Annotated in this window: 59 protein-coding genes, 1 tRNA gene, 5 pseudogenes and 1 riboswitch (1 of these 66 running past the window's edge); of the genes and pseudogenes, 32 read left to right on the top strand and 33 right to left on the bottom strand. The window is 42.3% G+C overall.

From position 1 onward, the window contains the following. The 4 genes from uxaC to MOB98_RS07175 all read right to left on the bottom strand — a co-directional run. Positions 1 to 92: the start of a glucuronate isomerase gene (gene uxaC, locus MOB98_RS07190; protein WP_268367031.1), read on the bottom strand. It extends 1,330 nt beyond the left edge of the window; 92 of the gene's 1,422 nt are visible here — the first part of the coding sequence; its start codon is at positions 90 to 92; its stop codon lies beyond the left edge, outside the window. A 173-nt stretch (positions 93 to 265) separates the two neighbouring features. Then, complete coding sequence (locus tag MOB98_RS07185) at positions 266 to 1,444, bottom strand: NAD(P)/FAD-dependent oxidoreductase (protein WP_268367030.1); 1,179 nt, start codon at positions 1,442 to 1,444, stop codon at positions 266 to 268. 39 nt (positions 1,445 to 1,483) lie between these two features. Then, positions 1,484 to 1,906: a DUF1641 domain-containing protein gene (locus MOB98_RS07180; RefSeq protein WP_003220510.1), complete on the bottom strand. Its 423-nt coding sequence runs from the start codon at positions 1,904 to 1,906 to the stop codon at positions 1,484 to 1,486. A 390-nt stretch (positions 1,907 to 2,296) separates the two neighbouring features. Further along, positions 2,297 to 2,749, bottom strand: a complete 453-nt coding sequence (locus tag MOB98_RS07175; protein WP_268363038.1) for a cupin domain-containing protein — start codon at positions 2,747 to 2,749, stop codon at positions 2,297 to 2,299. 176 nt (positions 2,750 to 2,925) lie between these two features. Between MOB98_RS07175 and MOB98_RS07170 the strand changes: the two genes are divergently transcribed. From MOB98_RS07170 to MOB98_RS07160, 3 genes are all read left to right on the top strand, one after another. After that, positions 2,926 to 3,900 carry a multidrug resistance efflux transporter family protein gene (locus tag MOB98_RS07170; RefSeq protein ID WP_268360061.1) on the top strand — a complete coding sequence of 325 codons (975 nt, stop codon included), beginning with the start codon at positions 2,926 to 2,928 and terminating at the stop codon, positions 3,898 to 3,900. Positions 3,901 to 4,019: 119 nt separating this feature from the next. Then, entirely contained in the window at positions 4,020 to 4,772 is a 753-nt protein-coding gene (locus tag MOB98_RS07165; RefSeq protein WP_268360060.1) for a phosphate ABC transporter ATP-binding protein, read from the top strand. Next, positions 4,772 to 5,524, top strand: coding sequence for an ABC transporter permease (locus tag MOB98_RS07160; protein ID WP_268360059.1), 753 nt, complete (start codon positions 4,772 to 4,774; stop codon positions 5,522 to 5,524). The genes MOB98_RS07165 and MOB98_RS07160 overlap by 1 nt, the downstream gene beginning before the upstream one ends. 41 nt (positions 5,525 to 5,565) lie before the next feature. On the opposite strand, the gene MOB98_RS07155 is transcribed toward MOB98_RS07160, so the two are convergent. From MOB98_RS07155 to MOB98_RS07130, 6 genes are read right to left on the bottom strand one after another with little or no spacing between them, the layout of a single operon-like run. Continuing rightward, positions 5,566 to 6,438, bottom strand: coding sequence for a DUF6282 family protein (locus MOB98_RS07155; protein WP_268360058.1), 873 nt, complete (start codon positions 6,436 to 6,438; stop codon positions 5,566 to 5,568). After that, entirely contained in the window at positions 6,435 to 7,109 is a 675-nt protein-coding gene (locus MOB98_RS07150) for an RraA family protein (RefSeq protein WP_268360057.1), read from the bottom strand. Before MOB98_RS07150 ends, MOB98_RS07155 begins: the two co-directional genes overlap by 4 nt. Positions 7,110 to 7,122: 13 nt before the next feature. Further along, positions 7,123 to 8,232, bottom strand: a complete 1,110-nt coding sequence (locus MOB98_RS07145; protein WP_268360056.1) for an isocitrate/isopropylmalate dehydrogenase family protein — start codon at positions 8,230 to 8,232, stop codon at positions 7,123 to 7,125. Between the two features lie 6 nt (positions 8,233 to 8,238). Continuing rightward, entirely contained in the window at positions 8,239 to 9,042 is an 804-nt protein-coding gene (locus MOB98_RS07140; RefSeq protein ID WP_268360055.1) for an alpha/beta fold hydrolase, read from the bottom strand. An 8-nt stretch (positions 9,043 to 9,050) separates the two neighbouring features. Next, on the bottom strand, positions 9,051 to 10,052 hold the full coding sequence (locus tag MOB98_RS07135) for a hypothetical protein (RefSeq protein ID WP_268360054.1): 1,002 nt from the start codon (positions 10,050 to 10,052) through the stop codon (positions 9,051 to 9,053). A gap of 30 nt (positions 10,053 to 10,082) precedes the next feature. Continuing rightward, the gene (locus MOB98_RS07130; RefSeq protein ID WP_268360053.1) at positions 10,083 to 11,042 is read right to left on the bottom strand and encodes a DMT family transporter; all 960 of its coding nucleotides are present in this window, start codon (positions 11,040 to 11,042) and stop codon (positions 10,083 to 10,085) included. 362 nt (positions 11,043 to 11,404) lie between these two features. Between MOB98_RS07130 and MOB98_RS07125 the strand changes: the two genes are divergently transcribed. After that, positions 11,405 to 12,175, top strand: a complete 771-nt coding sequence (locus MOB98_RS07125) for a DUF4931 domain-containing protein (RefSeq protein ID WP_268360052.1) — start codon at positions 11,405 to 11,407, stop codon at positions 12,173 to 12,175. A 239-nt stretch (positions 12,176 to 12,414) separates the two neighbouring features. Here MOB98_RS07125 and MOB98_RS07120 read toward each other — a convergent pair whose 3' ends face one another. Further along, positions 12,415 to 13,227 (bottom strand): uroporphyrinogen-III synthase, encoded by an 813-nt coding sequence (locus tag MOB98_RS07120; protein WP_268360051.1) that lies wholly within the window; start codon positions 13,225 to 13,227, stop codon positions 12,415 to 12,417. Positions 13,228 to 13,400: 173 nt separating this feature from the next. Between MOB98_RS07120 and MOB98_RS07115 the strand changes: the two genes are divergently transcribed. Beyond that, a complete protein-coding gene (locus MOB98_RS07115; RefSeq protein WP_019258112.1) occupies positions 13,401 to 13,589 on the top strand; it encodes a hypothetical protein in 189 nt (62 codons plus the stop codon). A 38-nt stretch (positions 13,590 to 13,627) separates the two neighbouring features. Here MOB98_RS07115 and MOB98_RS07110 read toward each other — a convergent pair whose 3' ends face one another. Both MOB98_RS07110 and MOB98_RS07105 read right to left on the bottom strand, forming a co-directional pair. After that, positions 13,628 to 14,806: a macrolide family glycosyltransferase gene (locus MOB98_RS07110; RefSeq protein WP_268367029.1), complete on the bottom strand. Its 1,179-nt coding sequence runs from the start codon at positions 14,804 to 14,806 to the stop codon at positions 13,628 to 13,630. A 22-nt stretch (positions 14,807 to 14,828) separates the two neighbouring features. Then, the gene (locus MOB98_RS07105) at positions 14,829 to 16,019 is read right to left on the bottom strand and encodes a cytochrome P450 (RefSeq protein ID WP_268358835.1); all 1,191 of its coding nucleotides are present in this window, start codon (positions 16,017 to 16,019) and stop codon (positions 14,829 to 14,831) included. Positions 16,020 to 16,408: 389 nt separating this feature from the next. On the opposite strand from MOB98_RS07105, the gene MOB98_RS07100 reads away from it, so the two are divergent. Continuing rightward, positions 16,409 to 16,687, top strand: coding sequence for a hypothetical protein (locus MOB98_RS07100; RefSeq protein WP_268358836.1), 279 nt, complete (start codon positions 16,409 to 16,411; stop codon positions 16,685 to 16,687). Positions 16,688 to 16,716: 29 nt separating this feature from the next. Here MOB98_RS07100 and MOB98_RS07095 read toward each other — a convergent pair whose 3' ends face one another. The 4 genes from MOB98_RS07095 to fdhF all read right to left on the bottom strand — a co-directional run bounded on the left by MOB98_RS07095 (position 16,717) and on the right by fdhF (position 21,770). Further along, positions 16,717 to 17,343, bottom strand: a complete 627-nt coding sequence (locus MOB98_RS07095) for an NUDIX hydrolase (protein ID WP_268358838.1) — start codon at positions 17,341 to 17,343, stop codon at positions 16,717 to 16,719. 77 nt (positions 17,344 to 17,420) lie between these two features. Next, complete coding sequence (locus MOB98_RS07090; RefSeq protein WP_268358839.1) at positions 17,421 to 18,062, bottom strand: DUF4352 domain-containing protein; 642 nt, start codon at positions 18,060 to 18,062, stop codon at positions 17,421 to 17,423. 197 nt (positions 18,063 to 18,259) lie between these two features. Continuing rightward, positions 18,260 to 18,820 (bottom strand): DUF1641 domain-containing protein, encoded by a 561-nt coding sequence (locus MOB98_RS07085; RefSeq protein ID WP_268358840.1) that lies wholly within the window; start codon positions 18,818 to 18,820, stop codon positions 18,260 to 18,262. Next, positions 18,813 to 21,770 carry a formate dehydrogenase subunit alpha gene (gene fdhF, locus MOB98_RS07080; RefSeq protein WP_268358842.1) on the bottom strand — a complete coding sequence of 986 codons (2,958 nt, stop codon included), beginning with the start codon at positions 21,768 to 21,770 and terminating at the stop codon, positions 18,813 to 18,815. Before fdhF ends, MOB98_RS07085 begins: the two co-directional genes overlap by 8 nt. A gap of 138 nt (positions 21,771 to 21,908) precedes the next feature. On the opposite strand from fdhF, the gene MOB98_RS07075 reads away from it, so the two are divergent. Then, positions 21,909 to 22,484 carry a YjgB family protein gene (locus tag MOB98_RS07075; protein ID WP_268358843.1) on the top strand — a complete coding sequence of 192 codons (576 nt, stop codon included), beginning with the start codon at positions 21,909 to 21,911 and terminating at the stop codon, positions 22,482 to 22,484. Between the two features lie 99 nt (positions 22,485 to 22,583). After that, positions 22,584 to 22,975, top strand: a pseudogene (locus MOB98_RS07070) (DUF2809 domain-containing protein). 12 nt (positions 22,976 to 22,987) lie between these two features. Here MOB98_RS07070 and MOB98_RS07065 read toward each other — a convergent pair. Next, positions 22,988 to 23,884: pseudogene (locus MOB98_RS07065) on the bottom strand (DUF2268 domain-containing protein). A 125-nt stretch (positions 23,885 to 24,009) separates the two neighbouring features. Here MOB98_RS07065 and MOB98_RS07060 point away from each other — a divergent pair. Together MOB98_RS07060 and MOB98_RS07055 are read left to right on the top strand one after the other, a co-directional pair. Next, positions 24,010 to 24,177 carry a YjfB family protein gene (locus MOB98_RS07060; protein ID WP_014476499.1) on the top strand — a complete coding sequence of 56 codons (168 nt, stop codon included), beginning with the start codon at positions 24,010 to 24,012 and terminating at the stop codon, positions 24,175 to 24,177. 126 nt (positions 24,178 to 24,303) lie between these two features. Then, a complete protein-coding gene (locus MOB98_RS07055; RefSeq protein ID WP_268358846.1) occupies positions 24,304 to 24,777 on the top strand; it encodes a YjfA family protein in 474 nt (157 codons plus the stop codon). A 50-nt stretch (positions 24,778 to 24,827) separates the two neighbouring features. Here the strand turns inward: MOB98_RS07055 and MOB98_RS07050 are convergent, their stop codons facing one another. After that, the gene (locus MOB98_RS07050; protein ID WP_268358848.1) at positions 24,828 to 26,228 is read right to left on the bottom strand and encodes a polysaccharide deacetylase family protein; all 1,401 of its coding nucleotides are present in this window, start codon (positions 26,226 to 26,228) and stop codon (positions 24,828 to 24,830) included. Positions 26,229 to 26,481: 253 nt separating this feature from the next. Here MOB98_RS07050 and MOB98_RS07045 point away from each other — a divergent pair, with 253 nt between their 5' ends. The 3 genes from MOB98_RS07045 to MOB98_RS07035 all read left to right on the top strand — a co-directional run bounded on the left by MOB98_RS07045 (position 26,482) and on the right by MOB98_RS07035 (position 28,679). Beyond that, the gene (locus MOB98_RS07045; protein WP_268358850.1) at positions 26,482 to 26,685 is read left to right on the top strand and encodes a spore coat protein; all 204 of its coding nucleotides are present in this window, start codon (positions 26,482 to 26,484) and stop codon (positions 26,683 to 26,685) included. A gap of 111 nt (positions 26,686 to 26,796) precedes the next feature. Further along, entirely contained in the window at positions 26,797 to 27,798 is a 1,002-nt protein-coding gene (gene cyoE / locus MOB98_RS07040) for a heme o synthase (RefSeq protein WP_268358855.1), read from the top strand. Positions 27,799 to 28,349: 551 nt separating this feature from the next. After that, positions 28,350 to 28,679 carry a YjdJ family protein gene (locus MOB98_RS07035; RefSeq protein ID WP_268358851.1) on the top strand — a complete coding sequence of 110 codons (330 nt, stop codon included), beginning with the start codon at positions 28,350 to 28,352 and terminating at the stop codon, positions 28,677 to 28,679. Positions 28,680 to 28,784: 105 nt separating this feature from the next. Here MOB98_RS07035 and ybaK read toward each other — a convergent pair whose 3' ends face one another. After that, positions 28,785 to 29,267: a Cys-tRNA(Pro) deacylase gene (ybaK, locus tag MOB98_RS07030; protein WP_268358853.1), complete on the bottom strand. Its 483-nt coding sequence runs from the start codon at positions 29,265 to 29,267 to the stop codon at positions 28,785 to 28,787. A 267-nt stretch (positions 29,268 to 29,534) separates the two neighbouring features. Here ybaK and MOB98_RS07025 point away from each other — a divergent pair, with 267 nt between their 5' ends. Together MOB98_RS07025 and MOB98_RS07020 are read left to right on the top strand one after the other, a co-directional pair. Next, on the top strand, positions 29,535 to 29,930 hold the full coding sequence (locus MOB98_RS07025; protein WP_268358854.1) for a hypothetical protein: 396 nt from the start codon (positions 29,535 to 29,537) through the stop codon (positions 29,928 to 29,930). A gap of 207 nt (positions 29,931 to 30,137) precedes the next feature. Continuing rightward, positions 30,138 to 30,642 (top strand): annotated as a pseudogene (locus MOB98_RS07020) (GNAT family N-acetyltransferase). Between the two features lie 27 nt (positions 30,643 to 30,669). On the opposite strand, the pseudogene MOB98_RS07015 reads toward MOB98_RS07020, so the two are convergent. The 4 genes and pseudogenes from MOB98_RS07015 to MOB98_RS07000 all read right to left on the bottom strand — a co-directional run bounded on the left by MOB98_RS07015 (position 30,670) and on the right by MOB98_RS07000 (position 36,386). Further along, positions 30,670 to 31,151, bottom strand: a pseudogene (locus MOB98_RS07015) (YjdF family protein). A 215-nt stretch (positions 31,152 to 31,366) separates the two neighbouring features. Beyond that, on the bottom strand, positions 31,367 to 32,314 hold the full coding sequence (manA, locus tag MOB98_RS07010) for a mannose-6-phosphate isomerase, class I (protein WP_268367028.1): 948 nt from the start codon (positions 32,312 to 32,314) through the stop codon (positions 31,367 to 31,369). 15 nt (positions 32,315 to 32,329) lie between these two features. Beyond that, positions 32,330 to 34,282 (bottom strand): fructose-specific PTS transporter subunit EIIC, encoded by a 1,953-nt coding sequence (locus MOB98_RS07005; RefSeq protein WP_268367027.1) that lies wholly within the window; start codon positions 34,280 to 34,282, stop codon positions 32,330 to 32,332. Between the two features lie 151 nt (positions 34,283 to 34,433). Continuing rightward, positions 34,434 to 36,386 (bottom strand): BglG family transcription antiterminator, encoded by a 1,953-nt coding sequence (locus tag MOB98_RS07000; protein ID WP_268367026.1) that lies wholly within the window; start codon positions 36,384 to 36,386, stop codon positions 34,434 to 34,436. A gap of 371 nt (positions 36,387 to 36,757) precedes the next feature. Between MOB98_RS07000 and MOB98_RS06995 the strand changes: the two are divergent. The 3 genes and pseudogenes from MOB98_RS06995 to MOB98_RS06985 all read left to right on the top strand — a co-directional run. Beyond that, positions 36,758 to 36,901 (top strand): annotated as a pseudogene (locus MOB98_RS06995) (hypothetical protein); the annotation flags it as partial. Positions 36,902 to 37,151: 250 nt separating this feature from the next. Continuing rightward, on the top strand, positions 37,152 to 38,315 hold the full coding sequence (locus MOB98_RS06990) for a tetratricopeptide repeat protein (RefSeq protein WP_268367025.1): 1,164 nt from the start codon (positions 37,152 to 37,154) through the stop codon (positions 38,313 to 38,315). 561 nt (positions 38,316 to 38,876) lie between these two features. Then, complete coding sequence (locus MOB98_RS06985; protein ID WP_052500085.1) at positions 38,877 to 39,215, top strand: YolD-like family protein; 339 nt, start codon at positions 38,877 to 38,879, stop codon at positions 39,213 to 39,215. Between the two features lie 464 nt (positions 39,216 to 39,679). On the opposite strand, the gene MOB98_RS06980 is transcribed toward MOB98_RS06985, so the two are convergent. Further along, complete coding sequence (locus tag MOB98_RS06980; RefSeq protein WP_268367024.1) at positions 39,680 to 40,489, bottom strand: DUF3800 domain-containing protein; 810 nt, start codon at positions 40,487 to 40,489, stop codon at positions 39,680 to 39,682. Positions 40,490 to 40,875: 386 nt separating this feature from the next. Between MOB98_RS06980 and MOB98_RS06975 the strand changes: the two genes are divergently transcribed. The 3 genes from MOB98_RS06975 to MOB98_RS06965 are packed head-to-tail and all read left to right on the top strand — an operon-like array spanning position 40,876 to position 43,428. Continuing rightward, the gene (locus tag MOB98_RS06975; RefSeq protein WP_268367023.1) at positions 40,876 to 42,747 is read left to right on the top strand and encodes a T7SS effector LXG polymorphic toxin; all 1,872 of its coding nucleotides are present in this window, start codon (positions 40,876 to 40,878) and stop codon (positions 42,745 to 42,747) included. Positions 42,748 to 42,767: 20 nt separating this feature from the next. Beyond that, positions 42,768 to 43,076: a hypothetical protein gene (locus MOB98_RS06970; RefSeq protein ID WP_088111129.1), complete on the top strand. Its 309-nt coding sequence runs from the start codon at positions 42,768 to 42,770 to the stop codon at positions 43,074 to 43,076. Between the two features lie 52 nt (positions 43,077 to 43,128). Then, entirely contained in the window at positions 43,129 to 43,428 is a 300-nt protein-coding gene (locus MOB98_RS06965; protein WP_268359591.1) for a contact-dependent growth inhibition system immunity protein, read from the top strand. A gap of 147 nt (positions 43,429 to 43,575) precedes the next feature. On the opposite strand, the gene MOB98_RS06960 is transcribed toward MOB98_RS06965, so the two are convergent. After that, a tRNA-Val gene (locus MOB98_RS06960) sits at positions 43,576 to 43,648 on the bottom strand. Between the two features lie 173 nt (positions 43,649 to 43,821). On the opposite strand from MOB98_RS06960, the gene MOB98_RS06955 reads away from it, so the two are divergent. Both MOB98_RS06955 and MOB98_RS06950 read left to right on the top strand, forming a co-directional pair. Further along, positions 43,822 to 45,012, top strand: coding sequence for a DUF819 family protein (locus MOB98_RS06955; protein ID WP_268359589.1), 1,191 nt, complete (start codon positions 43,822 to 43,824; stop codon positions 45,010 to 45,012). A 65-nt stretch (positions 45,013 to 45,077) separates the two neighbouring features. Further along, positions 45,078 to 45,620 carry a GNAT family N-acetyltransferase gene (locus MOB98_RS06950; protein ID WP_268359587.1) on the top strand — a complete coding sequence of 181 codons (543 nt, stop codon included), beginning with the start codon at positions 45,078 to 45,080 and terminating at the stop codon, positions 45,618 to 45,620. Between the two features lie 33 nt (positions 45,621 to 45,653). On the opposite strand, the gene metC is transcribed toward MOB98_RS06950, so the two are convergent. Next, entirely contained in the window at positions 45,654 to 46,826 is a 1,173-nt protein-coding gene (gene metC, locus MOB98_RS06945; RefSeq protein WP_268359585.1) for a cystathionine beta-lyase, read from the bottom strand. Further along, a complete protein-coding gene (gene metI, locus MOB98_RS06940) occupies positions 46,819 to 47,940 on the bottom strand; it encodes a cystathionine gamma-synthase/O-acetylhomoserine thiolyase (protein ID WP_268359600.1) in 1,122 nt (373 codons plus the stop codon). The genes metC and metI overlap by 8 nt, the downstream gene beginning before the upstream one ends. A 65-nt stretch (positions 47,941 to 48,005) precedes the next feature. Beyond that, positions 48,006 to 48,128: riboswitch (SAM riboswitch) on the bottom strand. Positions 48,129 to 48,295: 167 nt separating this feature from the next. Here metI and MOB98_RS06935 point away from each other — a divergent pair. From MOB98_RS06935 to MOB98_RS06925, 3 genes are read left to right on the top strand one after another with little or no spacing between them, the layout of a single operon-like run. Further along, the gene (locus tag MOB98_RS06935; RefSeq protein ID WP_268359584.1) at positions 48,296 to 49,018 is read left to right on the top strand and encodes an esterase family protein; all 723 of its coding nucleotides are present in this window, start codon (positions 48,296 to 48,298) and stop codon (positions 49,016 to 49,018) included. Positions 49,019 to 49,054: 36 nt separating this feature from the next. After that, complete coding sequence (locus MOB98_RS06930; protein ID WP_084991364.1) at positions 49,055 to 49,570, top strand: YjcG family protein; 516 nt, start codon at positions 49,055 to 49,057, stop codon at positions 49,568 to 49,570. Positions 49,571 to 49,575: 5 nt separating this feature from the next. Continuing rightward, complete coding sequence (locus MOB98_RS06925) at positions 49,576 to 49,998, top strand: GNAT family N-acetyltransferase (protein ID WP_268359581.1); 423 nt, start codon at positions 49,576 to 49,578, stop codon at positions 49,996 to 49,998. A 72-nt stretch (positions 49,999 to 50,070) separates the two neighbouring features. Here MOB98_RS06925 and MOB98_RS06920 read toward each other — a convergent pair whose 3' ends face one another. Next, positions 50,071 to 50,325 carry a hypothetical protein gene (locus MOB98_RS06920; protein WP_003239230.1) on the bottom strand — a complete coding sequence of 85 codons (255 nt, stop codon included), beginning with the start codon at positions 50,323 to 50,325 and terminating at the stop codon, positions 50,071 to 50,073. Positions 50,326 to 50,441: 116 nt separating this feature from the next. Between MOB98_RS06920 and MOB98_RS06915 the strand changes: the two genes are divergently transcribed. Then, entirely contained in the window at positions 50,442 to 52,721 is a 2,280-nt protein-coding gene (locus tag MOB98_RS06915; RefSeq protein ID WP_268359579.1) for an ATP-dependent helicase, read from the top strand. A gap of 73 nt (positions 52,722 to 52,794) precedes the next feature. Here MOB98_RS06915 and spoVIF read toward each other — a convergent pair whose 3' ends face one another. The 4 genes from spoVIF to yjcA all read right to left on the bottom strand — a co-directional run bounded on the left by spoVIF (position 52,795) and on the right by yjcA (position 54,259). After that, positions 52,795 to 53,049, bottom strand: a complete 255-nt coding sequence (gene spoVIF / locus MOB98_RS06910; protein ID WP_268359576.1) for a sporulation-specific transcription regulator SopVIF — start codon at positions 53,047 to 53,049, stop codon at positions 52,795 to 52,797. A gap of 132 nt (positions 53,050 to 53,181) precedes the next feature. Beyond that, positions 53,182 to 53,334 (bottom strand): YjcZ family sporulation protein, encoded by a 153-nt coding sequence (locus MOB98_RS06905; RefSeq protein WP_268359574.1) that lies wholly within the window; start codon positions 53,332 to 53,334, stop codon positions 53,182 to 53,184. An 81-nt stretch (positions 53,335 to 53,415) separates the two neighbouring features. Then, a complete protein-coding gene (locus MOB98_RS06900; protein WP_268359572.1) occupies positions 53,416 to 53,622 on the bottom strand; it encodes a hypothetical protein in 207 nt (68 codons plus the stop codon). Between the two features lie 280 nt (positions 53,623 to 53,902). Continuing rightward, positions 53,903 to 54,259, bottom strand: a complete 357-nt coding sequence (yjcA, locus tag MOB98_RS06895) for a sporulation protein YjcA (RefSeq protein ID WP_268359570.1) — start codon at positions 54,257 to 54,259, stop codon at positions 53,903 to 53,905. Positions 54,260 to 54,418: 159 nt separating this feature from the next. Here yjcA and MOB98_RS06890 point away from each other — a divergent pair, with 159 nt between their 5' ends. The 5 genes from MOB98_RS06890 (at position 54,419) to cotZ (ending at position 56,989) form a co-directional block, all read left to right on the top strand. Further along, positions 54,419 to 54,805, top strand: a complete 387-nt coding sequence (locus MOB98_RS06890) for a spore coat protein (protein WP_268359568.1) — start codon at positions 54,419 to 54,421, stop codon at positions 54,803 to 54,805. 41 nt (positions 54,806 to 54,846) lie between these two features. Beyond that, positions 54,847 to 55,164, top strand: a complete 318-nt coding sequence (gene cotW, locus MOB98_RS06885; protein WP_268359566.1) for a spore coat protein CotW — start codon at positions 54,847 to 54,849, stop codon at positions 55,162 to 55,164. Positions 55,165 to 55,264: 100 nt separating this feature from the next. Then, positions 55,265 to 55,774 (top strand): spore coat protein CotX, encoded by a 510-nt coding sequence (gene cotX / locus MOB98_RS06880; RefSeq protein WP_268359565.1) that lies wholly within the window; start codon positions 55,265 to 55,267, stop codon positions 55,772 to 55,774. 149 nt (positions 55,775 to 55,923) lie between these two features. Further along, positions 55,924 to 56,412, top strand: a complete 489-nt coding sequence (gene cotY, locus MOB98_RS06875; protein ID WP_014113395.1) for a spore coat protein CotY — start codon at positions 55,924 to 55,926, stop codon at positions 56,410 to 56,412. A gap of 127 nt (positions 56,413 to 56,539) precedes the next feature. Next, positions 56,540 to 56,989 carry a spore coat protein CotZ gene (gene cotZ, locus MOB98_RS06870; RefSeq protein WP_268359562.1) on the top strand — a complete coding sequence of 150 codons (450 nt, stop codon included), beginning with the start codon at positions 56,540 to 56,542 and terminating at the stop codon, positions 56,987 to 56,989. The last annotated feature ends 50 nt before the right edge of the window (positions 56,990 to 57,039 follow it).

The raw sequence follows: 57,039 nt of genomic DNA, 5'->3' as shown, positions 1-57,039 counted from the left end.
TCAATAATCGGCATGTCTTTCGCGTAATGGTGATAGAGGTTGACAGCGGTTTCATTTTTCAACAAAAAATTTTCGCCCATAAAGGGTTCCATGTCCTCACCGTCTTTCATTCTATTTCAAAATGTTAACGTTAACATTTTGATTTAGTCTTATTTTACCTTTATATTCCTCTAGGATCAATGTCTTTTTTTGAAACAAAAAAAGACATTGCCGGAAAGCATCCCCGAAGGAACGCTTTTGGCAATGTCTGATCCACAAGAAAGGATTAGTAAGCCAGGCTGAATAGTCCTTTAATGTGTGTTAAGTAGCGTACGTTACTTGCTTCTTTCATCAAGGAAGCAGGAAGACCTTTAAGCGGTGTAGAATTAGCACCAATGATGGCAACCGCGTCTTTGCGTCCAAGGCTTGCAAGTGTACCAGAGTTTACTGGCTTGAATGTTTCAAGCGTTTTGCCTTCTAAGTAAGCGAATAGGTTGTAACCAATCAGCTCACCCATTTGCCATGCGATTTGTGCAGTTGGCGGGTATGGACGGCCATCTGGAGCAAAGTAAACAGCGCTGTCTCCGGCAACGAATACATCTTCGTGAGATGTAGATTGCAGGAAGTCATTTACTGTCGCACGTCCGCGGTTCACTTCAAGGCCTGATTCACCGACTAATGGGTTACCTTGTACGCCGCCAGTCCAAACAAATGTGTTGGCAACAACTTTTGATCCGTCTTTCAGATCAATCACGTTGCCTTCTACATTTGTAACAGGAAGACCTGTTAAGAACTCAACGCCGCGTTTTTCAAGACTTGTCGTCGCACGTTCGATAAGATCATCCGGAAGAACAGGAAGGATTTTCGGACCTGCTTCAACCAGTTTCAGTTTGATTTCTTTATGGTCTACGCCGTATTTTTTCGCAAGGTTTGGCATGATGTCAGCAAGCTCACCGACAAGCTCAACGCCTGTTAAGCCGCCTCCGCCGATAAGGATTGTTGCATCTGCTTCGTTTTTCGTTTTAGAGTACTCACGCACACGATCTTCAACATGTTTGAAGACTTTGTTCGCATCAGCAGCAGATTTCAATACCATGCTGTTTTCTTCAAGACCTGGGATGCCGAAGTAAGCTGTGACAGAACCAAGTCCTACAACAAGCGCATCATAAGTTAATGTAGAACCGTCAGCAAGCGCAACTTCTTTTTTATCTACTGAGAAAGAGCTTACTTCCGCAATTTTAAGATCAATGTCTTTGCCTTTGAAAAGTTTTTCTAATGGCATTGCAACCGCTTTTTCAGACACGTTGCCTGCTGCAAGGCGGTGTAATTCCGTAATGATTTGGTGAGTTGGGTATTTGTTTACCACTGTCACGCGTGCTTGTTCTTTTGTGTAATGTTTGCGAACTGTTAGAGCAGAAAGAACTCCGCCATAACCAGCGCCTAGAATGACAATATGTTTTGACATCGTATATCCTCCGTCCTTTATATCAATTTGTATCTGAGATTATTTTTGGTTTTCGCGTTCGTTCATCACTTCAAGGTAGCTGTTAGCAAAACGGAACAGCTTTTGAGCTTGAGGATCCTTCAGCATGCGCAGCAGGCCGAACAGTCCAATCGTTTCGTTGCTTGCTTCTGCACGGTCTTTTGCTTCGATTGCAGTCGCAGCTACTTCTTTCGCCGTTTCTTTTACAGGCTCAAGAATTTCAGTGATCGCACCGACTGTGTCGCTTTTTAGCACTTCGTCAGTTGCTACAGACTGAGCGAAATCATAAGACTTCGTTAAAATATTCACTAACTCAGTCAGCTTCGGAAGCTGGTCAACTAAAACAGTCAGTGATTCTTGAACTTCTGGCTTTAATAGCTGATCAATAAGATCTTGCTGGCTTTGGCTGACAGACGCATTTGTTTGATCGATTGTTTCTGGCATATCCAATTCTCCTTTACTATAAGCAGTTTGCTGATTTTTTTTGGAAAGGGTAGTGCCTCTCCCTGATCTCACGCTTGAAGGCATAAGAATAAGGATTGTGAATTCATGCACAATCATTTACAAAAATAAATGTTTACTACCCAGTTTTTCATCTTGCCATATTCAGTATTATTTTTATCTCAAAAATAAACAATTGAATAAGTCAAAATCCTTTACTCTCTCTGAAAATAGCAAACACAAAAAACTCCAATTCGATTACCTTCTATATGATAACACTTTTTGAACAAAATTTGAACGTGAATTGCTTCGATTATGAAATTAATTTATTTGGAGCTCGTGTCATATCGTTTCTCCGGCACTAGTTATTGACAATCCAGCAATTTCTCCCCTTCACTTTACCCATATTTCCAAAAGAGGAGCCCTTTTTCCTGTGATCGGGTCTTTCGCCGGCAGCGGCACCTGCTTGATCTGTTTCATCGCTTCCTTCCGTTCATCTGGCTCTCCCGTCTTCATATCATACTGAATGCCCCCCGGATATGCGCCGATGACGGTAAAATCTGAGCTAGCACTTAGCTTTTTATGGCCGACTCCGGCTGGAATCACGACAGCGTCACCGGATGAGAAAGGAATGACGGCCCCTTTCTCTCCCCCAAATTGAATCACAGCCTCTCCGCGGACAGCAATCAGCACTTCATGTGTATTGCTGTGATAATGATGGTATGGAAAAACACTGCCTGACCAGCTGTTTGACCAGCCATGCCAGTTGACGGTCCGCTCTGCCTCACTCGTATCCCTGAACGCGTTTTGATACCGAACGAGCGGAAAATTTGGGTGATTCGGAATCCTGCCGTCATCCTGAAAGAAGTACGTCTATGTCTTTGTTCCCATCAATATCACCTCCTATTTTTTGTCTTCCACACCTAGCGGCTCGCAAAACCTGATGTTTTTCTCACGATTCCATTGAACTGAATAATACCGAATAGTATAGTATAAAAAATAATGCCAAAATGAGGGATATCATGAAAGCAATCATTATCGGAATATTAGCTTCACTCTTTTTCGCCGTTACCTTTATTTTAAACAGGGCGATGGAGTTATCCGGAGGCAGCTGGCTTTGGAGCTCTTCGCTGCGCTTTATTTTTATGGTGCCTTTTTTATGTTTGATAGTCATCATGAGAGGGACATTCGCTCCTCTTTTACAAGAGATGAGGAAAAAGCCGTTCTTTTGGATCAAGTGGAGTTTTGTCGGTTTTGTGCTTTTTTACGCGCCGATTACCTTTGCGGCTGCTTACGGTCCCGGATGGCTTGTAGCCGGAACTTGGCAAATCACCATTGTAGCCGGTGTGCTCTTATCTCCTTTTTTCTATGTCAAAAAAGACATGCCGGGTGGTCCGCAACTCGTTCGGCAAAAGATTCCCCTAGTATCACTTGGCACTTCCGTGATCATCCTGATCGGAGCGGCGCTGATTCAGCTTCAGCATGCAGAATCGCTTTCAGGGAAGATGCTGCTTTTCAGTGTGCTGCCGGTTGTTATTGCGGCTTTTGCCTATCCGTTAGGAAACCGGAGAATGCTGGAAGAATACGGAGGCCGGCTTGATACATTTCAGCGCGTGCTGGGAATGACATTGGCAAGCCTTCCGTTCTGGCTTATACTGGCGGCTTACGGCTGGTGGTCAGACGGCCTTCCATCAGCAGGGCAAACCGTTCAATCCTTTATCGTTGCCGTCAGCTCAGGCATCATTGCGACGGTTTTATTTTTCTGGGCCACTGATATGGTAAGAGACAACCCGCAGAAACTCGCGGCCGTTGAAGCCACTCAGTCCGGTGAAGTGATTTTCGCGCTGTTTGGTGAAATTGTTCTGCTGTCAGGCGTTTTTCCGTCCCTGTTATCATTTGCCGGTTTATTCATTATTATTGCGGGGATGGTATTACATACCTTTGCTTCACAGCCGAGAAAACCGAAAAAGAAAACACAGCCAAACCTGACCGCATAGTTTGAGCAGGAGAATAGGTGAAAGCCTGTTCTCCTTTATTTTTTCTACCAAAAGGCATCGGTTTCACGTTATATTTAAATATAGGTTCAGCCTACTTATACTGAAAGGTGATTATTGTAATGGAAGCAAATGATCAAACACAAAACATACCAGCCATTTCCTTTAGATCAGTCAGAAAAAGCTATGAACAAGATGGACAAGCCTATGATGTATTGCAGGATGTCACCGGAGACATTCAACAGGGCGCAATCGTAGCTGTTTTAGGCCCTTCCGGTTCAGGCAAAAGCACCCTTCTGTCCATGTGCAATTTAATGAGAACGCCGGATCACGGCGAAGTGAACATATACGGAAAGGAAATCAGGGATTGGAATGTCAATGAGCTGAGGCGAACGGCAGCTCTCGCGTTTCAATCGGCTCCCGTCCTCGACGGAACAGTGCGTGACAATCTTAGTCTCGTGCAAAGGCTGCATCAATCCCAGCTATACTCCCCCGAAGAGCTCGCTTCTCTTATAGGGCTGCCGCCAGAGCTGTTAGACAGAAGCGCCAAGGACTTATCGGGCGGACAGCGGCAAAGGCTGTCACTGGCCAGAACACTCGCGAATCCTTCCTCTATTTTATTGCTTGACGAAATCACGTCGGCCTTGGACCCGGTTTCTGTTCTTGAGATTGAAGAGCTGATTAAACGTCAGCATCAAGAGAAAAAATGGACAGTCATGTGGGTGACCCATAACATGGAGCAGGCAAAACGAGTAGCCGATACCATTTGGTTTATGGCGGATGGACGGCTGCTGGAAATTGCAGAAACTGAAACATTTTTCTCTAATCCGCTGCATGAAGCAGCCAAGGAATTTTTGAAGGGAGGAACCCGGTAATGGATTACCTTTCCCTCTCTTTAACGATGATCTTTGTTTTGATCGCCTTGTTTTTATCAAAATCCTTTAAAGCCGGCGTAGAAAAAGACATGATCATTGCCACCATCCGGGCCGCGGTACAGCTGCTTATCATCGGTTATGTACTGTCGCTGATTTTTCGCGGAGACCATCCTGTTTTTATCGTGCTGATGGTGCTGTTAATGCTGGCAGTGGCAGCGCAAAATGTGATCAAACGAAAGAAAAATACAATCGGTTCGTTTTGGAGGGTGTTCGCCGCGTTAGCGATTGTAGAAATTGTGACGCAGGGAATTCTGCTGTCTCTTCATATCATCCCGCTTACGGCCCGATATGTCATCCCAATCAGCGGGATGGTCATCGGAAATTCGATGGTGCTCGCAAGTTTGTTTTTAAACCGGCTCAACTCTGAAGTCGGCGTGCGTAAAGAAGAAATTCAGTTAATATTGTCTCTTGGAGGCACACCGAAGCAATCTATACAGCGCATTCTTACTTCTGCGATGAAAATGAGCATGATTCCGACGCTGGAAAGCCAGAAAACGCTCGGACTTGTTCAGCTCCCCGGCATGATGACAGGCCAGATTTTAGCTGGTGCGGATCCTATTCAAGCGGTACGTTTTCAGCTGTTAATCGTCTTTACAACAATGGCGTCAGCCGCGCTGACATGTGTGATCTTAAGCGTACTGACATACCCTTCATTATTTACAGTGCATCAGCAATTGAAGGAAAATGGATGACACAGAAAGATGAGCCCTTCCTTTTCGGGAAGGGCTCATCTTTATTTCACACCTAAAAAAGCAGTTGGATTCAAATAACAAATTTCATCAGCGCTTTTTTTATTAAAATCAAATCCGTTTGCTTCAGCAGCTTTTTTTACTTCTGTCAAATATTCCGTATATGCTTCAGTCACTGTGCCATTTTTTAACTGCCCGAAATCCGTCGATACGCAAATACGATCCGTTCCCCATGTTTTCAACACTTCTACTAAATCCTCGTGCCGGTCATAACCAATTTTGCTCATTAAAACAGCAAATTCAACATAGACGTTGTTTGAAGAAGAAAGCATGTCGATGATCTCAGCTATAGTAAAATTCGTACATTGGTAAAACGGATGAGTGATCATCAGCTTACAATTTTGTTTTTCTGTTTCTTCAATCAGCATATACACTTCTTCTTTTGAAGAGTGACCTGTTGCTAATGGAATGTTAAACGCCGATGCTAATTGAATGACTTCCCTTGTTTCCTGCCGAAGTTTTCCGTTTTCGCTGACTCTTTCATATTTCACTGCATTTTCAGCTAAAACAGGGTGAGATGTTGTTTGTTTTGTTTTTGGTTTGTTTGACGGTATGGTCAAAGTGGGAAACCAAATTATCATTGAAGAATCATCTGGACCGTTTGCAGCAATCGCTGCTTCAACCACCGATCGGTTGATACCGCCGTTATACTGGTTTAATGTAATAGAGCCAAAGAGCGGCAGCCCCATCTCCCGGGCCATATGGGCAAGCGGTGTTGTGGCCATCAAATGGCTTTTCATAACGGCTGCTCCATTGTTCGCTTTTAGTTCTTCACCCAAATTAAAAATCGTATATCTTCTATTATACGTATCAGGCCATGCGTGTACATGAAGATCTAAAAATCGGTCAAGCTTCATTTGGCTACCACTTCATTCTCCCAAGGACGATGATATTTATACGTTTCACGTGCTTCTTTTAAATGGATGCCTCGAGAAACGGCTTCTTTAATTTTCTCTTCCGTTTCTTCAATTGCTTTACAGCGCTTGATAACTTCTTCGGCAACGTGTTGGGGAATGACGATCACTCCATTTTGGTCCGCGCGAACAAAATCGTTTGGCTGAATGATCGTGCCGCTGATCGTGACAGGCACCTGATGGGCTCTTTTTTTCGTACGGCCTTTTCCCGTTTTCATATAGACTGATTTACTGAACATTGCGTACTCAGTTTCCCGAATAAAGTCAATATCACGGCAAGCGCCATCTATTACAGTGCCCGCGATTTTCTTTTGTATAGCGATTTGGGTTAAAATGTTGCCCCATACGGTGCAATCCGCACGGCCGTTGTTAGCCAGAATGATGACTGAATTCTCGTCCGCTGCATCAATGAAATCGGCTGCTTTAGCAACTTGCTGTTCCTCTTCGTTCGGTTCTCTGTATTCAACCGTAAAAGCTGTTCCGCAAATATTTGCAGACTTGTTTCTCGGTATGATACCGCATAATCCGCCGTTTATATTTAAACTATCCAATGCGTCAGAAATCGTCGGCGTATCAAACGATTTCAGTTCTTTTATAATTTGTTGGTTGTCCACTTATTCAGTCCTCCTAGCAGTTTTGAATGATAGCATTTGCCGTTTCTTTTGTGCTTGCGATACCGCCTAAATCGTACGTTAACGTTTTTCCATCTTTTAATACCTTATTGACAGCGTTTTTGATCCGAATGCTTTCTTCCATAAATCCGCAATGCTCAAGCAAAAGAGAAATGGTTAAAAATTGCGCCATCGGATTCACTTTCATTTTACCGGCATGTTTTGGCGCTGAGCCGTGTACCGGTTCAAAATAAGCATTCTCGTAACCGAAGTTTGAACTCGGTGCAAGACCTAAGCCGCCCATGATTCCTGCTCCGAGATCGGAGAGAATGTCGCCGAATTGATTTTCACTGACAATGACGCCGAAATGTCCCGGATCTTTTACCATCCACATTGCTGTCGCATCAACGTTTTGGACCTCCCAGTCCACTTCCGGGTAATCCTTCGCCACTTCTTCCAAAATGGTTAACGCAAACTGACCGGACTGCCTCATCACATTGGGCTTATCTGACCAAGTCACTCGTTGATAGTTGTATTTTTTCGCCCATTCAAAGGCAAACTTCAACAATCGCCTTAAACCATTTTTCGTAATCAAACGAATCGCGGCACCTGCAGCATCTTCTCCGTCAAGCTGCCAATGATGTAGTCCGTTCTTGTTTGCCTGAATAAAATCATATAAACCTTTGGGTATCGGTGAAAAGTCAAGTCCTGCATAAAGTCCCTCTGTGTTTTCTCGAATGACGGTCATTCTAAACTTTTTTGATTGCTGATGCTCTAAACTGTAAGCAGGACGCACATTTGCGAACAAATTTAATTTTTGTCTCAGTTGGATGACAGGTGAGACATACTTCAAGTTTTTATCTTGTAATGACGGATCTAATTCTTTTAGACCCTGAGCGTGAGGTTTACTGGTGATCGCGCCTAATAATGTCACATCACATTTTTCAATTAAATCCCACGTTCTTTGCGGAACTGGATCACCTTCTTTTTTCCAAAACTCCCATCCGATATCACCAAACTTTAAATCAATATCGACACCTAATCGATCAAATACAGGTAGACTGCATTCTATAACTTCAGGACCGATTCCATCTCCTGGTAAAACCGCTGCTGTTATTTTCGACATTTGTTTTTACACCTCTGCTCCGAAATGTGAATCAATAAATTTCTCGATCACTTGTTTGACTTCCTCTGGTTTTTCACCGAACATGCGCATACCGCTGTTTTGTATAAAATAAATGTTCGCCTGCGGAACATATTTTTCAAAATATTCCGACTCTTCTTCCCCTAATAAAATCGATTCTTCTCCGAAAATGATTTGAATCGGTGACTTCATCTGATCGTGATATGCTTTTCCGTTATGGCTTATTATAGCTTGCACGCCGGCTTTCATTTTGGCCACGGCAATCGCCTCATCTTCTATGTCTGTCGTCTCCAACCGCATTAAAGGAAGCTCGCTTTCTTTGACGACCCACGGCACTAATCCCGCTTGAAGCCCTTTTACGCCAAATTTATCGCAAAGCATATACCATGTGGAAAAAACAGCCTTTAATTTTTTATTTGGATATAACATGGTAGACACCAATAAAACGGGAGTGTCTTCATATGCAGTGAACGTACTTAAATACTGAGCCATCATCCCACCGAGAGAAAAGCCCCAAATCATATAAGGTTTGATGTTATTCTTTTCGACATAATCATGTGCCCACTGTGCCAGTTCAGGGACGGTAAATGAATCTTTTTCCTGATTCTCTTGGATCAGTTTTTCCGGGACATCTAAAATGATAAATGTATAGTTGCTGATGTACGGTGCAAGTGACACCATCCATTCTTCTCGGCTTAATGCATCTGCGTCCATTCTCGGCAAAACCAAAATTACTCTGTCCCCGGTTCCTAACTCCAGTTTCCAACTGCGTTTTTCGTTCGGTTTGTTCATGACCTTCCTCACCCTACTTGACTCAGTTCGGTGCTTCTCAGCGCAAATTCCGCACGATGAATCAACGTCTGCTTTTCTAATATCACTAATAAATCCAATAACTTGAGACCGCTTGATTGCGCCATTCTGTCAAGCTTGTCTAATACATCTAAATTCAAATTATGCAGACCGGACAAAATCCCTTCCTCTTTGTCAAAGAAGGTATTCTCTGACGCATCATTGATGAATAAGGAATAGGCTTGTCTTGATAACTGGATTAATTCACAAATATCATATTTTTTGCTAAGGTCTAAGCGATTGAGTATCGCTGCAAATGTCTCGATGCACAGATTCCCCGGTCCTTTACCAAAACCGTATAAACTTCCGTCAATTAACTGTACACCGCACTGAATCGCATCAATGGCATTTGCCGAGGCAAGGCCTAAATTGTCATGAGGATGAAAACCGAGTTCTACAGATGAATGTTCTTTCAGCTTGGTAAATAAAGATGAAACAGCTGGCGGCATCATAGCTCCGTTAGAATCAGCCAGGTAGATATAATCCGCTCCCGCTTCTATGACTTTTTCCGTAAATACGATAATGTCTTGGATATTAGCATGACTTGCCCTAATTAAGTTTGCACTGACATTGATTCCGTGTGCTTTCAATTCTTTGATGACCGGCAGGCTAGCATCCGTTTTCGCAAGAGGAATGCATAAACGGACCATACCAACGGAAGGATGCTTCATACGATCTAGAAATTCTTCTATATATTGAGCCGGATGCAGCATGAGCACTAATTGTGAGCTTGACTCCGCATCTATCACGGAAGCCATTTCTTCTATGTATTCAATCGGACAGTAGTTTTGTAGATTAAGCCCTTCGTTCGAAGACACATAGCCGATTTCGATAAAATCAACATTCGCTTTTGAAAGTCCGCTGACAACTTGGCGGGCAGCATCTAAATTGATCTTCGCCCCATCAACATGAACAGATTCTCTTAACGTGACATCCATTAATTTTATACTCATCTTAAAACCCCTTTTTTATTGGATTTGATGTTATACCGCTTCTTTTTTGCTTGTCTTAACCGCAGGCGCGACAGAACGCCGTCTCTGGTAAATATTATTTAACACAATTGCACCGATCGTTAAGAAAGCTCCTCCTGCTTCAACAGGTGACATTTTATAGCCTGTGATAATAGAAATCATAAACGAAACAATCGGAACCAAGTTCATAAACAGAGAACCGTTGATCGGTGTCAGTATTTTATTGCCGATATTCCATGCAAACACACCGATAACACCTGCAAAAATACTCATATAAATCATTTCCCATTTGATGTCCGCGACTTGATTAATAGAAGGCACTTCTATTTTTCCTAATATTACAAATATTGAAATAACAGCTATAGATGTGATGTTTCCGAAAATACAGCTCAACGCTGTGTAACGCAAGGATGACCATTCCGGAAAGCTGCTGCCTCCAATCGTATAAAGAACCCAAGCTAACACACTGATTGACATTAAAATAATAGGAACGGCCTGATTATTGCTATCTGCAAAAAAAGCAACATCCCCCTTTGTCACAACAAGCAATACGCCGATGAAGGACACCGCAACCAAAAGCAGTGTAACATTCTCAGGTCTGTTCTTTTTATACACCCATAAAACAAGCAGTGACACCATTGGGATCAAGGCCATTAAAATAGAGCCTAAAATAGCGCCGTTATCGCCCGCCATCTTTTGACCTAAAAATACGAGAAAATTATAAGCGCAGAATGCCATACTCCCATAAAACCAAATCGGAATCAGTTTCCCTTCCGTCTTAAAACTTTTGGATCCCTCTGTAAAAAACAGAATAATAGATAGCACGACTGCCACAATCAGATAACGTATCAGTGTAAAAAAGAATGGATCAATATGTTTCAGAGCTCTTCCAGCTACAGGCCATTGCGCTCCAAAACAAATACCTGCAATCAGGCAAAAAAGCACACCTTTTTTAAAATGAGATGTAGTCATGTTCTTGCTCGCTCCTTTTGTAGTGAAATACTCCCAGTTTTCTCCTTTCAGTAAGATATTCCCTAATATACACAGGAGGGGAATATTTGTAAATAACTATTTTCTAAAAATTTATATTTTTATTGATTTTTAATTAAAGACTTTCGCCTTACGAAAAAACACCCTAAAAACCTTATAAAATAAGGGTTTTGCCCCCTTTGGAAACGTTTTCCTATTTAACATAAATTATTTTATAAAAAAATTAATTCTTTTTTGGTTATTTCATACAAAAAACAAAGAAAATATTGCAAGCCTCATGTAACCCATATAGAATGTTGAAGTGGAGTAAGGAATTAGAAAATTTCGAAAGGTCGTTACATCAAATGCAGAAATTATATTTTTCCAGCTATATCAGTGCACAAAAACCTGAAACCATTGTCAACAAGCAAAACGCCTGTCCTTTTTGTGACCGTGATAACCTCACCGGCATTTTAGAAACAGACGGGGAAATGATTTGGCTCGAAAACAAATATCCCACTATCCAAGATACGTATCAGACACTGATTGTGGAGACAGGCCAGTGCGATGAAGATATCACGACTTACAGCAATGAAAAAATGAGAAAGCTGATACGGTTTAGCTTAGAAAAACTGATACATATGGAACAGGATCCTCAATACAACAGCGTCATATTGTATAAAAACCACGGCCCGCTTTCAGGCGGCAGTATAAAACACGCCCATATGCAGATTGTCGGATTAAAATATGTGGATTATATGGAATCGCTCTCATATGAGAACTTTCTAGGGATTAAGGTTGCAGAGCATCCAAATAAAGCCGAATTCAACCTGTCGAGCGATCCGATTATGGGTTTCACGGAAATGAATATCATCATAAGTGACTCGCTGAAACATACAGACCTTATGGCTGATTACATTCAAACAGCTGTTACATATTTGACCCAAGATTTCAGCTATAAATGCACAAGCTATAATTTATTTTTCTATCATGCAAATCATCATATCATCTGCAAAATCGTACCAAGATTCGTTGTTTCCCCTTTCTTCGTTGGCTATAAAATCCCCCAGGTCTCGGTTGATGAGCGTTTACACGAAATAAAAGAAGAATTGCAGAAAAAACTTCATTTGCTATAGAAAGACTAGTGCTTTAATAATCAGTAAAATAGTTTGACAGTATTAAATGGAACTGAGAGGCTTAAATAGCAATAGACTAGCAGGAACTTCAAGATTAAACAAAAGTGCAATGATACAAAGCATGGTTTGACGGAAATTAACGATTCTCAAAACAGCGAGACAGAAAACCAGCATACAGCCAATCGGCTTTTCCGGCATACAAAAGCCGCTTTCCCTTGGAAAGCGGCTTTTTGTACTCGTTATTCCTTTTCTTCATAATACTTGGACAGCTCAATAATCATCGCGCCCATCCGCTCAATCTCCGGCGCAAGCAATCTCGTGATGCCTTCTTCCCGCAGTGCTTCAGCAGTCACTTTTCCGACAGCCGCAGCGATGACCCGCTCTTCGAATACAGCCTTCACTTCATCGATATAGCCGCGCTCCTTGGCAAAATCAAACAGGGAACGAACCTGAATGGCCGTTGTAAAACAAACGGCATCAACCTTACTATTTATCAGCTCTCGGCATAACTGTTCCACCGTTTCCTCCTCCGGCGGGATGTGCTGATAAGGCAGAATCGGCAGGACAGACGCGCCTTTTTCTTCAAGAAATGCCATGAGGGCCGGCGCTTTTTCGCCATGAAGCTGCACCATGACTGTTTTTCCTTTAAAGTCGTAAGGCTCCAGGGAACGGATTAAGCCTCTTGTTGTCCCGTCTTCATCCGAAGCTTCCGGTGTGATCCCAAGCTTTTTCAGCGCAGACAGCGTTTTGTATCCCCGGCACGCCGCTTTCGCTTGGCGAATGGCCTGCAGAAACTCATCTTTCAGTCCAATTTTCTCTGCCATATCGACAAGAGTCTCCAACCCGATGCCTGTCGTGAAAATGATCCAGTCAGCTTTTTCTTCCGCAAATGTTCTCAAATCCGGCTCCACCTGCTTCTCTGCCAAGTAAACCGTTCCTTGGAGAGGACGGATGACAGGAGTTCCGCCCTGTTTTTCAATGATCGTGCTGATTTCTTCGGTTTTTCGGGAGCCCCCGATCGCCACGCGCTTTCCATGTAATCCTTTTCCCATACCCGTTTCCTCTCCTTCTTGCACATTCTTTTATGTATACAAACGTAATAAAGCTATTGTGGCGCAAACCAAAGGAGAAATCAAGATAAACCAAAGCCTCTAAAATCCATTGAATACGCCGGAAGCTTGCTGTAAGATATACAGCAGACACGTTTACGAACGGAGGATCGATCATGGAAACAAAAAAAGAAGAATATGAAACAAAAGGCTACGATACATCGATCATTTACGAGTTTAATGAATATCCGGACGTCCACAGCGGACGCTGCGACAATTGTGATTACACCCTGTTCAAAAGCTCTGTAAAAGGGGGGAAATTTCTCAGAGAATGCCGGAGGTGCGGGATGAAAAAGAACATTTAAATAAAAAACCGAAATCAATGTGATTTCGGTTCTTATGTTTACTGCGGTACAGCGGATTTTTTCATAAACGCTTCAATCTCAGCTGCCGCACGCTCAGCTCCGCCTGCTTCTTTTACATCCTTTTGCATATTCTTGACGCGGCTGAGCACCTCTTGATCACCTGCTACCGCCTGCACCGCTTCCTGCAGTCTGGAAACCGTCACTTCCTCTTTCGGCAAATAAACGCCAAGGCCTAATTCATCGACACGCTTGGCAGTGAGCTCCTGCTCATACATTTGCGGAATGACGACGAGCGGCACACCGGCATTCATCGCTTCCATCGTACTGTTCATCCCGCCATGAGAAATAAACAAATCGGCTTTTGCCAACACCTCAAGCTGAGGCACACTTTGACGAACGGTAAAGTTAGCAGGGATCTCATCCAGGCTTTCAGGATCAATCGTTTTCCCGACGGACATAATCACTTGCCATGAAGAATTCTGAAATGCCTCAATGCACATCTTATAAAACTCCGGCCATGCGTTAAACGCCGTTCCCAATGAAATCAGCATAACTGGGCGATCATCCTTTTCGATCAACAGGCTTTCCTGTTCCGTGCGTTTTCCAAGGGATGGGCCGACAAAACAGAAACGGTCATCGAACGTCTCATGCTGAATCTGAAAAGACTTCGGCATAAAGACAATATTTAATGCTTCCGGCACAGCTAACTGTTCAAATGAAACAGCCGGCAATTGCTCTTGCTCCAAGTAGGCTCTAAATTCAGCCTCTGCTTCTTTCATTTTTAACAGCATGTCTTCATTTCCTAGCTGAAAGGATTCATTTTGGGCATATGAGGAACAGAGCTTGATGACCGGTACATGAAGCTTGTCAGCAAACAATTTTCCCGCTAGCGCAATAAAATCATAGACAATCAGATCAGGATGATCATTCTGATATAACGCCTCAAGCTGCGGCAGAATGCTTAGTGATTCTTTTAATAGACTGATTGGTGTTTCATTTTTTTCCATCAGCTCCCTGATTTGCTTAGGATCAATATTCAGGGATGTATGATAGATCAATGCTTCTGCACCGGCTTGCTGAACAGCAGATGCGAACTCCTCAGTCGTCGCATACGTGACGCGATGCCCTTTCTCACAAAGCTTCTCTACTAAAGCGAGCGTAGGATTGACATGTCCGTACGCCGGGATATTAATCATCGAAATATGGTATTTTTTCATAAATCTCCAGTCTCCTTATCTATTACATTTTCACACGGAAGCTCTTTAATCCGTATATCACGCTGTTTTCAATCGGAGTGATACTGACAAACTCCATATGCGGAAAAGCAGTAATCAAAGACGTTAAAGCGATCGTTGCTTCAAGACGGGCAAGCGGTGCCCCAAGACAAAAATGAATGCCATGGCCAAACGCAATATGCGGATTGGGGTGGCGGCGGATATCAAACGTGTGCGCCCTGTCAAACTTCGATTCATCACGATTTGCTGATGCCACAAAGGCCAGAACCATATCACCTTCTTTAATCAGATGCCCTCCGATCTCCGTATCCCGCTTGGCAATGCGCCTCAAAACCGGTGCCGGCGCCCTGAAACGCAGGGTTTCTTCCACTGCCTGAGGCACCAGTTCAGGATGGCTGCGCAGTTCATCGTAGATATCCGGCGTTTCCAATATGCTGTACATCGCATTTGAAATCAGGTTTGTTGTGGTTTCATTCCCGGCCACCAGCAGCAGTGTACAAAACGGAATCAGCTCTTCACCTGACAGCTTCTCGCCTGTTTCTTCCGCTTTCACCAAAATTGAAATGATGTCCTGTGCCGGTTTGTTTCGCTTTTCTTCTATGATGCCGGCAAAAAACGCCGCCAGTTCTTCCTCACACTTGTTTCGTTCTTCCAAAAAGGCTTTTTCAGCTTCTTCACTCAGATCCTTCGGTGTGCTGACCAGAAGATCAGACCATGCTTTGAACTGATCCATATGCTCTGAAGGCACTCCCAGCAGCTCAGATATCACGATAACCGGAAGCGGGTATGAAAAATCATGAACAAGGTCAAACTCGCTTCGCCCCTGCCATTTTTGAATCAGTTCATCTGTGATTTCCTGAATTCTCGGTTCCCATTGCTTCATCACACGCGGTGTGAACGCTTTATTCACAACAGAACGGATTTGCGTATGCCTTGGCGGGTCCATATTTATGATGGAATTCCCAATAACGCTTGACTGCTGCGGCATATAACTGGAAAACACCTCTTTATCCCCAATAACTTTTTTGACATCATCATAAAGAAAAACGCTCCACACTTGATTTTCTTCATCATAGGAAACAGGCGCTTCCTTTCTCATCGATTCGTACCATGGAAACGGATGATATGCATCCTGTTTGTTTTTTCCATTAAGCAGCGCTCGCTGCAAGGCTTGCCGTCGGTTTAACACATTCATGTATTGTCACTCCCTTGAAAGAATTCAGCAATTGACGTCTTTCTTCACCTCCCGCTTTCGAAAAAGAGAGGGACAATCAAATATAGACAGATCAATAACAGCAGGCAGGCGATCATGATGTCCGATGCAGGCATCATATATTCCCCCTCGAATTTCGTTCATCTTACCATAATCTTTCAATTTTTTTCTATTCTGCACTGCTGTTTTGGCTCACAACGTGACCTTAGGCATAAGCACACAAATCCAATATGCATTCAATTACACCGCTCCGCTCAAAAAATATCCCTGTTTTCAACCAAATGCACTAACTCCAAAAATGACTTTCCCATTATGTAAAATAAGCTGGATCTATGATTAAATAGAAGGTAAAAGGTGAAGGAGAGAACAACATGGCAGCACAGACCAATTTCAAAAAACAAGTTGTCGGCATCCTACTTTCACTTGCATTTGTATTATTTGTGTTCTCTTTTTCTGAGAGACACGGAAAACCGCTTGTTGAGGGAAAAAAGCAGGAAAACTGGCATACTGTCGTCGACAAGGCTTCTGTCGAGATTTATGGCAGCCGATTAGTTGAAGAAAACAAATTAAAGCAAAAACTCGGCCATAAACAAGCCGATTCTATTTTGACCCTTCTGAAACTTGGCAACGAAAAACATATTGCGCTATAAAAAAAGAGCCTTTAGGGCTCTTTTTTTGCTTAGTCAAATATCGCTTTTTTGTCCGGATGGCGCAAAAAGTCAAACAGCATGCAGAGCTGTGAGGGTGTGTTTCGTTTTGGAGAAAGCGGCGGGAGCCTGTCTTCTGGAAAAAAAGCGGCATGGTTCGTCTCAAATCCTGTTTCCCCCTGCCCGCCCGTCATCCTGCATTCAATGAAGATTTTATAATAATGATAAGGCTGAGGCGGATGAGGGTGTTTTTGGCTGTCCAGTACGGCCAGCAATCGAGACGGTTCTGTATCGTACCCCGACTCTTCTTTGATTTCCTTGACTACGTTTTCAGCTGGTGATAAACCAATCTCGCAAAATCCGCCCGGCAGCGACCACAGCTCATCATGTATCTCCCGGACAAGCAAAATCTGATTCTCTCGGAATACAGCGGCACGAACATCCGCTTTTGGTGTCGGATAGCCTTTCTCGCCTTTCCATAAATCAGTGACCACTTCAATGTCCGTCTTTGAGTAATCCGCCATCATTTCTGCGCTGATCCTCATCAGCTCTTCGTACCTTTCTCTGTCATACACATCCTTGGAAAAAGCGAGCCCCGCCTGTGCGATCGCCCGAATCCGCTGCGCCCGTTCCAGCCATTTGACTTGCACTTTTATCACTCATCCTTTCAAGTCAAGTTTCGCTATAAAAAATGCACGTTTTCCACAGATGAAAACGTGCAACTGTAAATTAGCTTCTAATCTAACTTCACCAAGTAATCAATATCGTCCTTTACTCTCTCTTCTGCATTACTGCTATTTGTATCAGCTAAAAACGGATTATATACCAGTGTGTAATGTTTCTGTTCTCCTTTAGGGATGACATAACTGAGTACACCTGTAACCTTTTTCCCCGATACTAGTGTTCCTCCCATAAGGATTCTGCCCTTCTCTTCTATAGAAAAAACAGGCCGCACTGATTGATCATTCTTATCTCTTAAATCAAACCCGATAAAATTGTAGCTTATTGAACCTTTCCCTATATTTTCCATCGTAACTTCTATAATAAGCCGTTCCTCATCATCTTTTATTGTTTTTGTCTCCTCATTTACAGCTCCGCCAACATTCATATATTCACCTTTTTGCACTCTATCAACTTTATTCACTGTAAAATTCGTATGTCCTGCTTTAAATGTTTCTCCTATTTTATGTATTTGATCATCTTTTTTGGTCTTCGGCTCACCGCCTTCTTTCAATTCCTTATCAAGTTCCTTTTCAAGCTCTTCTTGTGATTTTTTTTCTTTCGGTTTTTCCTTCTCTGACGCATCGCTCGATTGGCTGCACGCAGAAAGCGCTAACCCGATCGTCAAGACAAACAGTAGTAATAAGACTTTTTTCATGACTGTTCCCCCATCTAAAGTAATCGATTTCTATTATAATCAGATTTTTCCTTTTCTTAACAGGTAAGAAAGTAACGATTATTTTTATCTCATTCATCACAAACTTACTAATTTCTAGTATTTGAACATTTTCGACTAGTCCATTAGGCCTTTTCATCAAAAAACCCGAGCTGGCTGAAGCCGGCTCGGGCGGGTGGTCAATCTCGCTTATTCATCCCCCTTTTTGCGCGGGGTTCCTGATGATGTTTTTGGTGTTCTGGAGGCTGCGTCGTGCGTTCCAGCTCCTTTGTATCTTGTCCCATTCCTTTTAAAAAGGAAAAGAGCAGTGTAATTGATTTGTTGATTTCCGGGTCTTTGAGCGAACGGATGATATCAAAATACCCTGTCTTTTCTTCCCTGTCCTTCTGCTCCACCGCGTTTGCCACTCCCGCATTCACTTTCAAAATGAGAGGCTCCAGCTGTTTCACGTCCAGCATGCCGAGGGTTCCAAACAGAAGCAATAGATTTTTCAATGTGTTGGCCGTTTCCTCTGTATCAGCCTTTTTCACTAAGATGTCAAGAACTTTATCTCCTTGGCCAAAAAGGCCGCGCAGCAATGGCAGCACGCCGCGCTCGTTCATATGGCCGAGCATATGCAAGGTTTCGAGAATCGCTTCTTTATGGTCAACTAGAGCATCTTCAATTTCCCTCAAATCACGCTTTCGCTGATCCTCTTCGGTTACCTCGATTTTTTGAATTCGTTTAATCGCTTTAGCCATGGTGCCCAATCCCCCTTTTCACGGCGTCACCAGGGAAAATATAATCCTTCCTCGCCCATTTCTTTTGTACCTGCACACCGATTTGCGGCTGCGGATTGCCATTGCGGTGATTGATCTTAGGCAGTGGATTGTTCCCGTCGCGCTTCAAAATTTCCATTTTGGCTGATGTTTCTTTGTAAGCAGGCGTATCAGTATCCTTATCGGCATGGCTGCCTGTTAACAGGTTGATCGCCGCTTCCCCTGAATCATTCATGGGCAGGTATACTTCCTTCCCTTTGACACGATCAGTGATCAAGCACTTCACTTTGACATTTCCAAAAGGCGATGTGAGTCTGACAAGGGTTCCGTCCTGAATCCCTCTTTCTGCCGCAAGCTCAGGAGAAATTTCTAGGAACACTTCCGGTGTTTTCTCGGAAATCCCTTTTGATTTGTAGGTCAGGTTCCCCTCGTGGAAGTGCTCCAAGAGCCGCCCATTGTTGACATGGATATCATATTCCTCGCCGAACTCTTCAGGCTCCGTCCACTGAACAGGATAAAGAATGGCTTTTCCGTCCGGGAAAGGAAAGCGCTCGGTAAAGAGCAAAGGCGAATCCTTTCCATCAGCGCTTACAGGCCATTGCAGGGAATTGTAGCCTTCAAGCCGTTCATAGGTGACGCCGGCATAAATCGGAGACAGCTTGGCTGCTTCCTCCATAATGTCAGCAGGGTGCTCATAGTGCCAGCCAGCGCCAAGCTTATTGGCAACCTCCATAATAATCTGCCAGTCAGGCTTTGATTGGCCCAGCGGTTCAAACACCTGATACAGACGCTGAATCCGGCGTTCTGTGTTTGTAAAGGTTCCCTCTTTTTCAAGGCTCGGGCTCGCTGGAAGAACCACATCAGCAAACTCGGCTGTACGTGAAAGGAAAATGTCCTGCACCACAAAGAAATCAAGCTTTTCAAAGGCGGAATGTACATGATTAATATTGGAATCGACCAGTCCCATTTCTTCACCTTTTACATACATTGCTTTCAACTGGCCGGAATGGATTTTTTCAATCATCTCGTGATTGGTCATGCCCGGCTCCTTCGGCAGCGGCACACCCCACGCCTGCTCGTATTTTTGGCGGACTTGTTCGTCCGTCACTTTTTCATAGCCCGGCAGTCTGTCAGGCATGCTTCCGAAGTCACTCGCTCCCTGTACGTTGTTATGGCCGCGCAATGGGTATGAGCCCGCTCCCGGTTTTCCGTAGTTTCCTGTCACAAGCAGCAGATTAGAGATTGCCGTGCTCGTGTCGCTTCCGCCAATATGCTGTGTCACGCCCATCGCCCACAATGCGCACACACTGTCAGCTTGGCCAATCATCTCCGCCATTTGGATAAGGGTTTCTTGATCGATTCCGGTTTTCTCCTCGGCATATTCAAGTGTGTACGGCGCCAGGCTTTTTACATATTCATCCCGGCCATTCACTCTTTCCTGCAAAAAGCGTTCATCGGCCTTGCCGTTTTCAATTAAATATTTGGCGATCGCATTCAGCCAGACGATATCTGATCCGGCACGCGGCTGGACAAATAAATCAGAGCGCTCTGCCATTTCGTGTTTTCTGATATCGGCGACAATCACTTTCTGCCCTCTCAGCTTATGAGCCCGTTTAATCCGAGTGGACAAGACCGGATGCGACTCAGATGTGTTCGAACCGATAATCAAAACCAGATCCGCTTGCGCGATATCTGTAATTGATCCTGAATCACCGCCATAGCCCACTGTCCGGAACAGGCCGGCAGTCGCAGGAGATTGGCAATAGCGCGAGCAGTTGTCCACATTATTTGTGCCGATGATCCCTCTGGCCAGCTTTTGCATGAGATAGGATTCCTCGTTTGTACATTTAGACGATGTAATAAAAGCAAGTGAATCCGGACCAAAGGTATCTTTTAATTCGGTGAACTTGCTGGCGATCAGCGATAACGCCTCCTCCCACTCTGCTTCACGGAAATGATCGCCTTCCCGGATCAGCGGCTTTGTCAGGCGTTCCTCACTGTTGACGAAATCCCAGCCGAACTTCCCTTTTACACAGGTAGAAATACCGTTGGCTGGCGCCTCCTCCTGCGGCTCTACTTTCAGAATGTCTCTTCCCTTTGTCCAGACATCAAAGCTGCAGCCGACGCCGCAATACGTGCAGACGGTTTTCGTTTTTTTGATTCGTTCATCACGCATGGCCGATTCCATATCAGAAATGGCAAGAATCGAGCCGTAACCTGTCTCTACGCCTTTTGTGATCTCGATCATCGGACGCAGGGTTTCATTATTGATGCCTGTTAAATATCCGGCTTCCCCTTCCATTCCTTTTTCCATCATCGCGTTGCATGGACAGACGGTTGAACAGTGGCCGCATGACACACATGACGACTCGTTGATCGGCACATCGTTATCCCAAATGACGCGCGGGCGTTTCCGCTCCCAGTCAATGGTCAGTGTTTCAGTTACCTGAACATCCTGGCACGCTTCGACACAGCGGCCGCACAAAATACATTGGTCCGGATCGTAGCGGTAAAACGGATGGGATTCATCCTTATGGTAGGGCTTGTGATCAAACGGGATGCTTTGGTGATTGATTTTCATTTCCTTCACCGTATTATGTATTTCGCATCCCCCGTTGTTGTAATCGCAAACTGTACAATACAGCTCATGATTATATAAAATCTTGTCCATCCCGATGACCTGCGCTTTCTTTACATCAGGCGAAAGCGTGTCAATGACATCCCCATCCTTTAACTCAGCGGAGCACGATCTTTTCAGCTCGCCATTGATGCTGACAATGCACGTATCGCATGTTTCAATCGGCCCTAAGCTTGGATGATAGCAAACTTGCGGCACTTCAATTGAACTGTTATTTAAAAGCTGCAGCACCGTCTGTTCTTCGGATGCTTCCATTTCAACGCCGTTTATAGTGATTTTTTTCTTGTCAGCCATCTCCATTCCCCTTTCTTGCTCTATATACCGAATTACCTAATTCTGTTCCCTTGCGCGTGATCAATAAAACATACAAAGCGCACTCTCATGTTTTATTGCATAAACACCGGGAAACGAGATGAAAAAGGAGGGATTAACATGAAAAAAACAATGTCTATTCTAACCGCGGCAGCTGCACTGACAGGCACTCTTTCCGGCTTTGGAGCGGCGTCCTTCTCAACTCCCGCAAAAGCAGCAACGCAAACAAGCACGATCTCCGAAGATACGAATCACTCAGCCGCCGAGCTTGTCAAAAATCTCTACAACACCGCCTACACAGGAGAAATGCCTCAGCAGGTGCAGGGTCTGACCATTAACAAAAGCACAAAAGGCGATGTTCATGCAGCATTAGGGGAACCGGAAAGACCAGTGGGGGGAGACAATCGATTTGATTTATATCACTGGAATATGGGGCAGCCGGGCTACGGATTTTCCTATCATAAGGACATGACGATTTCAGAAATCCGCTACTTTGGAACCGGCGTGGAGCGGCAGCTTAATTTAGGCGGGGTGACACCGGAAGTGCTGCGAAATGAATTAGGTCCCGCGAATCGAGTGTTAACTGTTCCGTTTACCGATGAAATCGATTATGTATATGATACAGGCCAATATGAACTCCATTTTGTAATAGGCACGGACCAGACCGCCGACCATGTAAACCTAAAAGCAAAATAAACCCTTTCGCGGCTGTTCAGCCGCTTTTTTATTGGACAAATAAAAGATATATTCCTTACAATACATGGGAGATCAACCGAGACGGGGTATCAATTGTTAATGAATCGAAATCGATGGATATATGCAGCTTTCACCATACTGGTCATCGGGCTGGGGCTGGGATCTAGAGCGTTCTCCAACATTCTTCCAGCTACCGTCAACATGTATTTGGGAGACTCGCTGTGGGCCGCCATGATCTTTACGGGATGCGGGTTTCTATTTCGGAAACTGAAGACAATGACATCGGGGATGATCAGTCTTTCTTTCTGTTTTGTCATTGAATGCAGCCAGCTGTATCACGCTGAATGGATTGATCGGATCAGAGACACTTTTCTTGGCGGACTTGTACTGGGGTACGGTTTTTTATGGAGCGATATCGAAGCATATACAATCGGAATAGCCGCCTGTGCCGCCATAGAACTGCTGTTTTGGGAAGAAAAAAGCGCCGCTAGATGACGCTTTTTTCATTTGGAAAACAGCCCGCACTGAGATAGAATAGTCTCCGCATCTAAGCGTGTGGCCTCGTTTATCGTGACTTGCTGTTGCTCCATAAATGACTGAACGGCATGATAGCCAACCGCAACTCGCAAATGCCGATAATCCTGCAGGCTCAAAGCCCTGCTCTTTAGCAATTGGATCACCAAACATATAACGGCTGACTTCCGAAAAGCCTTTCACATCCAGCACCTCATTGATCACATCAATGGAATATTGCAAATCCTCATGATCGAAACGCGTTACCCAAGGACCCAATTGTTCCTCGCCAAACAGCTCTCTGGCAAATGACTCAGCCAACCCTTCAATCACAAGATAATCCCCGACACTCACAGAGCCGTGATGAAAATCAATATACGAAAACCGTAAATTATGATGAAACTCATGCGCAATAATTGAAGGAATCCTTTTCAGGTTATAGCTGTTCGGGTCAATCCATACATGAATAAAGCCCGGTATCCCGCCAAACCCGCAGTAGCCTTTTTGCAGCTGTAGCTTATTTGGATCAGCGATATAAAGTCCGAATTTGATCTCGCCGGCATTCAACCCTAGTTGCTTCCGCTCAGCAAAACGCATACATTGCCGAAGCGCAGTTTCAGCTGTCTCTGCAGCATGTGATTCCTTCAATATTTTTAGAGCTTTCTGCCCGGTTTCAGCGTCACGGACATCCAAATAACCAAGCATTTTCACAGCCATCATCACATCATAGCCGTTTGGCTCCTTTGCTTTCAGCGGACTCGGATGGCGCTCCACATCTTTTCAAACGGCCTCATCATCGTATACCGAAATTCATCCTCTCTTTTCTGTTCTTCCATTGAAAACAGCTTTTCGTATTGCTCAAAGGTCTTTTCCATGACAAGATTCATCCTGATCCCTTCCTGTCAAAAACATATGATATGCCGCAGCGTAAGGGTCAACAGGGAAAAGTAATCCTTTTTCCACTGTAAAATCATACAAAGACGCCGATAGGTAAGGCATAGGAGGTGGAACGATGGATATTCCTGCTTTATCAGTTGCGATGCATCAAGCATCGCTTGCCCAAAATGTTAATATCGCACTTACGAAAAAAATGTTGGACACCGCCCAGCAAAATGCAGATCAAACCTTAAAGATGATTCAGCATCCAACGCTTGGACAAACCATTGATGTAAAAGCTTAACCTCACACAATAGGCGGCCAAGAATTCCATCCTCCCGGCCGCCTTTATTGTTCACAAAAAAGCATGCATGTTTTGATTGTTCCTCCGTATGATTTATTGTTTGCCATATTAAGGAGGACAAAGGACATGAAAAGATTGTTTACGAAGGCTTCATTGGTGTTATTCGCAGCAGTATTTGTTTTTGCCGTCAAAGGAGCACCCGCCAATGCGGAAACTCATGCCTACGATGGAAAAAGCCCTTATTACAATGACTGTGCGTCCAGCGGCTCCACAAAAAAATCTTCAAACTTAGTCAATGCCAATAATCAAGTCATCGGAGTGGTCGAGCTCAAATTCAGCAGTACATGTAAAACGGCTTGGGCAAAAATCACGATGAATAACACTTTGACGACGGGCTTTGAGGCTAATGCGGAGATTACCCGGAACACGGATGGAAAGAGATATAACTGTGATTCTGCAGGCGGCAACGGAAAAGCGGTCGCCGGCCAAAAGTCCTGTTATACACCGATGGTATATGATTTAGATCCAAGGACTTCTTACGCTTTCGGCAAGTATTCAGGACCGAATCTGAATGTTTGGGCCACCACAGGCTCTTATTAAATAGAAAAAAGGCTGTCCAGACGGACAATATCCGCGGCAGCCTTTTCGTATTAATTCGCTTCTCTTTGTTTTTTCACCTCTTCAAGCTGAGAGACCGTCACCAATTGATAGCCCTGATCGGTGAGCTTTTTTATAATTTCATCGGCCGCATCAGCAGAGGTTTGGTAAATGTCGTGAATCAAAATGGTTCTTCCATCTCCCGCCTGGCTCATGACACGGTCAACGATTGTTTTTTTGTTACGGTCTTTCCAATCTTCCGGATCAATATCCCATAACGCGACATCCATTTTCAATTGACTCCGCAGTTCATCATTAATGCCGCCGTATGGAGGTCTTACAAGCGTCGGGCGGTATCCGCTTATTTTTTCAATGATGTCTTGCGTATCATTGATCTGTTTTAACGCTCCTTTCACTGAAAGCCTTGTGAGAAGCGGATGGCTCCATGAATGGTTCCCCACCTCATTTCCTTCTTTCAGCATTCTTTTTAGTGTTTCCGGATAATATTGAACCCTGCTCCCCAAAACAAAAAATGTGGCATTGCCCTTATATTTCTTTAAGGAATCCAAAATCTGATTTGTTGTCGCAGGATTCGGGCCGTCATCGAAAGTAAGCGCAATGACTTTTTGATTTGGATCAACTGATTCCTCCTTGGGCAAGGAAATCACTTCATGCTTTGGCTTTTGTTCTTTGATTTTATTTTTGTTTTTTGCTTTATCCATATATTGTTCTTTTACGATGTCTTTCAAAAGGCTTTTCTTAATCGCAATCGATTGCTCTCCAAGATGGCCTGCTGCGACCTGATATGTATCAAAATAAAATTCGATATAATCTTCCTTAATGGCAAAGCGGCTAAAATTTTCTTTTTTCGGTGCCGTTCCTTCTTTTAACAGCGCATCATCTGCAGCAATGTCCTTATCTTTTTTCAGCTCATGATAGGCAATTAACGAAAGCTTATGTAAATAGTCAGCATTCTCATTGAAAATATCATCAATTGATAGAAAAGCTTGCTTACTAAAATCATAGTTAAACGTTTTTTTCACGGTTTGTCCGTTTGCACCGCCGATATATTTATATTCAGTAAATACAATCGCTACTGTCTGCTTGGCATAATGGACAATTTGATAATCAACATTTAATTCGTTGCGTTTTGTCGTATGCTCCTGATTCACGTCTTTTGTTTCCTTCTGAAATTGGCGAACCTCTTTCTCTGCAAAACTCTTTAATACTGCATCCATTTTTTTATTTTTGAAAACTGGATAGTTGACCGCGTAATTGAAAGTTTTCCCGTCATTCACAAGCGTTGCGATCTCTACATTCCCATACTGAGAATCCGTTTTCACTTTATTCATAACCGTTTCTTTTTGTAATGAATTATGGAAAAAGCCGATAAGGCCCGCCACACATACAACTGCTAATAATACATGAAACCATTTGATTCTTTTTGCCAACAACACAAATTCCTTCTTTCATAACCGTTTCGATTTATCCTGCATCAATGTTAGAATCATAACTTTTTAGAAATATTTTTGTAACATTAAAGTAACATTTATTTCACATTTGTAATACTATGAGATTTAGAAGTTCTTGTCAATCCTTTTTCAAGGATTACACCATAAAAAAAATTGAATTCACAAATGTACATACACCCAACTTTCACATCAAGAATATGGTAAATAGAATAAAAAAGTTAGGGAGGTTTTCCTCTTGGATTATCCTTTAAACGAACAGTCATTTGATCAAATTACACCTTATGATGAAAGACAGCCTTATTATTATCCGCGCCCGAGACCGCCATTTTATCCGCCTTATTATTATCCAAGACCGTTTTATCCGTTCTTCCCGTTTTATCCGCGTCCGCCTTACTACCCGTGGTACGGTTACGGCGGAGGATATGGCGGAGGATACTAGTCTTTGTTTACCGAAATGGGGGCAGTCCAGCTCCCCATTTTTTTGTTTTAAAAATGACAATATTATGACATATATAGGAAATAATTGCGTTTTCACAGCCCTCTTGTTACGATAACAAAAGCATGCAGTTTTTGGGGGAGGCGTCTATTTTTGGAGAATACAAGGGATTCTGCGGCTATATCTGAAACGTCATACATAAAACCTGCGAACCGGGTAACAGTTTACGATTTTATCAAACTTGCAAAACCCGGCATTATCATATCAAACTCAATAGCTGCCTTCGGCGGATTTTGGATCGCATTTGCCAGGGCAGAAACACCATTAACAGGAATCGCTTTTTTGATGACAATGGTGACGGCAATGCTCGGAACCGCGTTTGTTATGGCTTCCGGCACTGTCTATAATAATTATTTTGACCGCCATATAGATGCAAAAATGACACGCACCCGCAGCAGGGCCTCAGTCACAGGGAAAATGCCGCCAGCTATGATCTTAACGTATGGCTCCATTTTAGGAATCGCTGGCCTTGCGATGCTCTATTCCCTCAATCCATTAACAGCTTTTCTCGGACTGGCCGCCTTTACTTTTTATGCAATCATCTATACGGTATGGGTAAAACGAACCTCTGTGTGGAGCACCTTTATTGGGAGCTTTCCGGGAGCAGCGCCGCCATTGATGGGGTATTGTGCCGTAACTGGAGACATCAGCATGACGGCAGTGCTGTTGTACGCGATTATGTTTCTATGGCAGCCCCCGCATTTTTGGGCGATTGGAATCAGGCGCAAAGAGGAATATCGGGCGGCGGGCGTTCCGCTCTTGCCTGTTGTAAAAGGAAATCATGTAACGAAAATAAAAATGATTCAATATATTGCAGTCCTTGTCCCGGTGACGCTGTTATTTCCTTTTTCTCTCGGAACCGATCGGATAAGCCCTTTTTATTTCTTAGCTGCCTTGGTTCTCGGGGGCATATGGATCAAAAAAAGCATCAAAGGCTTCAAAACAGGCGATGACGTGAAGTGGGCAAAGGATATGTTTATCTACTCGCTTATTTATTTTTGCCTGTTGTTTTTGATCATAATGATTGATTCATTTGTGATGTTATTGATGAGATGATGTTAAGCAAAAAGAGCCACACATTAGTGTGACTCTTTTTTGTTTGGAAAAACAGCATCTAATAGAAATGTCATGATCAAAAACACAGCCGTGCAAATTAAAAATCGTACGATTTCACTCAAAATCCAGCTATGGGCAATACGCATATGATCGGTTTCCTGAAGGGTTGCACATATTGAGAAAATCGTGAGTATATATTTTAGGGTTTCTTTGTTCATGAATATCATCGCTTTCTCGAACGATTACTTAAAGACAACATAAATGATGAAATAAAGTCCAGCCGGATACAAACCATGTCCGCATTTCATGTTTTAATTGATAGAGAATAAAGTACGTCCCTCAGCTTACTCTCGGGCGCTCGCCAAAGTTAAAAGCAAAATGGCAATAACATATATGCGGTTCTCTAATCGATAAACTTGAACTCTTTTTCCACTATCAGGTATTATAAGCCAAAAGCAAACAAAAAAACAGACATTTTCCTTTATAAAATCATCCATATTACTGTTATATTGTTTAGTTTTTCTAGATTCATAGATTTGGGGGTTATTAAAATGAAAATGACATTTTTAGTCATACAGCTTGGATTTTCTTTTATGGTTTTTCTTTTTTTAGCTGCTGTCAATTGGTATCAAGGAAGTGAACTTATTTCAGATCGGTTTGATTGGAACTATACTGCTAAAATGTCAAAACTCCTAAATGGAATTGACACCATTACTAGCCCCAAGCAAATTTCACAGCTTGATTTTTTTATCTACTCTGCGAAACATTATCCAGTCATGAGTATGTTGATGATCCTTTCATTTCTATTTGTTCTGGCAACTCTTTTTTTGCTCATTTGCTCAGTCAAGTTCAAAAAGCAAAGGATTCATGAAGTGAATTAGATTTTTATTATGATTGAAAAAGAATAATGGCAGATGAAGAAGAACAAGAAATAAGCTTAGTCTAGGCGACTAAGCTTTTTCGTTTATAATTCATTGCGTGCGGATCTATACAATTTCTGCAAATGCTGCATCGCATGCTTTCGCTAAATCTTGTGGCGCTACCTTTAGCTGCATGCCGATTTTTCCGGCACTGACAATGATATAATCAAGAGTTTCAGCTGCTGCATCAATATAGGTCGGGAAGAGTTTTTTCATGCCAATTGGTGAGCAGCCGCCGCGAATATAGCCAGTTACCCCTAACAGTTCCTTCATTGCAATCATTTCAATTTTCTTTTCCCCCGCTACTTTTGCTGCCTTTTTTAGATCTAATTCCTCAGCAACGGGTATCACAAAGACGTAATAATGATTTGCTCCTGCTGTTGTCACCAATGTTTTATATACATGCTCCATAGGATAACCAATTTTTTCTGAAACAGAGATGCCATCTGCCGGCTGGCCGCCTTCTGTTTTGTAACGTAATAACTCATAGGAGATGTTCTGCTGTTCTATCAAACGAACCGCATTTGTTTTTGCCATTTTTTTCGCCATACTCTTTTCCCCCACTATCAAAAAACCTGCATTTGTGTATGTCTTCTTATAGCAATCAACATATAAATTCTATCATCAGAGACAGCCAGATTCTACTGACCTGCATAGTCAAGGCACTGCCCTTTAGCAAATAAAACGGGTATAAAACCATGAAGTTAAGCATCACACCCCTTCAGTTCCAGTCTTAGTCAACTTACAACAAAATAGGAATGAACCAAATACACCCACATACAATTTGTATGAATGTAAAAATAAGGAGTGGTTGCTTTGTATCATTATTTTTATGGTCCTGCGTTAATTCCTTCCTATACACATCCTTATACCCCTCAAAGACATCAAGACTTTTCAGAAAGGCAGAGAAGAAGAGAAATCACACTGACTGTAGACGGCTTTATCCCTCCATCTTCTTCCGAGGATCTCGGAGATGGTTTTTATTCCTTCGCATGGACTGGCCAACAGGTAATTGATCCTGGTGAATACCTTGTTTGTCATCTTGAGGGTCGTGATATCAAAGTCATTAACGGCGGGTTTGTTACACGGGATACTGCTCCATTGTATGCAATCGCAAGCTTTCCAAGGAGAAGAAACCAATGGGTGATTATCATCCATAATCCTGTTCAAACCCAAAGAGCCATATCGCTTTATCTGATTGCGAAAAGGTAAGATAATATGTTTAAAAACGGGTAGGAGCGTTTCATGAACCACGTTTTCCTGCCCGTTTTATAGCTGGCATTATCTCACTTTGTCAATTGCCATACAGTTTCAATAAAGCGATTCATTTCAAATAAACCGTATGTCCTTGGAGCTTTTAGTCAAATCAAGGTTGTAGTATGCTACGATTACTACCAGAAAAAGAAAAGAGGATTACGTATGGTTCTTCTTGAAACGAATCGGTTACGAATAAAAACGATTGATGCTCCCCTTCTAGACGCTGCATCTAGACGAGATCATCAAGCCATTAAAGACCTGGGCTATGAAACAAATGGTGAATGGCCAAATTCTGATTTTTTTGAAGCCATCCCTTATTTCCGTGAGAAATTAGTTGAACAATGGAACAAAAGGATTTGATTCATGGATTATTTTAAAGAAGGACAATAATGAAATTATTGGCGGAACCGGGTTTTTAGGCAACCCGGACACAAATGGCGTGATCGAAATCGGTTTTGCAACAAATAAAAGCCATCGCCGCAAAGGATATTGTGTTGAAGCTGCCCAAAAAATCATAAACTGGGCATTAAGCCAAGATACCGTGAACCACATCACAGCAAGATGTGAACATAATCATTTTGGTTCACAAAATATTTTAAAGAAGTTAGGTTTTGAATTGGAGCATAAATCAGTAGACTTTATGCATTGGAGATACGTTACAATTTAAAAAGCAGGCTCTATGCCTGCTTTTAACTTATTTACCCCTATGCTTCTTTTTCGCTTTTTGCTTTTTGAGAAGTTCCTTTTTTTCTTTTAAGTTTTCCCTCTGTTCTTTTGTTAATTGTTTTTTCTTTTGTTTTCTTGCTTCAAACTCTAGTTTCATTGCTTCTTGAGCTTTAGAAGTCACTCCGGCAATCTTCAATTCTTTTGAAACCTGCCGTTGCAATCTTTTGGGATTTACCTTCTTTTGGTGTCGGCCTTTTAAACGAATCCCTTCCTGCTCAGTTTTGGACATGATAGTCAAGAGTTGGTCATGAACAAAATCTAATACTTCAGAGTCCTTTGGCTCTTTTCCAAATAAGTGACGAAAGGCTCTCAGCTTTCCATTATTAATTTCTTCAATAACGCCTACCCAAAACTGACCATCATAGTAAATCGTTAATTTCATAACGATTCCCTCCTCAACAAAATACTAAAGAATGATGGACATCCCGAGGAGGGGAAGGTTACTGACATGATCATTCATGCATCCGGACTACCAACCGAATCGTGTTTTTTCATTCTCTGACATAAGTTTATCATATATAGAAAAGGATTTAACATTTATTTTCCAGCTCCTTCAGCAGATTTCCCAAAAATTTAAGATTTTTTATCTGTTGAATGAAGCCACCGAACATCTTTTGAAGCTGGGGATTGAACTAAAGCATTAAAAAACTGAATAGCACTGATTTTCATAAATGAGAGACAATACACTCTGCCTGCCCCTCCAGTTTATATTCCCCAAAACCGTAAGGCAGCAACATATGGTCTCCTTTTTTGAATGTATTGACATGCTCACCGGAGAATATTCGGCCTTCCCCTTCGATAACACTGACAAGAAGGAATGGCTTTTGCTGCTGTAAGCTTGCTGATCCTGATAAATTCCACTTTTCCACCGAAAAGTAAGCGCATTCAATCAATGTGGCTATAAGCAAACCATCTATTTGAGCGTATTGAACAGTTTGCTGATCTGGAATAAATGGAACTTCTATCACTTCTGTGCTCTTTTCCAAATGAAGCTCACGCATTTTGCCTTCTGCATCTTTTCGCTCATAATCATATAATCTATAGGTTGTATCTGAATTCTGCTGCGTTTCTAAAACGAGAATGCCTTTCCCAATTGCATGAACAGTACCGCTTGGCACATAGAAAAAATCCCCCGGCTTTACCTTTATGCGGCATAAGAGCTCATCCCAATCTCCACGCTCTATCATCGAGATCAGTTCTTCCTTTGTTTTTGCGTTGTGGCCGTAAATGATCTCTGCATCTTGTTCGCAATCAATAATGTACCAGCATTCGGTTTTTCCGAGCTCTCCGTTTTCATGTGTTTTGGCAAACTCATCGTTCGGATGCACCTGTACCGATAAGTCCTGGTCTGCATCTAACAGTTTTGTTAGAAGAGGGAACCGGTCCCCTTCAAGATGTCCGAATAAATGTCTGTGCTGTTCCCATAATTCGCTTAGCTTGTATCCTTTATACATGCCGTTTTGAACAACGCTTTGCCCATTTTTATGAGCGGCAAAAGCCCAGCACTCCCCGGTTTGTTCTGATGGGATATTATAGCCGAAAGCAGCTAAAGCAGTGCCGCCCCAAATTCGCTCTTTGAAAACAGGCTTGAAAAATAACGGTTCAGTCGTCATGAAAATCCCCCCGCATTATACGATTTCATCCAGCAGCTTGTATGCTTCTTCTGTTGTTTGCACGGAGAGCAGCCGCTTCCTGTAGCTGTCATCCATTAGTTTTCGAGATAACATCTGCAATATTTTCAGATGCTGGTTCCCCTCGCTCTCTTTCGGTACAGCAATCATAAAGATTAATTTTGCATCTGATCCGTCAAGGCTGTTCCAGTCAACACCTGATCGTTTAATCCCAAAGGCAACACTCGGCTCCCTGACCGCCTCAGACTTCCCGTGCGGAATCGCGATATTCATGCCAATCGCCGTTGTTCCCTGCTGCTCACGATTCAAAATGGCTTGTTTAAATCCGCTTTCTGAAAGCAGCAAACCTCCGCGGGACAATTTTTGGATCATTTCATCAATAATGTCATCCCTGGTTTCTCCGGATAAATGTGGTTCAATCAGCTCTGGACTGATGATGTCCGTCAGTTTTTTGATGTCGGTTATCTCAGCTTTCTGGCTTTCAGCTTGAGTTGGCTGCGGTATTTCTTTTGCCGCAGCAGCTTCACTTGCCGGTGCAGCTTCGCTGGGCACAGGGGACGCCGCCGTAATATCCTTTTTCAGTACATTGACGAATAGAGCAGTGACAAGGGATCCTGCAATCACAGCAATAAAAAACATCAAGACATGGTCAACCGCACCAAGCACAGCAACGATAGGCCCGCCGTGCGCCACTCTGTCGCCCACATTGCCAATCATCGCTATCACAGAACCTGTCATAGAACCTGCCATAATACTAGGAATAACCCGAAGAGGATCCTGTGCCGCAAATGGAATGGCTCCTTCAGTGATGCCGAAGAGTCCCATCGTAAATGCCGCTTTCCCCATTTCTCTTTGAGATGCCTCGAATTTTCTTTTTCCTAAGAACGTCGCAATCCCAAGACCAATCGGCGGGATACAAATGGCGACGGCAATTGGCCCCATAATTTCGTAATTTCCTTCTCCAATCATTGCCGACCCAAACAGAAATGCCACTTTGTTTACAGGACCGCCCATATCAAAGGAGATCATCGCGCCTAAAATCAATGCCAGAAGGATCGAGCTCGATCCTTTCATCCCCGCCAGCCAAACCGTTAAAGTTGCGAAAATTTGAGCTACAGGTGCGCCGATCAAAAACACAAACGCTAAACCTACAATCAGCGATGCAAACACCGGAATAATAATAATTGGCATAATCGGCTGGATTGCTTTTGGAACTTTTGCTTTTTTTATCCCAAGCGCAGCATAGCCAGCCAAAAATCCGGCAATGATTCCGCCAAGGAAACCGGCACCGCTTGCGCTGTCATAAAAACTTCCAGTCGCTGCAATATATCCCCCGATCATCCCAGGCACAAGTCCCGGCTTATCAGCGATGCTATAGGCGATATAGCCTGCTAAAATCGGGATCATAAATGAAAATGAAGCACTGCCGATCTGTTCAATCGTTTTCCAGAAAGAATCATCCGGAATGACTAAGCCTTTAAGTGTTTTTTCGCCTCCAAGCGTTAATGCAACCGCTATCAATAATCCGCCGACGACAATGAAAGGAACCATAAATGAAACGCCGTTCATTAAATGACGGTAAATCGGATTTTGTTTCTTCTCCTGTTGATTGTTAGGTTTCGATGTTGAAGCAGAATGATGGACCGGTATATGACCGCTAAGTGCTTTTTGAATCAATTCTTCCGGTTTGCGGATGCCGTCCTGAACCCCGACAGACAGCAGTTTCTTTCCTATAAACCGGTCTTTGTTTACTGAGCGGTCTGCTGCAATAATGATCGCATCAGCTTCCTGAATCTCCTCTGCGGTTAGCTCATTTTCTACCCCGATTCCGCCCTGGGTCTCAACTTTGATGCTAACGCCCAATCTGTCAGCAGCTTTTTGCAGATTTTCCGCTGCCATATACGTATGGGCGATTCCGTTCGGACAAGATGTAATCGCTAACAGTTTCATATGAAGCCTCCTTAAATGTGAGAATAATAAGGTCTTGTCTCAACTGTATACCGAAATCATGCCGTTAAAATCGCGTTTTTTACCATAAGTTCCGTAAATCACGGCATTTTTCCCTATAAACACAAAAAAAGCAAGGAAGGAATCCCTGCTTTTAATAATCCAAATAAGATAAAAATGTCATGACATTTGTTTCTTTCGTCAGCTTCTGGACGAAGGCTGGCTGCTCACTCAGGTATGAAAGCTCACTAAACAGCTGCTTTGTCATGGTTTGATCCTCATGTTTGACCGCCAGCATAAAAACGAGCGATACTTTTTCACTTCCCCAATCAAGAGGCTCTTTTAAAGTGGCAATTGCGATTGCTGATTGTTTAATATACTTAGCGTTTGCATGGGGGATGGCTATGCCTGCTCCAATATTCGTCGCCGCCATTTTTTCCCTCATAACCGCATGAACCGCATATTCTTTTTCAACATAGCCTTTCTCAAACAAAGCTGTGGCCAGCTGTTCAATTAACTTATAGCGATGCTCTGCCTCTTGCTGCAAAAAAACCAAAAATGGAGTCGTATTGTTCAGCATCTGAAAGTTTTTTTGTTTTTGGCTATGCGATTCGTCAAGCTGTCGCATAAATGCACTTAATTTCTTCTCATCACCAGGCTCCAAAAGCGGTGATACAACAATATGGGGAATCGTCATATTCTCCAGCTCAATGGTGGAAATAACGAGATCGATATCCTCATGCTTTTTTGTGTAGTCCTTTAGATCGGCTTTAGCGATACAGGCCGCTACAGCAATTTGATGACATTTCCGTTCAATTTTTGTTCGCAGCAATTGTGACATTCCAATGCCCATGTGACAAACGATAATTGCCTTTTTATGTGTCTCACTGCTCTGATGCAGCCGTTCGATCGCCGCCTGAAAATGCAGTGTCAAATATGCTGCCTCTTCCTCAGGGATATAAAGATCAAACGTTTGATTGATGTCTTCCAGAACGTCAATGATCAGATGAAACAAATAAGGGTACATCTTTTTGATGTCATGAAGCATCGGATTGGATACAGAAAGATCGTAGCTCAACCGCTGTAACACTGTATTGAGATGAATGTTCAAGCCGTTGATCAAATCCTGGTCTTTATGAAAATCCAGCATTTTCAGCTCTGAAACACGATTGATTAAGTGCCTTACAACCTTGGGAAGCACAGCATTTTCATGGTCATTTGTCTGTTTATGCTGCAAGGGATAACGAACTTTCCCGCCCAATATATGTAATGTTAAATACACGGCTTCTACTTCAGGGAAGCGAAGGGCAAACACCGGCTCAAGCCGTTGCAAACAAGCAGAAGTCCATTGATATTCTTTTTTCTTTTTTACTGCCTCCAGTTCTCTTGGGGAGACCGAGACCGGCTGCTTCATTTTGATTCGGCGAATCATTAACAATGTATGCAGCAGTAAACTCTCAAACGTCTCATCTGTGAAATAGAGAGAATGCTTTTTTTGTAATGATTTGATTTCTTTCGTTACGAAATCAACTTCATAACTTAAAAACTTACTTTTAATAAATTGGCTTGTACTCTCCGTATTGTCAATCAAATCAGCTAGTCTTGCCAATGCTTTTCTTTTATTTTTTTCGTTCCCTTCAACCTTTAAACCAAGCCGCTGCTTCGAAACCAGTGTGAGGTCAAATCGCTTCAGCCACACTTCTACCGCACATAAATCCTTTTTAATGGAAGATCGATTGACAAAATGCTGAGCGGCCATTTCTTTTGCAGAAACAGGCTTTAGATTCATTAATAAGTCATAAGCAATATGCAGCATTCTTTCTTCATCAGTCCGCTGCCTTGAATGAAAATGTTCAGTATGTAATTGTTGGCTTAGCCAGGCCCTTTCCTGATCTTCTATATGTAAATAAACGCCTAATCCCGGTTTCCGAATGAGCTGAGCTTGAGAATATTCATTAAGATAATCCTCGATCGCTTTCAAATCATTCCTGATCGTTTTTTCAGAACACTGTACCCTGTCTGCGAAATCTTGTACAACTAAATAGTCATCAGGTTCAGATAACAACAGATACAAAATCTCTTTTTGTCTTGTATTCATGTACTTCATCTGTTTTTCTATCCTTCCTGTCAGTATCCACTTGAACAATTAGATAGTATAAGTATACTACATAAGAAACCGTTTTCATTATAAAGTAGAATCCTAGAGCCAAAAGTTTCGTTTTTTACCGAAGCTTCCGGAAAAAAGCGATTTTTATATTCTTAGAGTTTGCTATATGATCGTATTTTTTTATAGCGGTCCAGCAGAAATTCAAAAGAATACTCCAATTCTTGATCTATGGTATGAGTGCGAAAATAAGAACAAGATGAAGAAAAGTTATTTGATAGCTTCGGGGATAAAGTGCAGGTTACCAAATTCCCACATGCTCAACTTCAAAGATGGCCAAACTCTCTCAAGCATGTTCAACACAAACTCTGTGTTGGGTAGCTTCAGCTCATGAAATACACTCTACACCTGCTGAAGTAAAGAACATTTCTATTTCACCTTCACATGTTATCAAGATTCAGGACTATAATTTGCCTCTGAAAGTTGGAGAAACCTGTTCTGTTAAAAATAATTCAGCTCATTATAACATTTTCTTGAAAAATGTAGATGTCATTTATAAATCATTAAACGACATCGATAGCCTTTTAAACCAACTTTCTATAAATTCTTAAGCAAGCTAAAGGGTCATATCAGACCATATGGTCCTTATTTATGTTTATTCTGACCTTTATCAGTCTAAATAGAGAGACTTTTCAAAAAAATGATTCTATTAGAGGGTGTCCTTGGTGGTATAATATTAAATATATGTAAATAAAAGGAGGTATTTGATTGTCTGTTTCGGATTTAATTCCATATCATTATGTAACCACAGACATTAATCATTGGTATGTTGTCATAAAGCAGGGTCGAGTTGAGAAAGCCAAAGAAATGAAAAGAAAAGTTGAAAAAGAATTCGATATGATGGAGAAAAATGAAAAAGTAGCAGTCTATCTTCAGCTATTAAAGCTGCGGCATGAAATAATGCTGTCGTATCTTGAACCTGACTCTGTTAAAAATATAGATGGTGTTTATTCTGATCTTAAAAAGACAAGGGAGAATATGGCCCCTGAATCCCTTACGAATACAATAGAGTTCTATTATCATTTTTTTACCGGTATGTATCACTTCAGAACAAGAGATTTAGTTATTGCCCTAACATATTACCGTGAAGCTGAAAAATATCTTGATTTATTAGATGAAAATGCAAATACAGATAAGGCCGAGTTCTATTTTAAAGTATCAGAGGTCTATTACTATATGAAAGAGACTCATTTCTCCATGAATTATGCTCAGCGAGCATACTCTATATTTAAAGAGCAAAAAGATGCTCAGGGTAATCTTACATATGGCAAAGAAATGGTCCAGTGTCAGTTTGTTATCTTCGGGAACTGGCTAGATAAAATGTGTTATGAGGATGCCTTAGAAACAGCTGAAAAAGCTTTAAAAGATGCCCTAGAAATAGGGGAGCAACATTTAATTGGTTCAGCTCATTTTAACGTGGGATTATGTTATAATAACCTTGAAGAACTTGACAATGCTGAGAAACATTTTCAAATCGCCTATGAAATTCATAAGGATCGAAAACACATTTATGAGTCCAAAGCGATTTTTAATCTGGCATATGTCAAAGCAAAGAAGAATGATTTAAAGGCTGCATTAGAATTATACCAGGAAGGTCAGAAGGTTGCTGCCCGACACAACAACCAGGAAGTAACCGAGAAATTAAAACTGGTTAAAGGCCTTTATTTATCATTCGACTTACAAACACTTAGAGAAGTGTTCAAGTTCTTCGAAGAGAAAAACCTTTACGGTGATATGGAAGAATACGCTGTTGCTGTTGCTGATTTTTTGACCAACAAAGAAGACAGACATGATGCGGTCGATTTTTATCAAATGGCAATTGAAGCACGCAAACAAATTCAAAGGGGGAAACATTTAAATGAAAAAATGTAAAATTGCAATTTGTTTAGCGCTCTTGCTTGGTGTTGTTGGAGTATCTAGCGCTTCATACGCTCTTTCTGAGCAGTCCACTTATAAGGTCGCAGATAGAGCAGCAACTTAATATGATATCAAGAAATAACCCCATTTTGAACTTTAAAAATGGGGTTTTTATTTTATCTTCCTCAATTCAATTTTTATTCTTGGGTTTTCATTTAAATCATATACTGCATTAATAAAACCGAAAATCCCTATAAAAAGAAAAAACCCTTGCTGCGCAAGGGTTTAAGCTATGATTCCGACTGGGCTCGAACCAGCGACCTCTACCCTGTCAAGGTAGCGATTATCTTCTGAGCTGTTATTTTTATTCCTGGCAAATACTTATTCATCAAGGGATTTCGAAATAGATGTATGATCCCTTCTGAATAAAAATATTAATTGTTGGCAGATTTGGGCAACAACTCGCCAACAATATCCCATTTAAAACCAATGAGTGAATTCACAGGCTTACCAATATTTTCTCCATTGATAAAAGAACATTTGTTCGCATATAATTTATTCAAGGAGATGATCGGAATGAGTCAAGGAATTTACGATAAGAGATGGGAACAAAAATTCATTTTACCTGAGCAAAGGGCTGCCCTTTTAAACAGGAAGAGAGAAGTTCAGAAGATCGAAAAACCCATTCTTGATGAATACCAGTTAGAAGAGATGGCACACACTATTTGCGAAGCCATAGAATTTAACTCCGCTCTGGTCATCAGAGTATACAGAGACGGCTTTATTGAGGAAGTAACAGGGCATGTGCATTACATAAACGAAGTGAAACAGAAGCTACACGTGAAGGATTTAAAAGGAGATACATGGTTTATTGCATTTGAGGCTCTTTTGGCCGTTGGAGTATATGAAGAGTGAATTGATGTGGGATAGACATATAAAGGGTGGAGTTTTATAGAAATAAAAAAACTCCCAAACGGGAGAAGTTTCTAATCATACTCTCAGCTCAAAGGAGAACCCGCTATTTTACTAATTAGGTAAGCTTGAATACTGCTTGCGAAAACTGTTAGAATACTTAGATTGTTCATATCTATCGCCCCCTGTGTAATACTCAAATTGAAAATCCCTAACAACATAATGACTGTCCAGATAATCAACCTATTAGTAAACCCAAGAGTTGAACTCGGCTCCTTATCTACGCTCAGGGGTAACGCTGAGCTCAAAGTACGATCTAGAAAGAAAAGCCCCATCTCACCTACGTCAGTAGCTCACGTAGGAACGCAAGCCTTCGGATTGACAGGGGGATTGACAGGGCTAATACACAATATTTGTAATTTGTAACCCAATTATACAAAAATTAGACTAAAATTGCAAGGTTTTTTTCACAACTTGTGAAGGAGTGAATTTCCAGAGTATGAATAATTCCATTTATTCATTATATTACCATCATTACTTGTACTTACGCCTACATTAAAATTCGGTCTGATTTCACATATACGTTTATGAATATGTTTATAAAGCTTTTCTTTAGCAATTGTCCTTTTCCCTCGTCTACCCGTTTCTTCATTTTTTTCTAAATGAAGTTTATTTAATCTGAAGAACATTGCCCCTGTTACAATATCAGCACATTGCAATATAACATGATCGTGTGAAGAAACTTCAACAATGTCGTCAAACCGTATAGAGAGATTTGCATTTATAAAATCTTCAGATAATCTTAAGTCATATATAAAATTTTTGAATTTATCAACTTTTGATTTTTTATCTGGGAATTGATCGAAATATAAACGTAAATTGATTTTTTCATTAGTTAAATTAGAGTACTTTAAACCAAAAGCATGTTTTATAAATTGATAATAAAGCTTGAAATAAGATTCTTCATGTTCTTCTTTAGTAAAGTGTCTTATTATATCGTCACTAACTAAATTCTGTTGAAACATAACTCTCATTTTCAACTTATCCTCTTGTAATAAATCAAAAAAAACATCCATCAAACCAATGTATTTTTCTAAATATGGAGCAGTAACCTTGGTCCATTTTACTTCGCCAGTTATATTCGCTTCACTTTTATATCTATTCAATCTATTAACAACATCTTCAGAGTGTATTGATTTAACTAAAGCCCCGCCGTAAAAATTACTGCAAAGCTTTCCTCTTTTTGTAGACTCGTCACAGTAAATAAGGTATTCCAAAATTCCCCCCTCCTAAAATAAGTATACCTTATTTACTGAAACTTAGAAATATTTGTTTTCTTAACCACCATACGGTCTATATTTCTTCCGGTCGGCTTCTAATTCTTTTTTAAGAGCTTGTACATGTCCAAACAAAAACAATCCAACTGTCCCGACCTTTTTAAACTTTCCGGATGTCACAAGGGTGCTTAAGCGCTGCCGCATGATTCCAGGCAGCTACCTGCCTATCCTTTTAACCTCTCTTCTCAATTGCTTAACAACACACGAATAGGAATAAAGACTTAGACCTAATTAATCATTTTCCTCTTTCGAAATACTTATTTGTCTTTTTCTTCTTTCTTCCATGGTAATATCTTGGTTAGGAATTCCAATGAAAGGATATGAACATGAAAGTACTTGAAGCAAAGACGTTGCTTGCCGAAGCAGATAAACGCGCAAAAGAATACAAGGAATTAAGAAGCCAGATGGTCAATCTAAAAAAGGCCTTTAAAGCCGTAGCTGATTTAGATGACAGTGAGTTTTCCGGAAAAGGCGCTGACAACATCAAAGCATTTTATCAAGACCACGCAGGTGTAGCTGACAATTGGATTGACTTACTTGATATGAAAATTGCTTTCTTGACGAGCATTTCAGGCACTTTAGAGGACGCCAGCTTATCTGATGCATATATAGAAGAATCCTTCTTAGAACACGAGCTGGTTAACACCTACACAAAATCAAAATCCATCATGTCTGAACAAAAGAAAGCGATGAAAGATATCTTACATGATATCGACGATATTCTTCCTCTTGATTTGTTCTCGACAGAAACCTTTAAAGACGAACTCGCCGATGCGGAGAATAAACGCAAAAAAACAGTCGATAAATTAGACAGCGTGGACGAAGCACTTGTTTCTGAATATGCCCAGTCAGAGCCAAATGAGCAATTCATCGAGAAGGACTTCCAAAAGCTTGAGGAATCCACAGGCAAAGGCAAAAATGCTACGCCCATTCATTACAACGCCAAGGCATACCGTGAAAGTGATATACATAAGAAAAAAGGCGATATCGAGAAACAGACTGAAGCCTATTTGAAGATCAAGAAAGATGAAGCGAAAGAACGAGAAATCAAAGATTTAAAGAAGAAGCTAGCTGACGGAGTGACGGATCCGGATGAATACTTAAAAATTGCCAAGAAGGTCGGCTATGAGAATCTTACCCCTGAACAGCAAAAATTTGTTTCATTTCTTGAACAGCGTAAAGCTTTCATGGATAACGGAAAAGAAGTGTTGCGAATCATAGGTGATGGCGCTAAAGGTGCAATTGTTGGTGTATACGATCTTGCCAAGGACACCGGTGAAGGAGCCATTCAATTCGGGTGGAATATCGGTTGGACAATTGACAACTTAAACAAGGATCCTCAAAAAGTGCTGGATACAGTTCTGGAATACGACTATCAAGCTGCCTTTCAAAGTATGGTTGACACATTGAAGGATAATTGGGATACAAAAATGATTCACGGGGATGCATACACACGGCTGCACTATGTTACTTATTTGGGCGGAAGTCTTCTGTTGTTGAAAGGTGGAAAGTCCTCTGTCTCAACAGGCTCGAAAGATCTTGCTAAAGTTGGGAAAGCAACTAGTGAAAAGATTAAGAATGGCAATCCATCTGTCAAACCTTATGTTAATCGATATACTCCTGCATTAGAAGGGATTCTACAAGACGCCGGGAATACTATTAACGTTAAAAATACTCCATTATTAAAAAGTATTGCGGAAAATGAAAAAAGCAGTGTCCTCTTCAAGTCAGAAAAAACAAACGGTGGGAATCATAGAGATACTGGCAGCCTTAAGGTTAATATTCCTGATAGTAGCATTAAGCACTCAGACATAGGTGATTTTACTAAAAACCCAAAAACAGGTGATATTTCAAAAATGAAAGGTGGAGGACATGGACAAAGTAACATTGAATTTCTTGAAAAAAATAATATAGACTATAACATAAATAAAGTATATGAAAATGGTGTTAGAGTAGGTAATGTTCCTGGACACAAGGTGAAAGCAAAAAGATCAGGCTCCAATCAATCTTGGTTTCCCGAAAGTTGGACAGAGTCTGATATTGCAGCTGCTGGTGCAAAGATTGCTGAATTACCCGAATTCGCTAATGCAGAAAATGGTGTGACTATATTCGGAGAGTATAAAGGTGTTAGGGTTGGAGTTATTAAAACAAATGGAGAAATAGGAACCATTTTCCCCGACGCCACTAATCAACCATAGACAAAGTATGGAGGATCAATATGAACTTAGAGAAAAAAATGGAAGCTATATTAATTAAAAGAAAAAGACTTAATCTTAATGATGACTATGGAATTCAAAAAAGTTGGGATGAAATAATCGAAGTACTCTCAGAAAATGAGGAAAACACAATTAACTATCTAGAAAATTGTAAAAAAGAAGATTTATATTGGATCAGTGAAGTATTTGAAGATTTAGCTGAAAATTTACAAAGTAAAGAACTTATTAATTGTTTAAGAAAATTAGATGAAAAATACCCTGACTTAGAAATGACAAATGATATTGATATAGCAGAAAGTTATATAGAATAAGATACGTCCATCTCTTAGATTTGAAGTTAATGATTCTTGGTGGTGATAAGTAATGATTAAAATCGAAGTTTCCGATCCTGTATTTAGATTCCTTAGTGGATTTTTCCATAAAGATATCTATTCTCCAGAATCATCACTTGATGAATACTTAATAGAGATACCAAAAGAAAAGCAAGAAAATGATGTAGTAGCACTTAAAGAATTTATAAAAAGCGATTATTCGGATGAAGAAAAGAATGATTTTATCGATGAAACTGCTTACGGAGTGGACATTCTTAGTTACGGCGTAACTCCAATCATATGGCTCGAACAAGTTATTCAAAAAATCGAAAAGAATATTGAAACCTTATAATCCACTAAACCTAACATAGAAACAGGGCTGATTTTGAATCAGCCCCCAAAAATTTTTCTTCCTCAATTCGTCCCCATGTAGATAAAAGATAACAAATATAACTAAATATAAAAGTAAAAAACCCTTGCTGCGCAAGGGTTTAAGCTATGATTCCGACTGGGCTCGAACCAGCGACCTCTACCCTGTCAAGGTAGCGCTCTCCCAGCTGAGCTACGGAATCATGATATGTATGTGTTGCTGGGTATGTTGTTGTCTTTCTGACAAGTTCTATTATATAACCTCCTCCTCTATTCGTCAACTGCTTTTTCAGAAAAACTTTTTTTCGGACTTGCTGTTCTGTTCATCGGCTATTATAATATGTCTTAATTTTCTAACAATAGGGGTGATGGGGTTTTGCATTCTTTGATTTCTTCTGATGATGTATGGGTATTATGGGGGTTTATTGCGGTGTGGGCGGCAGTGAGCATCGGGCTGGAGCAGCGCTTTAAGTGGGCATCCGCTGTGTCTGGGGCTATTATTGCGCTGGCAGGTGCTATGGTGTTTACAAATGTAGGAGTGCTTCCTGTTGAGTCCCCTGTGTATGACACTGTGTGGTCTTATGTGGTACCACTGGCGATACCACTTTTATTGTTTCAGATCAATGTGCGGCAGATTTTTAAGGAAAGCAGGCGTTTGCTCTTTATTTTTCTGATAAGCTCCGTTGGAACAGTGCTTGGCAGCATCCTCGCTTTTTTTCTACTCAAACAGCATATTCCTTATTTAGATAAAATCGGCGGGATGATCAGCGCTTCTTATATTGGCGGCGGGATCAACTTTGCGGCGATGGCGGCAAAATTTGAGACACCTGGCGAATATGTGTCAGCTACCGTTGTGGCGGATAATTTTATGATGGCGCTTTTGTTTTTTATCTTAATCAGCATTCCTGCACTCAAATGGTTTCAGCGCCATTATGCCATGCCTTTTGAGGAGAAAGTGAAAGCTGATGAAAACAGCAAAAACAGTGCTGAAAGCTATTGGAAACGGAAGGAAATTTCCTTAAAGGATATTGCTTATAATGCCGGTACTGCTTTTGCGCTTGTTGCGGTCAGTGTGAAGGTTTCCGGCTATTTTAAAAGCATGTTTTCTCATCCCCTTTTGACCGGAACGCTGGGCGATCAATATTTGATGCTTACATCCCTGACTGTTCTTATCATTTTTCTTTTTCCGCGTTTTTTTGAAAAGCTCAATGGTTCTCAGGAGCTTGGAACCTTTTTGATTTATTTATTTTTTGTGGTGATCGGCATTCCTGCAGATCTGCGCTTAATCGTCTCCAATGCCCCTCTTATTCTTTTATTTGTGTTTATCATTGCGATCAGCAATTTAGCGGTTTCCTTAGCTATCGGTAAATTGTTCCGCGTGCGGCTAGAAGAAATTCTGCTAGCCGTCAACGCTACTGTCGGAGGGCCAACGACTGCGGCTGCGATGGCAATTGCCAAGGGATGGCGGGAGCTTGTCGCCCCGATCATGCTTGTCGGTACGCTCGGGTACTTAATCGGAAACTATGTCGGCACCTTTATGGGAAATTGGTTTTCTTCCTTTTTATAAAAGGTTTTTTACACTTTCCTTAGAATAATGTAAGAATGCTGGCATGAGAATGGAGAGATCGCTGTATGTTAAAAGAAAATACCATTTATCTAAGGCCTTTAGAAGTAAAGGATGCCGAACAAAATCTGCGGCTGCAAAGCGAAAATCGGGACTTTTTTGAACAGTTCTCCATGATACGCGCAGACGATTATTATACGATTGAGGGTCAGAGAAAACGAATAAGGGGGTATCAGCAAAGACTGGAGAAGGATGAAGAATATCATTTTGGCATTTTTACAGCATCAGATGATACATTAATCGGGACGGTTTCCCTCTTCCAAGTCATCCGCGGTGCGCTGCAAACTGCGTTCATCGGATATTTTTTAGACAAAGCCTATAATGGAAAGGCACTCATGACAGAAGCGGTCAGATTGGTTGTTGATTATGCGTTCCACGAATTGAAACTGCATCGCATTGAAGCCGGTGTGATGCCCCGCAACCTCGGGTCCATGCGTGTATTGGAAAAAGCCGGATTTCATAAAGAGGGCATTGCCCGCAAAAATGTAAAAATCAATGGCGTTTGGGAGGATCATCAAGTCCTCGCGATTCTGAATCGTGATGATGAATAATAAAAGAAGCCGGGCTATCGCCGGCTTCTTTTTCTAACGAACCGCCACTGGCGCAATTTCTTTCAGCGCTTGTTCGAAATCACGTACTAAATCGTCTGCATGTTCGACTCCCACACTAAGACGGAGCAGGCCGTCTGTGATGCCGCGTTTTTCACGCTCTTGCTTAGGCATTGCCGCGTGAGACATTGTTGCCGGATAGGACAAAATCGATTCCACGGCGCCGAGGCTTACAGCAAAGACCGGAAGTGATACATTCTCTACTAATTTCTTAACGGCCTCTTTGCTTTCAAGCTCAAAAGATAGCACAGCGCCCGCTCCCGTTGACTGGCCTTTATGGGTTTCGGCCCCCGGATGATCAGACAGCCCCGGATAATATACGCGTTTCACCGCCGGATGCTTCTGGAAAAATTCAGCAAGCCGCTGCGCTGTTTGGCTCGCTTTCTCTAAACGGACCTGTAATGTTTTTAATCCGCGCAGCACGAGCCAGCAATCTTGCACCCCTAGGACCGCGCCAAACGCGTTTTGCAGCTTATATAACTGCTTCCCAAGCTCATCATCCTTGACAGCAGCCAGGCCTGAGAGCACATCACTGTGTCCGCTCAAGAACTTTGTTGCACTGTGAAGCACAATATCCACGCCGAGATCAAGCGGCCGCTGCAGTGCAGGTGTCATGAATGTATTGTCCAAAAAGGTCAAACAGCCGTTTTCTTTTGCAAGCTGAACTACCGCTTTAATATCAGTGATCCCAAGTGTCGGATTTGACGGTGTCTCCATATAAATGACCTTTGTGTTCGGCTTGATATTCCGCGCTACTTCGTTACTATCCGTCATGTCGACAAATGTATGGTCAATGCCGAACCGGGTAAGCACCTCTGTCACCATGCGGAAGGTTCCGCCGTATACATCTTCTGTCACAAGAACGTGATCGCCCTGTGACAGAAGTAAAAATGCTGTTGAGATGGCAGCCATTCCTGAGCTGAAAGCAAATCCTCTCGTCCCGCCTTCCAATGCGGCAATTGTATCTTCGAGCGCTGTTCTTGTCGGTGTCCCTGAGCGGCTGTAATCATATGCGCCAAACTCTTCAAATGAAGATTGGTGAAAGGTTGATGCATGCTGAATCGGTACACTGACCGCCCCTGTTGCGCCGTCTGTTTTAAATGGATTGTGAACGAGCTGGGTTTCCAGCGTCCAATTGTGATTACTCAAATGAAACAGCTCCCTCTTTGACCTGACATAATGCCTGTTTTAGGTCCGCTTTTAAATCTTCCGCATGTTCAATTCCGACCGAAAAACGCAGCAAACGATTGCAGACCCCATTTGCGATGCGGATCTCTTCAGGAATATCCATGTGCGTCTGTGTGGCGGGGTATGTAATAAAGCTCTCCACCCCGCCAAGGCTTTCTGCGAAACAAATGGTCTTCAGCGCTTTTAAAAACGGGTTAACCCACTCTTCTTTTTGAAGACGGAAGGACAGCATGCCGCCTTTTCCGGGATACAGTACATCCGCAATTTCCTCCTGCTCTTCTAAAAACGCCGCAAGCCCCTGCGCGTTTGCCTGATGCTGGCGCATTCTGAGGCTCAGCGTTTTCATTCCTCTCATCAGAAGCCACGAATCAAACGGAGGCAGGACGGCACCGATCGCATTTTGATGCTGAAACATTTCCTCTCCAAGCTGCTCATCCTTGACAACGACAAGCCCTGCAAGCAGATCGTTATGCCCGCCTAAATACTTGGTTGCGCTGTGAATGACAATGTCAGCTCCCAGTTCAAGCGGACGCTGTAAAACCGGTGTATAAAATGTATTATCTACAATCAGCAGAAGGCCGTGCTCTTTAGCAATCCGGGCGATCTTTTCAATGTCCGCCTCCTGCATGAGGGGGTTTGTCGGTGTTTCCACAAACACCGCTTTTGTATTCAGCGTAATCTTAGAGCATAAACAGTCCTCATCGCTGAAATCATCATAATGAAAGGTCAATCCATATTTTTTCCATTCATTTTCAAACAGACGGTACGTGCCGCCATATAGGTCCGATGAAACGATCAGTTCATCTCCGCTTTTAAACAGCGCCATAATCGTTTGGATGGCAGCCATTCCCGAGCTGAAGGCAAGCCCTCTCGCGCCGTTTTCTAAGCTGGCGATCGCATCCTCAACAAGCTGGCGTGTCGGATTTTTTGTGCGGACATAATCAAATCCGGTAGATTCTCCGATCCCTCTGTGGCGGTATGCTGTTGATAAATAAATAGGAGGACTCACTGTTCCGGTGACTTCGTCGCTTCGGTTCCCGATTTGGGCTAATTTCGTTTCAACGTGCTGTGACATATAGCTGACACCTTCCCTTTTCATAATAAAAACCCCTTCTTTATAAGAAGAAGGGGTTTAGCTTCTTCTTATCTTCCAAGCATAAAAAACGCTTGCTGGATTTAGCACCTTGGCGTTTTGCACATATACAAAACAAGCCGGTTGCTGAGGTTTCTAAGGGCCAGTCCCTCCACCTCTCACGATAAGAAATATCGATTTCAATTTTCTGATTGTTTTATATTAGCGCAATTTGCAGTTAATTTCAACACTTTTTTCTTCGAGTTCCGAACGGTTTAAAGAGAGAAATTTCTAATAATTCATGGTACAATAATGGAAAACAGCAAGAAAGTCTAGTGATGTCCTGGAGGAATGTATTATGGCACCGAAAAACGGCACAGTGCAAGAAAAGAAATTCTATTCGAAAGAGCTTAACGAGGAAATGACCTTGCTTGTTTATCTGCCGTCCAACTACTCCCCTCTTTATAAATACCATGTCATTATTGCGCAGGACGGCCACGATTATTTCAGGCTGGGGAGAATCGGCAGGCAGGTCGAGGAATTGCTTTCCAAACGGGAAATTGACCGGAGCATTATTATCGGTGTTCCTTATAAGGATGTAAAAGAGCGCAGACAAACGTATCATCCGGAAGGCTCAAAATTTTCGGCGTATAAACGGTTCATCGCCCATGAGCTCGTTCCGTTTGTAGATGATGAGTATCCAACCTATCAGGTCGGATACGGACGAACGCTGATCGGAGATTCACTCGGGGCTACCATATCTCTAATGACAGCGCTCGATTACCCGAATATGTTCGGCAACATCATCATGCAGTCTCCTTATGTTGACAAACATGTATTGGAAGCTGTGAAACAGTCAGACGATGTCAAACACCTGTCTATTTACCACCAAATCGGCACAAAAGAAACTGACGTCCACACGACAGACGGAAACATTCTGGACTTTACAGAACCGAATCAGGAGCTGAAACAGCTGCTGGAGAAGAAGCTTTCCGATTATTATTTTGAGCCATTTGACGGAGATCACAAATGGACATACTGGCAGCCGCTCATCACGCCGGCGCTGAAAAAAATGCTTTGATACTCTATCATACTTTATTTCCAGGAGGGACATAATATGAAATACGGAATCGTTTTATTTCCATCAAAAAAACTCCAAGACCTTGCGAACTCTTACAGAAAGCGCTATGACCCGAGCTATTCCCTGATCCCGCCCCATTTGACACTGAGAGCATCGTTTGAATGTGCGGAGGAGAAAGCGGATCAGCTTGTATCACATCTGAGAAACATCGCGAAGGAGTCCCATCCGATCGTTCTCAAAATGACAAAATACAGCTCATTCGCGCCTGTTAATAATGTCATTTACATCAAAGCAGAGCCGACGGAAGAATTAAAAACACTCAATGAAAAGTTATACACCGGTGTGTTGGCTGGTGAACAGGAATACAATTTCGTTCCGCATGTGACGGTCGGGCAAAATCTTTCCGACGACGAGCATTCGGATGTGCTGGGACAATTAAAAATGCAGGAAGTGTCACATGAAGAAATCGTTGACCGCTTCCACTTGCTTTATCAGCTGGAAAACGGATCATGGACAGTGTATGAAACCTTCTTGCTAGGCGGAGGAGAATAATCGACTTGAAAGCAGTTATTGCAAAAAATGAAGAACAAATGAAAGATGCATTTTATGTAAGAGAAGAAGTCTTTGTCAAAGAACAAAACGTGCCTGCTGAAGAAGAAATTGACGAACTTGAAAATGAGTCAGAGCATATCGTCGTGTATGACGGCGACAAGCCTGTCGGCGCCGGAAGATGGCGTATGAAGGACGGCTACGGCAAGTTAGAGCGGATTTGTGTATTAAAAAGCCACCGCTCAGCCGGTGTCGGCGGAATCATTATGAAAGCGCTCGAAAAAGCGGCTGCAGACGGCGGCGCTTCCGGTTTCATTTTAAACGCACAAACACAGGCTGTGCCGTTTTACAAGAAACACGGGTATCGTGTGCTTTCTGAAAAAGAATTCCTTGATGCCGGCATTCCCCACTTACAAATGATTAAGGACTAAACAGCATCCGGGTCTATTGAGATCCGGATTTTTCCGCATATAAAAAACCGTTCCCTGGATGTGAACGGTTTTTTATACATATCGGTTAATGTACGTGCCCATTCCTTTTTCTCGCAATCTCTTATAAAGAGAGCGCTTACGTTTTGTCTCGTTTACCTTTCTTTCAGCAGCCGTTTGATTCTCCTGCTGCTTTTCCAGCTCCTTGTATACCCGCTGAAACGGGACATAGCTGATTTTTTCTGTTCCGGCATAATCCTGCTTATGCCCAATCGTTCTATTAGCATATTGAGCGTATTGCTGGTTCTGAATTTGACCTGCATATATCATGCGATACCCACTCCTCTGCCGTCTCTTTTCCCTTAAACTTACTTTTTGAAACACATTTCTTTTGATATGATAGTCATTGTCTGTAATGAACACCTTTTGATTGGGAGGACCCCTTTTTGAAATGCGCCCGACTGAATGATCGAACCATACATTTACATACATATTCGAGAGAACATTATCAATTCCTCTTTGAAGAGGGAATAAAAGGACATTTATTTTGTCCTCATTGCGGAAAGCCCGTTTTGTTACGGCTTAACATCTCCGATCCGCCAGAGTTTATCCATCGCCAGCCAGGAGATTTTCCTGCATGTGAGGCGGCGTGCGAACCGAAGCCCGCTAAAGAGGAGAAAAAAGAAGATGATCAGGAATTTGGTGTCATTCGTTTGCCCAAGGGGAAAACGATCGCTGCTGATTCGTCTCCAGCTGTCACGGAATGGCAGCGTCCGAGAAGCATTAAACCGGGAACACCATTTGTTCAAAAAACGATAGAACCTGATACAAGCCTTTTTCCGTCTGTCGGCTTGAACACGGATCAGCTGAAAGCTGTCACGGAAACGGAAGGCCCGCTGCTTGTGCTTGCAGGTGCAGGGAGCGGAAAAACACGTGTGCTGACTGCGCGCGCCGCTCACATGATCGAACACTTAGGCATACCGCCGGAACACATGCTGCTTGTTACCTTTACGACAAAAGCCGTAGCCGAAATGAAAGAACGCATGGCAAAGCAGTACGGATTACAGCCTGCAAAAGTGAGACGGCTTGTCACCGGAACATTCCACAGCTTGTTTTATAAAATCTTGTATCACTATGATTCTGCTAAATGGAACGGCGAGCATCTGCTGAAAATGGAGTGGCAGCGGGAACAATATATAAAAAAAGCACTCTATGAAGAAGGCATAGATGAGAAAGAGTTCCCCGTTGATCAGGCCCTGCAGCAGATTGGTTTCTGGAAAAACACTTATGTGCCGAATGAACGCATTCCTTTGCAGGATGAGTGGGAAAAACAAGTCTATCGTTTATATGAACATTATGAGCGCCAGAAAAAAGAACACAATCAATTTGATTTTGATGATATGGCATCCGCCTGCTATGAATTGTTTATCGATCGGCCGGACCTTCTGGAACAATATCAATCTCGATTTACGTATATCTTAATTGATGAGTTTCAGGACATTAACCCAGTTCAATATAAAATCATGCAAATGCTGGCAAGCCCGGAGCAAAATCTGTGCTGTGTCGGGGACGATGACCAGTCTATCTACGCGTTCCGGGGAAGCAATCCGTCTTTTATTCTTGATTTTCAAAAGGATTATCCCGGAGCGAAGACAATCTATTTAACGGCGAACTACAGGTCTACGCACCCCATCGTCTCAAGTGCTGATATCGTCGTGAAAAAGAACAAAAACAGGTATGCCAAAATGCTTGAAGCGGCCCGTGATGACGTCCAGGCCCCTGTGCTGTTTTATCCTTATGACGAAGAGGAAGAAGCCACAATGGTCGTTTCCGATATCAAGGAAAAAATTCAAAACGGGGCAAACCCTAAAGACTTTGCGGTTCTCTACCGCACAAACAGCGGAGGCCGCGCCATTTATGAAAGGCTTCATCATTCGTCAATTCCATATACAGCTGACCGCGGCGTCCAATCGTTTTACAGCAGACGGATCGTCCGCCAGATTCTCGCCTACTTGTACGCCAGCCAAAATGAGGATGACACTGAGGCGATTAAACACTTGCTTCCCGCCTTGTTCTTAAAACAGTCCGCTTTGAACACGCTGAAGGCGCTCTCGATTACGGAGGACTGCTCGATGATCAAAGCGCTGGCCAAACTGCCTGATCTAAAGCCTTTCCAGCTGGACAAAATCAAGAAGATCGTGCCGTTTTTCGCAAGCCTCCGCACGATGAAACCCGTGGAAGCGATCACCTTTGCAGAAGGAAAAATGGGCTTCTCCGAGTATTTAAAAAAACGGGGCAATGAGGGCAACAAACTGGAAAAAGGCTCCGATGACCTGCGCGACATTAAAGTCGTCGCTAAGAAGTTTAAAACAATTCCTGACTTTCTCGCCCACGTAGACCATATGAGAGCCGCTGAGAAAAACAGAACAGATGAAAATGGCGTACAGCTGATGACCATTCACAGGTCAAAAGGTCTTGAGTTTAAAACCGTCTACGTGTTAGGCACGGTAGACGGCTCGATCCCGCACGATTTCTCATTAGAAACAGCGAGAAAAGGAGATGAGGCTCCTTTGGAGGAAGAAAGACGCCTGTTATATGTAGCGATGACACGGGCCAAACAGCATTTATATTTGTCTTGTCCCGCAAACAGGCGCGGCAAAACGGCCCACCGTTCAAGATTTTTGTATCCCCTTTTGAAACAAGCAAAACAGCCCTTGCATAACTAACAGCCCGGCAGTGATCTGCCGGGTTTTTTCTTTTAAAAAAGGCCTGCTGCAATGAGTCAGCCAGGCCCTCTTTTTATTTATTATCCATCATTTTAGAAATCGTACTAAAATCAAGCTTTTCTTTTCCGCTTGTAATGGAATGTACAATTTTATCTTCTAATTCTTTCGGCACGCGTCTGTTTGCCAGCTGTGCTACACGTTTAATGACACTGCGCACTGTGTTTTCGTCTTTAAAATTGGCGTTTTGAAGGGAGCCGGCAAGATTCATGACATCCTGCATGTTGACACCTGTTTTCTTTTCGATGTTCTTAAAAAATTGATTATCCATAATACGCCTCCTTTTGGCGGAGTGATACGGTATTGTATGAACACCCATTGTTCAATGTGCTTTTTCCAAAAATAAAAAATAAACACAAGGCAAGGAAGTACAGGATATTACCTGTACTCCCCTTAATAAACCTTAGAAGTTATAAAAAGATGCACCCACGATGATAAGGAGAATGAACAATACGACTAAAAGAACAAATGTTGAACCATAGCCGCCGCCGTAACCGCCAGCATAACCGCCACCGCAGCCGCCGTAGCCGCCTCCGAATCCGTATCCAAAGCCCATAGATAAGCACCTCCTTTACTCTCTATACACTATGTGAGCCGCTTTATTCGGCTTGGATAAACGCATAGGGCGATTGCGGATTTATGATGGTTCGTGCTGTGCCTGGTGTTTTTTGAGTAAGGCTTCGGTTTTTTCAGCCAGCTCTTCCATCTCCTCTTCAAATGCCAGACCGGCTTCATCAAATGCATCCAAGTCTTTTCTTATGCTGCCCATGATGTCATCATGCTCTTTTTGCTTTTGTTCATGAGGTTTATATCTTCCTTCTATCCATTTTTCAAACTCATTCACTTGCATCCCCCCACTCATGATATATGCTGAGCGAGGCCGCCCTGTTAAACAAACAAAAAACCGGAGGTCTCCGGTTTCTTTGCCAGGCTATTGAGGCTTTTTCTTTTTCTTTCCGCACCCGCAGCCTTTCTTTTTGATCTTTTTTGATTGATACGATGAATCTGTATATGGAGTCTTTTGGGAAGGTTTATTGAATTGATTCACTTTGATCCCTTCCTTTCCTTATGTCATATATGCTACTTTATGCGGATGTTAGTAAAAAGTTGCTGGTGGGAACGCCTCATTCTTGCAGCCATTTTGATACGAGCGTTTCAATAATGCCGGCAAGGCCGGCGATCGCCAGCAGCAAAATCAGCCACTGCGCTGCTTGCGGGATCAATGCCTGGCATAAAATCAAAAAGCCGGCGCACCACACGCCTGTACACCAATAACAGCTCAGTAATTCACCAATAAACGCCCTGACACCTGTTCCCTTAATCACAATATACGTTTCACTATTACCATCCGCATCCGTTTCTTCCTTCTCTTCGTGAAACAGGCTGCGAAGCGGCGCCATAATTGTGTCAAACACCAACAGGCGGGCAAGCCGAAAGACCGCAAGCGAAAGAAGAGCAATTGTCAGCCCATTAATAACCACTTGTTCACTCCTTTGCCAATCTTGATCCCTTCACATATATGCCAAAACCCTATTCTTCATGAATTGTATCTTGTCCGGCGCAAAATTGGTTATTTTTATTATTCCGCTCTGCACCCCATTTGCATTATATAGAGTATGGATAAGAAAGGAGTGAAGGTTATGTCATTTGAAGAAGAAATTGAATCCCTGCACCCTGCAATATTTGAACAATTATCAAGCGAATTCGAACAGCAGATCGAAGTCATTGATTGCGAAAATATCACAATAGATACATCTCATATAACATCTGCCCTTTCTATACAAGCCTTGGTCACAACGCTTATTATCTTGGTGACACAGCTTGTTATTACCGACGAGGACTTGGCTGACGAAGTGGCAAGCGACATACTCATTCTCGATAACTCCCAAATCAAAAAAAGAACCATTATTAAAATTATTAACAGCCGTAACATCAAGATTACTTTGTCTGCCGACGAAATAATAACCTTTATACAAATTTTGATTCAGGTGCTAAACAGCATTCTCCTCGAACTTGACATCCTTTAACCCTTTCTTTTTCACAAACTTTAAAGCAGAGGTGAAAACAAATGTCAGATAACGATAAATTCAAAGAAGAGCTTGCAAAACTTCCGGAAGTTGATCCTATGTCGAAAATGCTTGTTCAAAATATCTTTCTTAAACACGGCGTCACAAAAGACAAAATGAAAAAACTTTCAGATGAAGAAAAGGAAATGCTTTTGAATATGGTAAAAGACTTGCAAGCGAAATCAGCGGAAATAGTTGAAAAACAAAAGAAGAAAAAAGAAGAAGCCACCGCTCAAGAGCAAAAAAACGAAAAACCGCTAAGTCGGAGAGAACAACTAATTGAACAGCTCAGACAAAGACGGCAAAACAATAACAATTGAGACCAATCATAAAAAATAGGGTTCTTCATCAGGATATATGCCTCAGTCAAAATTAGAGGCTCGCTCATCTAATAACAGTAAAAGAAAAGGAGGAATTAATATGGAAAGCAGACCATATTCTTGGGTTGCACTTGATCCTGACTGTAACCATCCGTTAGACGAAGAAAAAGATAAAAAAGAAGAAAGAAAATGCCATTGCGATGTGTGCTGTAATGGGAATGGTTTTGGCAACGACAATGCCTTCGTTGACCAAAATCTCGCACAGGGAAATCTCAACAAACAAGTTTCCGATGAAACAATTATTATTAGAGACTCTTGTGACATCAACATTTCATCTACAGACGTTCAAGCCGTAACATCAGTTGTAACAGCGCTTAATGCAGCTGTCCTAACAGTAGCTCTCACATCCATTGCAGACGGCGTAATTGCCGAATTAGTTGCACAAGATTTATTGCAGCTTACAGCTAACAAACAAGTAAACCGCCAAAAACTTCTCATCGAATGCTCCCGCGGCGTAAATGTCACAACAGTAGATGCTGATGTAGCAACATTAATCTCGACAGCTACTAACACACTTGTTGCAGCCTTAGTCATCATACTCATCCTGTAACTCTAAAAGCAGAGCCAAAACGCTCTGCTTTTTCTTATTTTCCAAGCATATGATGAATATATAGACGTTCACCCACACCAAGTGGGGCACGGGTACATATGTTGTTAAGGACTAAAGTCAAATACCCTATAAAGAAGGAGCTGAAATCAATGAGCTGCGGAAAAACCCATGGCCGGCATGAGAACTGTGTATGCGATGCAGTGGAAAAGATTTTAGCAGAGCAGGAGGCAGTTGAAGAACAGTGTCCGACTGGCTGCTATACCAACCTTTTAAACCCTACGATTGCTGGAAAAGACACAATTCCGTTTCTCGTTTTTGATAAAAAAGGCGGGTTGTTCTCCACATTCGGAAACGTGGGGGGATTTGTGGATGATATGCAATGCTTTGAATCCATTTTCTTCCGCGTCGAAAAATTATGCGATTGCTGTGCAACACTTTCTATTTTACGCCCGGTCGATGTTAAAGGCGATACTTTAAGTGTCTGCCACCCTTGCGACCCGGATTTCTTCGGGCTAGAAAAGACGGATTTCTGCATAGAAGTGGATCTCGGATGCTTCTGTGCAATTCAATGCCTGTCACCAGAGTTAGTTGACAGAACATCCCCTAACAGAGATAAAAAGCATCATCACAATGGATAAACACTTGTAAAGAGGAATCCCCTTCCAAACTCTATTACAGGTGCAAATTATTCAGCTGCTTCCAGAGGGAGGCAGCTGACTCTCCATCATTTCGCCAGTCTCAAATTTATAAGGCAGGAGGGATAATATGAGCCAGAAAACATCAAGCTGCGTGCGTGAAGCTGTAGAAAATATTGAAGAACTGCAACACGCTGTTGAAGAGGACTGTCCGACAAGCTGCCATTCAAAGCTTTTGTCGCCAACTCATTCGCTAGGCGATACAGTGCCTTTTGCAATATTTACATCAAAATCAAAGCCCTTAGTAGCCTTCGGTAATGTCGGCGAACTCGATAACGGCCCTTGCTTTAATACAGTATTTTTCAGAGTGGAAAAAGTTCATGACAGCTGCGCAACACTATCATTATTAATCGCATTTGACGAACACAAACACATTTTGGACTTTACCGATTCAGATACGGTTTGTGAAGTGTTCCGACTGGAAAAAACGAACTACTGCATTGAAGTGGACTTAGACTGCTTTTGCGCAATTAACTGCTTAAATCCACGATTAATCAATCGCACGCACCATCATCATTAATCATAAGCTTGAAAAGCTTGCAGGCCTGCAGGCTTTTCTCTATGTAAAAA

The organism is Bacillus sp. N13C7, from assembly GCF_026790065.1.
Taxonomy (GTDB): Bacteria; Bacillota; Bacilli; order Bacillales; family Bacillaceae; genus Bacillus.
This window is presented reverse-complemented; position numbering and strand designations above follow the sequence as displayed.

Bases quoted from the DNA above. Each gene is read 5' to 3' on its own strand.
- MOB98_RS07185 (WP_268367030.1), bottom strand. From the start codon at position 1,444: ATGTCAAAACATATTGTCATTCTAGGCGCTGGTTATGGCGGAGTTCTT.
- MOB98_RS07180 (WP_003220510.1), bottom strand. From the start codon at position 1,906: ATGCCAGAAACAATCGATCAAACAAATGCGTCTGTCAGCCAAAGCCAG.
- MOB98_RS07170 (WP_268360061.1), top strand. From the start codon at position 2,926: ATGAAAGCAATCATTATCGGAATATTAGCTTCACTCTTTTTCGCCGTT.
- MOB98_RS07165 (WP_268360060.1), top strand. From the start codon at position 4,020: ATGGAAGCAAATGATCAAACACAAAACATACCAGCCATTTCCTTTAGA.
- MOB98_RS07160 (WP_268360059.1), top strand. From the start codon at position 4,772: ATGGATTACCTTTCCCTCTCTTTAACGATGATCTTTGTTTTGATCGCC.
- MOB98_RS07155 (WP_268360058.1), bottom strand. From the start codon at position 6,438: ATGAAGCTTGACCGATTTTTAGATCTTCATGTACACGCATGGCCTGAT.
- MOB98_RS07145 (WP_268360056.1), bottom strand. From the start codon at position 8,232: ATGTCGAAAATAACAGCAGCGGTTTTACCAGGAGATGGAATCGGTCCT.
- MOB98_RS07140 (WP_268360055.1), bottom strand. From the start codon at position 9,042: ATGAACAAACCGAACGAAAAACGCAGTTGGAAACTGGAGTTAGGAACC.
- MOB98_RS07135 (WP_268360054.1), bottom strand. From the start codon at position 10,052: ATGAGTATAAAATTAATGGATGTCACGTTAAGAGAATCTGTTCATGTT.
- MOB98_RS07130 (WP_268360053.1), bottom strand. From the start codon at position 11,042: ATGACTACATCTCATTTTAAAAAAGGTGTGCTTTTTTGCCTGATTGCA.
- MOB98_RS07125 (WP_268360052.1), top strand. From the start codon at position 11,405: ATGCAGAAATTATATTTTTCCAGCTATATCAGTGCACAAAAACCTGAA.
- MOB98_RS07120 (WP_268360051.1), bottom strand. From the start codon at position 13,227: ATGGGAAAAGGATTACATGGAAAGCGCGTGGCGATCGGGGGCTCCCGA.
- MOB98_RS07115 (WP_019258112.1), top strand. From the start codon at position 13,401: ATGGAAACAAAAAAAGAAGAATATGAAACAAAAGGCTACGATACATCG.
- MOB98_RS07110 (WP_268367029.1), bottom strand. From the start codon at position 14,806: ATGAAAAAATACCATATTTCGATGATTAATATCCCGGCGTACGGACAT.
- MOB98_RS07105 (WP_268358835.1), bottom strand. From the start codon at position 16,019: ATGAATGTGTTAAACCGACGGCAAGCCTTGCAGCGAGCGCTGCTTAAT.
- MOB98_RS07100 (WP_268358836.1), top strand. From the start codon at position 16,409: ATGGCAGCACAGACCAATTTCAAAAAACAAGTTGTCGGCATCCTACTT.
- MOB98_RS07090 (WP_268358839.1), bottom strand. From the start codon at position 18,062: ATGAAAAAAGTCTTATTACTACTGTTTGTCTTGACGATCGGGTTAGCG.
- MOB98_RS07085 (WP_268358840.1), bottom strand. From the start codon at position 18,820: ATGGCTAAAGCGATTAAACGAATTCAAAAAATCGAGGTAACCGAAGAG.
- fdhF (WP_268358842.1), bottom strand. From the start codon at position 21,770: ATGGCTGACAAGAAAAAAATCACTATAAACGGCGTTGAAATGGAAGCA.
- MOB98_RS07075 (WP_268358843.1), top strand. From the start codon at position 21,909: ATGAAAAAAACAATGTCTATTCTAACCGCGGCAGCTGCACTGACAGGC.
- MOB98_RS07060 (WP_014476499.1), top strand. From the start codon at position 24,010: ATGGATATTCCTGCTTTATCAGTTGCGATGCATCAAGCATCGCTTGCC.
- MOB98_RS07055 (WP_268358846.1), top strand. From the start codon at position 24,304: ATGAAAAGATTGTTTACGAAGGCTTCATTGGTGTTATTCGCAGCAGTA.
- MOB98_RS07035 (WP_268358851.1), top strand. From the start codon at position 28,350: ATGAAAATGACATTTTTAGTCATACAGCTTGGATTTTCTTTTATGGTT.
- ybaK (WP_268358853.1), bottom strand. From the start codon at position 29,267: ATGGCGAAAAAAATGGCAAAAACAAATGCGGTTCGTTTGATAGAACAG.
- manA (WP_268367028.1), bottom strand. From the start codon at position 32,314: ATGACGACTGAACCGTTATTTTTCAAGCCTGTTTTCAAAGAGCGAATT.
- MOB98_RS07005 (WP_268367027.1), bottom strand. From the start codon at position 34,282: ATGAAACTGTTAGCGATTACATCTTGTCCGAACGGAATCGCCCATACG.
- MOB98_RS07000 (WP_268367026.1), bottom strand. From the start codon at position 36,386: ATGAAGTACATGAATACAAGACAAAAAGAGATTTTGTATCTGTTGTTA.
- MOB98_RS06985 (WP_052500085.1), top strand. From the start codon at position 38,877: ATGAGTCAAGGAATTTACGATAAGAGATGGGAACAAAAATTCATTTTA.
- MOB98_RS06975 (WP_268367023.1), top strand. From the start codon at position 40,876: ATGAAAGTACTTGAAGCAAAGACGTTGCTTGCCGAAGCAGATAAACGC.
- MOB98_RS06970 (WP_088111129.1), top strand. From the start codon at position 42,768: ATGAACTTAGAGAAAAAAATGGAAGCTATATTAATTAAAAGAAAAAGA.
- MOB98_RS06965 (WP_268359591.1), top strand. From the start codon at position 43,129: ATGATTAAAATCGAAGTTTCCGATCCTGTATTTAGATTCCTTAGTGGA.
- MOB98_RS06950 (WP_268359587.1), top strand. From the start codon at position 45,078: ATGTTAAAAGAAAATACCATTTATCTAAGGCCTTTAGAAGTAAAGGAT.
- metI (WP_268359600.1), bottom strand. From the start codon at position 47,940: ATGTCACAGCACGTTGAAACGAAATTAGCCCAAATCGGGAACCGAAGC.
- MOB98_RS06935 (WP_268359584.1), top strand. From the start codon at position 48,296: ATGGCACCGAAAAACGGCACAGTGCAAGAAAAGAAATTCTATTCGAAA.
- MOB98_RS06930 (WP_084991364.1), top strand. From the start codon at position 49,055: ATGAAATACGGAATCGTTTTATTTCCATCAAAAAAACTCCAAGACCTT.
- MOB98_RS06920 (WP_003239230.1), bottom strand. From the start codon at position 50,325: ATGATATATGCAGGTCAAATTCAGAACCAGCAATACGCTCAATATGCT.
- spoVIF (WP_268359576.1), bottom strand. From the start codon at position 53,049: ATGGATAATCAATTTTTTAAGAACATCGAAAAGAAAACAGGTGTCAAC.
- MOB98_RS06905 (WP_268359574.1), bottom strand. From the start codon at position 53,334: ATGGGCTTTGGATACGGATTCGGAGGCGGCTACGGCGGCTGCGGTGGC.
- MOB98_RS06890 (WP_268359568.1), top strand. From the start codon at position 54,419: ATGTCATTTGAAGAAGAAATTGAATCCCTGCACCCTGCAATATTTGAA.
- cotW (WP_268359566.1), top strand. From the start codon at position 54,847: ATGTCAGATAACGATAAATTCAAAGAAGAGCTTGCAAAACTTCCGGAA.
- cotX (WP_268359565.1), top strand. From the start codon at position 55,265: ATGGAAAGCAGACCATATTCTTGGGTTGCACTTGATCCTGACTGTAAC.
- cotY (WP_014113395.1), top strand. From the start codon at position 55,924: ATGAGCTGCGGAAAAACCCATGGCCGGCATGAGAACTGTGTATGCGAT.
- cotZ (WP_268359562.1), top strand. From the start codon at position 56,540: ATGAGCCAGAAAACATCAAGCTGCGTGCGTGAAGCTGTAGAAAATATT.